Raw genomic sequence first — 55,218 nt, 5'->3', positions numbered from 1 at the left:
TGGTGTTAGCCGTGAAGGGCATCAATTCAAAAAGAGCGCAGCACAGAACCGCTGGAAGAATCATGTGAGGTTCCAATGAGCAACATCGACAAACAGGCCGTGCAAGCAGTCGCCGATTTGAAAGCTGGTTACACCCTCGGTCACGCTGACGTGGCAATCCTGAATGAGCTGGCGCGTATCGCGCTGGCATCGCTCGAAGCGGGGCCTGTGGCGTGGGCGCACAGATTAATCAACAAGCGTAACGGAGTGGTTCACCCTTGGGTTTACGGTAGCGCAGAGACATCTCCAAGCGAGGGGGATATCTTCAATATTGAGGTAATGCCGCTTTACACCGCCCCGCCAGCGCCGGTATCTGTGCCTGATGCGATGGAAATGGATGATGACTTTGACAGCGCGTTTGAACACGGAAAAGCTGTCGGCTGGAACGCCTGCCGCGCCGCCATGCTTCAGGGTGCCAATGGCACCCTCACCAATGAGGGTACCATAACAGCCACGCAGTTTAAGCCGGTAGCAGACCTGTACGGCTTAACCTCACCAACTGGCGGTGAAACATCGTTCACTTTCGACGCTGTTGAAGCTCGCGATTTTATTGATGGCGGGTGGTCATGTCAGGAGTATGTGGAGCTTGGACGCTTTCAGGAGGCTGTGAGCGGCAACTCTCCGGTGATTCCGGGTTGCTCATGCCTAACCTGCCGCCCATTGACTTTTAGTGATAGCCGCTTTGTCGTCTGCCCTGAATGCGGCAACAAACGCTGCCCGCACGCCAATGACCACCGTAATGCATGCACCGGAAGTAATGAGCCAGGGCAGGAAGGTAGTGCGTATCCAGCAGCGCCGCAGCAGGAGGTAGAAAGCCAAATCAGGAAGGGTAAGACTGTGGCCATGGAAGAGTGGGAACTGGGGGCGAGGTTAACTAAGCATAGATTCAAACCATAGCTACCATACAAGCGAAATGGGAATCCCCATATCGACAGCCAGGGCCTCTCCGGAGGCCTTTTTCTCGCGTTGATTTTGTTGAATCAACCGTCCATAATCATGTCATCGGAGCCTGAACAACTCCGGTGACTTCTGCGCATTTAAGGGGACTTAAATGCGACCACAATCTGAACTCCTCACCTTTTCCAGATGCTTATCGGCACCTGCGATTTTCTGCATTCTGCGGTTTCCGTTAAGGAGGCCGTATGAGCATCCCTGAGTGCGGCATTAAGCTTCACACTGGCAACTTCAACGCCATCGGAAAATTACTTCAGGAACAACTGCAGAGTGGCAAGTCGCTTCGCCTGCAGGTGAAGGAATGGCGCGATAAACGAAGCCTGTCACAGAACTCACTTTTTCACATGTGGATGGGTGAAATCAGCGAATACCTGATTAACTCCGGGCGAACCGACGCGACGCCTGAGTGGGTTAAGCGCAACCTCAAGAAAACCTACCTGGGCTGCGAAGAGGTGACTTACACCGATTTCATCACCGGTGAGAAAACCACGACCTGGGAGCCGCGCCACACGGCAAACCTCGACACCGGGGAAATGCATATCTTCCTGGTAAAGGTTGAAATGTGGTGCGCCCAGTTCGGCCTGGCACTGACAATCCCGAACGGTTGCGAATACCAGCAGCTGCGCGATAAGGAGGAGGCCTGATGTCTACTCCACTATCACGCGTCATCACCAACGAAATCTTCCGCGTTCCTGCTCGCCGCCAGCGTAAGCCAGCGGTTAAGCCATCCGACATCCCGACCCTGAAAGACTACACCGCCCGGCTGGTGGATCAGAAATGGCTGCGTCTCGCTGCACGGAGGAGCCATGCGTAAACCAACCCGTCGCACCTGCAAGGTCTGCAGAGAGAAGTTCACCGCCACCTTCGACAACGTCTGGTGGTGCTGTCCTGAACATGGCGCCATTTACGCACTGGAGCTGCGAGCTAAGCAGAAAATAAAAGAGGCAGCCAAGCGCATCAAGGAGCAGAAGGAGGCCGAAAAGGCCGGGCGCAAGCGCCGCAAGGAACGACTGGCAGAGCTGCGGCCTGCCGGTTACTACAAGGCACAGGCTCAGCAGGCTTTCAACGCCTATATCCGGGCGCGTGATGCCGATTTGCCATGCATCAGTTGCGGCGAGACCAATCCACCTGATCTGCACGGCGGCCAATGGGATTGCGGACACTTCAAAACGGTAGGCGCCAACCCTGAGCTGCGCTTTGAAGAGCGCAACGCCCATAAGCAGTGCAAATCGTGTAATGCCGGAGCTGGGAAATACACCGCCAAAGAGGCGACTGTCGCGCAGCAATACGAAGCTGGCCTGGTCGCTCGTTACGGCCAGGAATACGTCGACTGGCTCAACGGTCCCCACGAAATGACCAACTACCGCCGGGAAGACTTCATCCGGATCCGCGATGAGTACCGCGCAAAGCTCAAAGCACTGAAACATCGGGAGGCAGCATGAACTATACCGACTTCCTCCGGTACCAGGCAGAAAGCGTTAAGCGCGCCAACATGCCACCAGTAGCAAAGCACAGCCAGACCAAAACCAACCAGCCACATAAGGAAGCCGCATGAACAGTCAGCAACTGGAATACGTACGTCAGCAGCTCATTGTGGCGACCGCAGATCTGAGCGGGGCGACGAAAGGGCAGCTGGTAGCTTTCGCCGAGAACGCTCAATTCACCGCGACGGCGCGCAGCAGGGGGCGGAAGAAGGTATTCGACAAGGATAAACAGCGCATGGTCAACCCGGACGGCCCACCAATGAGCGGCAGCCAGTCCCGCGCCAAGGGATCGTCCATCGCGCTGGTGGGTCCGGTTGAGTTCGTTACGGCATCGTGGCGCCGCGCTGTACTGTCACTGAATGACCATCAGAAAGCGTGGTTGCTGTGGAACTACAGCGAGAATATCCGCTTTGAGTACCAGGTGGCCTTAACCCAGTGGGCATGGGCAGAGTTCCGGGAGCAGCTCGGCGCGAAGAAGGTGGCGGGCAAGACGATGGAGCGCCTGAAGAAGCTTATCTGGCTGGCGGCGCAGGACGTCAAATCGGAGTTGGCGGGCAAGGACATGTATCAGCACCAGGACCTGGCGGCCCTGTGCGGCGTAAAGCCTGATAACTGGTGCCATAACTACGCCGATTACTGGCGTGCCATGTGCGGCATCTTTAAGCGGCTTGATGGTGACTCTCTTCGTTGCGCTGTGAGAACACGATCACAACAAAAGGCGACTTTTTCGCAGCAGGGTGTTGCAAAAGTCAATTAAATAGCATACATTTCATGTAAATCTGATATCGTCGCCATAGCTTCGTAGGTCGACAAATAATTAAGAGCCTCGCTATTGTGCGGGGCTTTTTTATTTGCGGTGCGCCGCACACAGAACCCACTACCTGGGACCCTTCGGCCATAGAGCCGACATTGCATTACCCTCACATTGCCAGCCTGTCGCTGGCTTTTTTATTCCAGGCCCCGGGAACCATCATCGACATGCCTTCTTGTTAAATCGTCCCGAGGGCCTGAACCAACTACACACGGAATAAATATGTCTGAGACCTTCACTATCGTAGGCGTTGGTCTTACATCGTCATCAGTCGGTGTAACCTTTGCCACGCTGTTTCCGGAGGCGACTCCAGCAGTGATGCTCGGATCACTCGCCGGAACGGCGCTATACGTTCTGACCTCAGATCCCCATCAACTCTGGAAGCAGGCTATCTTTGCGCTGATATCGTTTATCAGTGGCGTGTTCTTCTCCGTGCCCATGGCGAAAATCATGGCCGGAGTCATCAACACGCCGTTAAGCCTGATGAAGCCACCGGCCAGCATTGAGGTATCGCCCGCTGTCGGTGCAATTGTCACTGCTTCCATTTCCGTGGCAGTCCTGCTGCGTATTCTCCGCAAATCCAAAAGCGGGAAGATGCCGGGGCTGGGGGAGGAAGATAAATGACATGGCAGCTTCTTCTGATGGATGCAAACGCCATAGTTTGCCTGTTAATCATGGTCAGGCTGATGTTTTTCCGGAAGGAGGGAAAGCGTCATCGCCTTAGTGTCGCGGTGCTGGCCTATCTGGTCATCCTTGCCGCCGGATTCAATGCCTTCAACATTCTGCTCGGCCACTACGTTCAGGTTAACCTCGGCGATCTGCTGCTTAACTCCGTCATCTGCATGGCGGTGTGGCTGGCGCGCGGTAACCTGGCGAAGGTCGTTATAACGGAGTAGTCCATGCAAACCAGCGAAAAGGGGATAGCCCTGATAAAGCAATTCGAAGGCTGCAAACTCACCGCGTACCAGGACAGCGTCGGCGTATGGACGATCGGCTATGGCTGGACTCAGCCTGTAGACGGCAAACCAATCCGCGCCGGGATGACGATTAAGCAGGAAACAGCAGAACGTCTGCTGAAGACCGGACTTGTCAGCTACGAAAGCGACGTGTCCCGCCTGGTTAAAGTTGGTCTGACTCAGGGGCAATTCGACGCCCTGGTGTCGTTCACGTACAACCTCGGCGCCAGGTCACTGTCGACATCGACCCTTCTGCGAAAACTCAACGCCGGTGATTACGCTGGTGCAGCCGATGAGTTCCTGCGCTGGAATAAAGCTGGTGGGAAGGTGCTGAATGGCCTGACACGTCGCCGTGAGGCAGAGCGCGCTCTGTTCCTGTCGTGACTGGTGCACTGGTTAAGCGTTACTGGCTGCAACTGATTTTGGTGGCGGTAATCGGCGTGCTGGCGTTCTTCGTGAACCGCTACCGCGACAACGCCATCGCCTACAAAGACCAGCGCGATAAAGCAACGGTCAGGGCAGACAAATCAGAGGCGATCACCAACAACGTGATCACCACGATGAACATCATCCGTGACATCTCACAGGCTACCCAGAATGCAAAGAACGAACTGGCTCAAAAGGGCGAAACGCGCATTGTCTACATCAGGCAGGCACTTGAAGGCGATCCGTGTGCTAACCAGCTTGTTCCTTCTGCCGCTGCTGACAGCCTGCGGGAATACGCAGACAGTTTACGTTCCGGCCCCGGTGGTGCCGATAAGCGCTGACCTGACCGCAGACACACCGATCCCCGGAATGGTGGTTCCGTTCACATGGCAGGCAAGTCTCGAGTTAAACGCTCAGCTCTACACGGCGCTGGGGCAGTGCAATCTGGATAAGGCAGCAATCAGGAAAATCGAATCATCAAGAGCCTCGCAATAGCGGGGCTTTTTTATGCGCATCTCACGCGCACATCAACGAGAGCCTTTCAGTAAGCGAGCCTGAGAAAAGCCGTTATAGGTGGCGACCTCTCTCGGGCGGCTTTTCTGTGAGACAGGCTCACTTTCTAAAAGGTAAAGACGCTATGAATAATCCGTCAGTTATTCCGGCCTTCGACTTCCGCGAAATGGTCACGACCCTCGACAACAAGATAATCACCACATCACTCAAGGTGGCGGATTACTTTGGCAAGCGACACAAAGACGTTTTGCGTGCCATACGTAACCTGAAATGCTCCGATGACTTCACCCAGCGCAATTTTGCGCCCATTGATTTCATTGATAAAAATGGCGATGTTCAGCCTATGTATAACATCACCCGCGACGGATGCATGATGCTAGTGATGGGATTCACTGGCAAAACAGCTGCCGCAGTGAAGGAGTGTTACATCAATGCCTTCAACTGGATGGCCGAGCAGCTAAACCGGCGCAAGGCGATGGGTGAAGAATTGCAGCATCGCTTCGCCATTAAAGAAACGCGCTCAAAGCTGAAAGGCACGATCGGAAGCCGGTTGATGAACGAACGGAAGAAGGAAAAACGCGTGCTGAGGCTCGAACATGAGCACATCATGCAGGTAACGCAGCCTGAATTGCTGATCGGATAAGCCATTACAAAGCTCATCTGCTGGTTGCTAATGATGATAAAATGCAGAGTCCCATGGATTTTGGGGTAGGAAAAGCCTGGATATGATGCTAGAAATCATAACATTAAAAAGACCGTGAGATGCAGTATGAAAATCTTAGGATTGGATGAGTACAGAACCCTTCGTGAGGGAGGGACAATGAAGTATTTTGAACTGGAACGCATGCCTAACAGCACTTGGGCTGCCATTTTCGAAAGTTTGTTTACCGAAAAGGATGAAAAGGCATGGGTAGAGGGTTACTGCATTGTGACGAACTGCTCAAACAGTGAAGTATCCACCCGGTTCATATACTTGAAAGAAAAGTGCGAAGAAGCGAACTCTATATACAGGGTTAAGCATTCTACACTATAACTAATTAAAGAAAGTTAAACTCCTGGTGATTTGTTTGCTGCCATTTTCACTTCTTTCAGAATTGAATTCAGGTGAATGAGTTAAAAAAGACTTTTGGGCTATTAAAGGTAACGTAAATCACAGGCAAAAGATTCGTCAATGTGATTGAGTGTTCATGGGACTAACAATCTTCTCTTGTAAGGAATTATGTGTAGAAGGAGATTTTATGGCACAGCTATTGATTTTTGCTGATGATGAGCCTGCTAAGTTGCTGAAAATTCGAAGTTATCGGAGCAAGATTCTTTATCTGTATGCTAATGATGAGGTGAGGTGTTTGGATGTGGTGATTTTTTTTTCAACTTTTCTGAAAGGCGAAAGTGGGGCCATATTGGTGGCAGCCGACAGATACGTGAGCAGGAAAGAAATTATCGAGGCTTATGATGCTCTAATTGGTTGAAAGCAGCGAGACTGGCGCGTAGCAGTAGGATGGGGCATGCTTGGTTCTATACGTCAGTAGAGTGATACAGGAGTTCATATCGGCCAGACGAAGCGTGATGCTACTTTAATCCAGCGGGTGAGCGCTTAATATTGTTTGTCCCAACGGTTCGAACCCATTTCTGATTACCACATTCAAGCCACTGGCACTCGCTGGTGGCTTTTTTTATTGGAGTGAATAATGGCAAAACCGGACTGGGAGGCCATCGAGACGGCGTACCGGGCCGGAGTGATGTCCCTCCGAGAAATAGCATCACAACACGGTATCAGCGAAGGCGCTATCCGTAAGCGCGCCAAGCGTGACGACTGGTCGCGTGACCTCAATGCGAAGATTCAGCAAAAGGCTGATGATCTGGTACGCAAACAGGAGGTACGCAAACAGGTACGCAACGAAAGCACTTTGACCGAACGCGTACTGATAGAGGCGACTGCCGAGGTAATTGCCACGGTACGCATGGAGCACCGGGGAGACATCCGCCGGGCTCGTGAACTGACCAACACGCTATTCGATGAACTTGGTGCGCAGTGCGCAGATGTAAGAGCGCTCGAGCAGTTGGGCGACATCATGTTTGACCCCGACGATAAAGGGCGGGACCGGCTCAATGAAATTTATCAGAAAGTGATCAGCCTGCCTTCCCGCGTTAAATCCATGAAAGACCTGAGCGACAGCCTGAAGACGCTGATCGGCCTCGAGCGTGAGGCATACAGCATCGAGAATAAGGCTGAAACGAAAGAGGTCACCCATAACGTCATGCTGGTGCCAACCAGTGACAACGTGGATGACTGGGAGGCGGCAGCGCAGAAACAACAGGACGGGGTGCTCGGTGGATGAATTACAAAGCTGTATGGAAGCCACTGCCTGGATCGCAGTCTCTGGCGCTGAGTTGCCCATGTAACGAAATCCTGTTCGAGGGTACTCGCGGACCAGGCAAGACCGCTGCGCAGTTAGCCAGGTTCAGGCGTAATGTCGGCGTGGGTTATGGCTCGTTCTGGCGCGGCGTCATTTTCGACACCGAATATAAGAACCTTGCCGACATCATTACTCAGTCGAAGCGTATGTTTCGCCTGTTCAACGACGGTGCACGCTATCTGTCATCTGCGAGCGAATTGCGATGGGTATGGCCTACTGGCGAGGAGCTGCTCTTCCGCTTCGGCAAAGAGGCGGACGACTACTGGGATTTCCACGGGCAAGAATTCCCGTTCATTGGCTTTAACGAGCTGACGAAACAGCAGTCCCCAGAGTTCTACGAAATGATGTTCTCCTGCCGACGCTCATCGTTCAGGCCGGAGAACTACCCGCTGGATAATGGCAAGTTACTGAAGCCAATCCCGCTGGAGACGTTCAGCACTACCAACCCGTTTGGCATCGGGCATACCTGGGTGAAGAAGCGCTTCATTGAGCCGGCTCCGCGTGGAACCGTGCAGCGTGACAGGCAAATGGTATTCAACCCCCAGACTGAGCGAGAAGAGGAAATCACGCTTACTCGCGTGGCCATCCACGGATCGTTCAAAGAGAACCCTTACCTCGACCCGCAGTACATTGCGACCCTGATGGCTATTAAAGACCCTAACCGACGCAAAGCGTGGGTAGAGGGCTCCTGGGATGTGACCAGTGGCGGGCGATTCGACCACCTGTGGAATGAATCGCTGCACGTCATTAAGCCATTCCGCATACCGGATAGTTGGACAGTTGACCGCTCCCATGACTGGGGTGAGTCGAAGCCGTTCTCAAATCTGTGGTGGGCTCAGGCTGATGGCACTGCCGCCGAACTGCCTGATGGTCGGCAGTTCTGCCCGCCGGCAGGGACGTTAATCCTGATCGGAGAATGGTATGGCTGCCCGCCTGATGAGCTGAACAAAGGCCTGAATATGTCATCCACCAACGTCGCGAAAGGCGTGGCGTGGATTGACAAGCGGCTGGTGGGCGAAGACGTCGACGAGCCGGAAGAGATTCAAATAGACGGTGTTACGCAGGGCCAGTTGAACATTGTTCCGGGAATATGCTCGGAAGTTATCCCTGGACCGGCTGATAGCGCCATTTTCAATACCGGTGACGATGAGTTGTCGATCGGCCAGAAAATGGAAAGTCAGGATGTCGAATGGCTTGAAGCCAATAAGAAGCCTGGCTCGCGAGTAAACGGGGCCTCGGTATTCGCTGACATGCTTGAGGCTGTAGTTGAAGGTAAGAAGCTGGAATCTGGCATACCTGAGAAGCCTGCCTTTTACGTGTTTGAGCATTGCCGCGGATGGATTAGCCGCATACCCGTGCTGGTTCGCGACAGCAAAAACCCAGATGACGTAGATACCCAGCAGGAAGACCACGACTGGGATGCAACCCGTTACCGCGTGCTGCACTCTCCTCGCCGTTCAGGGGCGATATTCTTCACATAAGGACAACTCAGTGAGTAACGATACAGAAATGCAAGTCCTCGCTGGGCTGATTGTGAATAGCCTCAACGAGGTATCGCGATCTCGACAGCTTTATGCGGCCGGCTTCACTAAATCAGGCAACACCAAGCGACATCATCTGTGGTGTGAATTTGGCTATCCTGAGCGCCTCGACTTTGACCACTTCTACAACATGTATGAGCGTAATGGAGCCGCGTTCGGCGCTGTTCATAAGCTACTGGATGCATGTTGGTCTGATAATCCTGTAATCGTGGATGGTGACGAGACGAAGAAGTCCAAAAAATCGACGCCATGGGAAAAGAAAGTCACCAAGCTCATGAAGAAATACTGGGCGAAGGTGAAGGACGCGGATAGACGTAACCTTGTCGGTCACTACTCAGCTCTCATTCTTCAGTTTGCCGATAGCCGTAATTGGGATGAGCCAGTTAATCGTGAAGTGATGCGTAACTCACGCGAACGCGGCTTAGTGAAGATGATTCCTGCATGGGAGTCGCAGGTTAAGCCGGGTGAATTAGAGCAGGATCAGAAGTCCCCTGATTACGCCATGCCGAAGTTTTATTATTTCCAGGAACAACCCGTGGGGGACAACGGCAGTATTGTTGGTCCCATGCGCTCCATCAAAATTCATCCTGAGCGCATCATCATTTTCTGCGAGGGCTCAGAAGATGAATCCTCACTGGCTGGAATCCCTTTCTTGCGTGCAGGCTATAACGACCTGCTGGATATGGCTAAAACCTCCGGCGGCAGCGCTGAGGGGTTCCTGAAAAACGCCAGCAGGCAGCTCGGCATTAACATGTCGAAAGACACCAAGATTGACAAAATCATGGAGGATGCCAAGAAAGCTGGTTATTCAGGGCTGGCTGACGCTTTAAACGCTGCTATCCAGAAACTTAACTCTGGTACAGATTCGGCCCTGGTGACGCAGGACGGAGAGGCTAAAGTGCTTTCCGTTGCCGCTGCCGATCCGAGTCCAACGTGGACAGTGTCAGCTAACCAGTTTTCATCTTCAGTTCAGATGCCATTCACCATCTTGTTTGGTCAGCAGACGGGAAGGCTTGCTTCAGATCAGGACAAAAACGACTTTGCCAAGCGCTGTAATGGTCGCCGCAACGGGTTCCAGACTGACCGGGCAAGTGCAGTTATAGAACGGCTTTGGACTGTGGAGGTTATCGAGCCACCTAAATCTGGCGAAATCACGTTAACCTGGTCCGATCTACTCGCTCCAAGTGAGAAAGAGAAGATTGCCAACATGAAGGAAATGGCTGCGGTGGCGAAGGATACCCAGCAAGCCTACGGCACACCGGCTGTTGATGAGAACGAGGTCAGGGAAGCGGGAGAACTTGAGCCGCGTGAAGATGTTAAGCCGCCTGACCCCAAAAATAAGGTAACGACCGATGATCCTCTTTCCGATGACACCGGAGCAAAAGACGAAAGTCGGGACACCGGTAGTTCCGCGCAGCAAGGTTGACCCGACCCGATCGGCAAGGCAGGTAACCGCGATGTTCCGGGATATCGAGGAACGATATCTCGGCATCAAGCGCGCGCTGAAGGCTCTGTTTGACCAGCGCCTGACTGGGCGAGAGCGAGAGGTAAACAGCCATAACTGGCGCTTCCTGTGCCACGACCACGGCGCTGACATGCGGCTCTACCAGGTCAACGCCGGCAAGTTCATCTACGACATGTCAGCGCAGGAACTGGCAGACCTACTTGAGGCGGTGCAGGGCATTCTCGACGATTACCTGCTGGATGGCGGAGAGCAAAATCTATGGGCGATGGATTATGTCGTCGCAGAAGCGCAGCGTGGCACGCTGGAGGCGTTCAATAACCTCTCGCAGCAGTCACAGGTGTACGCCAGCCAGACTACGCTACAGCAGCTTTTAAGCAGCCCCGCTTATCTGAACCACATTGCGGCGGCCAGGCTGACAACGTTCAGTGACTGGAAGGTCATCAGCGATACAGCCCGCGGAGACCTAGCCAACATCATCACCGATGCAGTAGCGCGCGGGGTGAATCCTCGCGAGACGGCCAGCGTAATCAGTAAGCGCCTTGATGTGTCGATGTCGAAAGCTAAGACCATCGCTCAGACTGAGCAGGTCGGCGCGCTGCGGCAGGCGCAATGGAACGAAACGGACTGGGCGGCTGACCGGCTGGGGCTGAATACCGGCTTGCTGTGGTTGTCAGCGCTCAAACCAACGACGCGCACCTGGCACGCCAGCCGCCACGGCCAGGTCTACACCACCGAAGAGGTGCGGGACTTCTACGCTGAGAACGGCAACCGGTACAACTGCTATTGCAGCCAGATACCGGTGCTGCTCAACGACGACGGCAGTATTTTCAATGAAGGGTTAGAGGATAAACTGGCGAAAGAGCGTAAGCAGTGGCAGCATAAGTAAAAACTGAGTCATAAAACGTCGCTGGGATGGTCAAATGAAATTTCAAATAACAAAGTCCGCTTTCTTAATAGCCGCTTTAGGTGCTGGTTCTTTTTCTGCAAACGCTAACGAGTTAGATTTGCTAAACGCTAAAAACGATATGGCCTCAGCGATAACTAAGATGGGGTTACTGACAAACTCTTTTACTGAGCAAGGAAAGCAGTCTTCTTCGTTAACGGGTATGAAAATAGCACAAGGGTTTGCTAAGAACTTTGATGATTTTATCGTGCAAAGATTACAACAAAATCAGTCATGTGCTGACATTCAAAATGAAGCGGAAAAAAATATCAACGCAGGGATTAATCAAGGTAAGGACGCGTCAATGGGAGCTGCTGCTGAAAAAGCCAGCAAAAATGTGGAGGCCGCAATGAAAAATTATATCAAAGTACAGTGCGCTAATTTAACTGAATGACATTCTGCTATTGACCATAACCCGCTCCGGCGGGTTTTTTATTGCCTGAAATCCACCAGTGAGGACCCAGCATGAAACGCAACCGCGTTAACGTGCTGACCGTCGTCAACTCCGCCTCAAACATCACTACTGAAACCATCGACGGCAAGCCACATATCGTGGTTCGCGGCATCACGCCTGTCGTGGACGATATCGTGATGAACCGGAAGTTGTACCCGGCAGCAGAAATCGAAAAGGCCTACAACACGCTCGAGCGTAACCCGATGCCGCTGGGCCACCCAAAAGTGGACGGCAAGCATGTGTCGGCGCGCGATGTCCGGGCGGTGAACGAGTACCACGTCGGGGCCTGGTTACAGAACGTCAGCCACAAAGACGGCAAAGTGACGGGCGACATGTACGTTAACCGCCAGTACGCCGAATCCAGCGACAAGGGCAAGCGCCTGATTAACCGCCTGAATGAGATGCTGGCCGGTACCAACTCCGACCCGATTCATATCTCGACAGGCCTGCTGTATTCCGGTATCGCCGCCAACGGCGAGTCGAAGGGCAAAAAGTACAACGAGATCGCCACCAACATGATGTTTGACCATGTGGCGGTGCTGCTTGATGAGCCTGGCGCTGGAACGCCGGAAGAGGGCGTGGGCATCTTCGTTAACTCGGAAGGTGATGAGCAGCAGATCGAAGTTGCCCGCCTGGCTGACGGAATCGACTGCACCCGCGATGGCCTGATCAACAAAACCAAATTCTTCTTTACCAATGCCTCCAACTTTTCCTTCGACGACATCCAGCGCGCAATCAGTGAAAAGCTGCGAGAGGGTCGATCTGATGACAACTGGCTTTGGCCAGAGTCGGTATGGCCTGACACCTTCGTATACCGGGATGATTCCCGTTATTTCAAACAGAAGTACATCATCGACGATGACGGCAAGGCCCAATTCGTCGGCGAACCTGTAGAAGTCGTGCGCAAACAACCTGAGTACGAGATTAAAACCAACGGAGAGAACGATCCGATGAAAGAACTGATTATCAATGCGCTGCAAGCCGCTGGTAAGCCGACCGAAGGCAAGTCCGACGCCGAGCTGATGGACGCATACAACCAGATGAAGGCCGACGAAGCCGCCGCCAAGAAAAATGGCGACGAAGAAATCGACCCGGCAACCGGCAAGCCCAAGAAAAAAGAGCAGGCCACCAATAACGAAGAGATGCCAGCGTGGGCGCAGAAACTCGCCGATCGCGTGGACGTCGTTTTCAACAGCCTGAGCGCTAACGCCGATAAAGAGAAAGGCGAAAAGCGCGCGGCTGTGAAGCTGGCGATGAACATGAGCGACGACGAAGTCGCGGATCTGGACGGTAAGGCGCTCGACGCCATGTACGCCAAGTGCCAGACATCTTTCGGCCTGAACGGTGCATTCCGCCATCAGGCAACCAACACCCAATCAGTCAGCGAAATGCCGGAGTAAAAAATGGCTAAAGACGGAAAGCATATTATCCACGCCGGCGGCGTGTTCCCTAATCCGCTGCTTAACCGCGAAGGCGGGGCGGCCGCATCGACTCTGCCTGGTACTGTTGGCTTCTTCAGTACTGCTGACAAGTTCACGGCCTCTGTGGTCGGGGCAGAATCCGCCATCAAGTATGTGGCAAACAAAGACTACCTGCGCTGCCTGAGTGTTGATGACGCAATCCCAGCCAATGAATTGGTTGTTGGTATTCATCCGCTGCCTGGCATGTTCCTAAATGTGCGAGCAGCAGCGGGCACTTACACCAAAGGCCAGCCGGTTGCAGTAGCCAACGGTCAGATCACTGCGGTTGTAGATGATGCCGCCGTATTCGCTTATGTCGAAGAAGATAAAGCAGTCACTGCGGTGGCGGGCGATCTGATTCGCGTTGTGTTCAAATAAGGAGCACTGAATGTTTGTATTCTCCAAGTCTATCGGCGAGAAGACCGGTAACCTCGCGGTAAACCAGGCGCAATGGCGCGCTCTCGAACTTGAGCGAAACGCCAGTGCTCAGGCAGCAGCTGATTTTCTGGCGCGCACTCAGTTCCGTGGTGATGCAGAAAACGCCCCTTATCTCGACGCGGTGAACGCAGTTGACGATATCCGCCGCCTGTATCGCGCTTTCGACACAACTGTGCTTCAGCAGTTCGAGCCAAATACCGAATTCACCCTGCTGAACGATCTGATGCCGCTCTCTCGCTCCGTGCGAATTGAGCAGTCTCGTTACGATTACGCTCGTACCGGCGGCCGCGGCTGGGCTCATACTTCCATGTCCGGTCAGGTTGGTGCGGCGCTGGATGCACGCAGCTATTCCTTCGATGGCACCATGGTACCTATTCACGACTCGGGCTTTAAGTTCGAATGGCGTGATCCAATCTTCAACAGCCCGCAGGCATTGCAGTCGCAGTCGGATGCTCAGCGTGGTTCTGTAGAAGATGTACAGCGTCGTTACGTTGACTACATTTTCAACGGCTTCCGCGATAAGGCTGGTAACTTTGCAGTATTCGACGGCCTGACCTGGAAAGGGCTGCGTGACGATGAGCGTGTAGCACAGATCGACCTTGGTGCTTCCGGCCTTAACATCGATTTCACCTCTGGCACAGCAACGTCTCAGGCTATCCGCGCCGGGGCAATCGCGCTTCGTGATCAGATGCGTCGCGTAAACAACCAGTATGCAGAGCAGACCTGGTATGTATCCGGCGAAATCATCTCCAACCTGGAACGCTACTTCTCCGACAACTTCCAGTCCGGAACGATCATGGATGAAATCCTGAAGCTGACCGGCGTTGCGGCGATTAAAGAAGACAGCCAGCTGTCAGGTAACGAAATCGTCATCGTTCCGCTGTCTGCTGGCGTCATTGCTCCAATCGTCGGCCAGGCTATCGGTACCGTTGCATCTCCGCGTCCTGAGTACAACAGCGACTACATCTGGCGCACCTGGGGTGCAATGGGGTTGATGGTCAAGCAGGACATCAACAACAAATACTCCGTAATTCACGCATCAAGCTAAGGATAAATCATGGCACTGGTAGAAATCGTGGCAAGCAACCTGCACGCCGGTGCCAACCTCCGCAAGCTGGAGGTTGGTTCAGTGGTGGATGTGGACGATGCAACAGCTGAGCGCTGGATCAGCACTGGCAAGGCGAAGGAGACCGACAAGAAGAAAGGCGAGAAGCTTACCTTCGAAGTGGCTACTCCTTCAGCTCCTGCGACAGATCTGACGGCCCTTCAAAAGCAACTCGCCGACGCACTGGAGCAGAACCAAAAGCTAATCGCCGATGGTGAAGCTAAAGACAAGGCTCATGCTGACGCACTGGCAGCAGAAACAAAACGCGCCGACGATGCCGAAGCAGCACTGGCGGAAGCAATCAAGAAGGCGAAATAACCATGGCTGACCCAATCACAGCGGCAGACGTGCAGGCGTTCCTCGGTGAATTGGGTTACTCCATACCGGGCGCGCTGCTGGAGCCGATTCTCTGCGTGGTGAACAAAATCATCCCGTGCCTCGATGGTGCCGGGTATGACGAGTGCACCGCGAAGCTGATCCTGATGTACGCCGCCGCGCTTATGGCTACTTCGTCCGGCGCGCGCCGCATCAAATCGCAGGGGGCGCCGTCTGGCGCGTCCCGCTCGTTTGAATATGGTGACGACAGCATTACCTGGCTGCGCGACTCGTTGGCCCGTCTCGATACCAGCGGATGCACCGGTGAGTTACCGATCAGCGCTGGTAATAGTGTCGGCCTGTTCATGGTGGTCGGGGGCTGCTGATGACGTACAAATCAGTTAAGCAAGGCCTGCCGCGTTCGTTTACCCGCGTATGGGTGATGACCGACACCGGACGGGAGACTACCGGCTACGTGAAATCGGACGGCGAGTGGTTCATCAACTGCCCGCGCATCCGGGCGACCGGCGCGAAAGTGCTGCGCTGGAAGGAGGGCTGATGTCATCGGTAGCGAACTGGAGCTATACCGCCACGGCAACCATATGGCGCAAGATGGACGGCAATGACGAATACGGCGATCCGCTGGGCTATGCGGAACCTGAGCAAATCCTCTGTGATTACGAGGGCGGGCTCAGTAAGAAGTTAGCCAATCTGGGCTCCGAAATCGTCGTGAAGAACACCGTCTGGACGGAGTTCGCGCTGGCGGCTGCGGGTGATTACCTGCTGATTGGCGTATCGACAGAAGCTGACCCGGTTGTCGCCGGTGCCGACGAGGTGCGGCAGGTTATCCGTTATGCCGACACGTTCGAGCGCCTGGCGGATGATTACGCCATCCTGACGGGAGTGTAGCCATGGGCATAAAAGTGAAGGGCATCAGCCAGGCGAAGAAGCACCTGAACGATGTCATCAACGACGTTAAGGGCCGTAAGGTAATTCGCGCGTTGCAGTCGGCGATGATGCTTATCGGCACCCGGGCGGCATATTACACCCCGATCGACACCTCAACCCTGATTAATAGCCAGTTCCGCGAAATCGACGCTGGCGGGGTTCTCATCACCGGGCGCATCGGTTACTCAGCCAACTATGCCGCGTACGTGCACGAAGCGTCAGGAAAGCTGAAAGGCCAGCCGCGCGCGCACTTCGGCGTGACCAGTAACCGGTCTGAGTTCGGCCCGCAGAAACCGAAAGAATTCGGTGGCGGGACAGGAAAGGGCAACTACTGGGATCCGCATGGTGAGCCGCAATTCCTGACCAAAGGCGCAAATGACGAGCGCGATAACGTTGATTCGGTGATGCGCAAGGAGCTTTCGCTATGACACCCATGATGCACGAGCGGGTGCGCAACATGTTCGGCGACGCCGGGCTAACTACCGGTTTCACGGTGCAGCAGCTGATGTACGACGACCCTGGAGATCTGTCGAAGGCGATCATGGTGTTCAGGCCTAACGGCGGGTCGAATATTCGGACTGACCTCGGCTCTGAGTATCACGTCCTGGTCGACGTCGTAGGTGCAAAAGATAAGCGCAAAGACGCACTCAATGCCGTACAGCGCATCGTCGATTACGTCCAGGCCAACCCCATGGCTGACGAGTGTGTCGGCTACATCCAGAACATGGGCGCCATCCCCGCGCCGGTGCTCACAGAAGAAGGGCGAATAGTCTTCCGACTCCAGTTCGCCTGCACCTATGGAGAGTGATATAATTTCACTGCGCGGCTAGACCGGCCAGTCGAAAGCGGAGAACACAGACTCCGTTGCCGCGCACCTCCATCTGTGAAACCTACTGTGAGGTTTATTATGGAAATAGCTAAAGACAAAGAGCTACCTGTTGAATATCTGCAGGAATGTTTTCATTACGATCCTGAAACCGGTGAGCTAACTTGGAAAGAAAGGCCGTTAAGTCATTTCGAACACTCCACCAAAGCTGATGGCGGATTTAATAAAAAATACGCTGGTAAAATTGCTGGATCTGTCATGGCGAGAGGCTATGTATGGATTACGCTGAATAAGCGTCCTCATTTCGCGCATCGCATAGCGTGGGCCATTCACTACGGCGAGTACCCAAAGGATGTTATTGACCACGTGAATGGCATTCGTACTGACAATAGAATCTCTAATCTTGTGCAATCCACGCCTAGCGCCAATTCCAGAAACCAGAAGAAGAGATCCACTAATACTTCTGGGCACATGGGAGTTTGTCGCCGAAGCGATAACGGAATCTATGGTCACTCCCGTTTTTGCAACACCGATTTTGACGACAAGTTGGCTTGCTTGAATCTATCCGGCGTCTGAATGGGATTTTATTCCCGCGCCTTGATGAGTTCCGCGCCTGATGAACCTCCAGAAAATATACGGCTTCAATGAGCCTTTCCGTTTTACAGGTTCCTCAACAGGCCGGTGGGCCGTTAGTATCATCAATATCAGTATTCGCAAAACCAGATCAGTAATTCTTTAAACCGGTGTATTTCTGCCGTTATGCTACATAAGTTTGCTGTCGTGCCGTTAGGGCCCAGGCTATTCTGGCCAGCTTGTTTGCCAGAGCACAAGTGACGACAAAGTTGCTTTTCCGGCACAGTAAATCCCTGACCCAATCGGCCAATTTGCCAGACTGGTGTTCCAGTTTTTGTATGAATACCCTGGCACATTGAACCAACAAAGTTCGGATCTTTTTATTACCTCGCTTACTAATTCCCAGCAATGTCGTCCTACCTCCCGTGCTGTACTGCCGAGGTACAAGCCCTGTTGCCGCCGCAAAGTCACGGCTGCTGGCGTACTGCTTCCCGTCGCCAATCTCAGTTGAAATAGTACTCGCTGTCAGTGTTCCGACGCAGGGAATGCTCAGCAAGCGCTGTCCAACCTCATCTTCGTCCAACTTTCGTTTCAACTGGGATTCCAAATCTTTAATCTGCTCAACAAGATAGTGATAATGCTGTTGTAATTTCAGCAATAACTGGCTGAGGTAAAGAGGCAAACTATTATCCTCAAGAATGGTACTCAGTCGGCTAATAACGGCAGCTCCTCGGGGAACGCTAATGCCAAATTCCAGCAGAAAAGCATGCATTTGATTGGTTGTTTTTACCTTATCCTGAACCAGGGATTCACGGACACGATGCAGAGCCCGCATTGCCTGCTGAGATTCCGTTCTGGGCTGCACAAAACGCATAGACGGACGCGATGCAGCTTCACAAATAGCTTCGGCGTCGACAAAGTCGTTTTTATTGCTTTTAACGAACGGGCGGACAAATTGTGGTGATATCAGCTTTGGGGAATGCCCCAACTCTTCCAACTTGCGTGCCATAAAGTGAGAACCGCCACAGGCTTCCATTGCGATGGTTGTAGCGGGGCATGTCGCCAAAAATTCGATCAACTTTGGCCGGGTAAATTTTTTACGGTAAACAGCCTTCCCGCGACGATCCTGGCAATGAATATGGAAAGAGTTTTTACCCAGATCGATACCAATGAGCGCAATGTTTTCCATGATAGTTCTCCGAATGAAAGCCTGTCCTCAGCATAGTACCGGGAAGGAGGGAGTGACCATCTCATTAAATATCGAAGCTTTATTCAGGAAGGTGGGAAGAGAGTGTGGCTTGGTTGTTTCGACACCTTAGAAGAGGCAATCGCCGTCAGAAAGGAAGCGGAAAAACGCTTCGGGTATCATGAAAACCACGGTCGATAAGACCAAACATCGTTAACCAAGGTCGCCATCTGGCGGCCTTTTTTTATGGCTAAAAGAGGTCAAAGATGGCTAATTGCAGTAACTCAAATGAGCGGCTATTTGGAGCTGCCGTCGTGCTCGAAGTGGCTGATGGCTGCCCGGACGTCAAACCACTCGAAGGTGAGTGGATGGCGCTGGCCGCTGGTACGTCGAAAGGCTTCGACTTCAACCCTAACTCAGTAACTTCTGACGCAGATGATGGGGCAGGCTACGTAGAGACAATCATCACTAACAGCGACTTCACGATCAGCTTCGAGGGGGAGGTTCGTAAGAAGGATAAGCTCGACCAGTATGGCATTGGCAAATTCATTACCTACTTCGCTACAGAATTAAAAGCGAAACGTCAGCCTGGAATGTGGGTAAGAATGGATTACGGCCCGGTAGAGTTTGTTGGTTATATGAATATCAGTGCGCTCAGTTCAGACGGAGGCAGTAACGACATCGTCACGTTCTCTACTGAGTTCAAAGTCGGTGACGCAAGCACCATCGAAGTGAACGAACTGACTGCTGTAGCAGTGACTGGCGTAACGGTAACTCCGGCAACCAGCACCGGCACAGCAGGCGGCACCAGCACCTTCACGGTGAACATCGCACCAATCGGCGCTACAAACAAAGATTTCACTGTAGCGACTACCGATGCGACCAAAGCAACGGCTACCGCCTCCGGAAACACCGTTACCGTGACGCGCGTCGCCACCGGCAGCGCGCAGATAATCATCAACACCGAAGACGGCAACTTTGTGGCCGTGCATACGGTTACCGTTACCTAACGGACATTCCAAAGGGCGGCGTGCTGCCCTTGATAATGACCGTTTACTGGAAGGCCTATGACTGCTTTAACCGATATTGGCGAACTGTCTATCAGCGACAGCTGCGAAGGCGGGAAAGATTACCTGTTGCGACCTTCATTCGAGGCCATGACCAGGATCGGCACTCCGGAAGAGATTGTGCAGGCATACGCCACCATCCACGGCAATGATGTCGCTCATCTCATTGAGGTGTGCGCTGGCACGCTGGGGCGCTTTCCTGAATGGATGTCTCCTTCTTTCAGCCGCGCAGCCGAGAAGCTGTTATCGACGTGCATGCTTGTGCTACAGGCGTGCTGTGAGGACGACCTGACGCCAATGATCGGTGAATGGAAAGGGTGGCGGCATTGTGTCGTCTACCGCCCGGGCCAGATGCCGAAGAACGACATCATCGTGCTGGCGCAGCACCTCATGCAGCACGGGGTCGTCGGTAAAGCCAAAGTCCGCCAGTTGCAGCGCCACGAAACTGGTGAACGAACTACAGAATTTAAGGCCTTCGACTACATCAGCGCTGCACGTAGCCACTTCGGCATGAATCGCGCCGAAGCCTCTCAGTTAACAATGACCGAATTTCAGATGCTGCTGGCGGCGAAATACCCGGACCAGAAAGGTTTTACGAGAGAAGAGTACGACGCCGTAGCAGATGCTTATCTTGCCCGAAGAGCAAAAAGGGCAAGACAAGAATGGCGGCATATAGATCAAAACTTATAAACGTTTAAATGGTGGCCTGCTTGGTAGGTTGTCTCCAAAGGAGCCCATTATCTGCTCTCTATCATGTAAAGCGGTAAGCTCATTATCAATAGCGAGGATCAGGTCATGAGCAATCTGGTAATCAACATCATTTGGATCAACATCTTTGAATATCTTATCTTGAGCTGAAAAGTCCTCAATTAATTGATCGTATGCAGGGTGGGAATATGGAATTTTCTTCCCAGCATTTTTCTTGATTCCATGTTCGATTTTCTTTAATTCGGCAATAAGTTTCGTTTGCATTTTAGTCATCCATTCGAGAGCAGGTCCGCGAAATCAATGCGGTGGCTATTCAAATATCATTGAAAATTATGGATAAAACAATATCTAAGTAACGAATATCTATCTGGAGAAACCGATGGCAGGTGAGAAGAACGCCGGTAGCATCGTTTATGAAATCAGCGCCGACGTTGAGCCGCTGCTGCAGGGCGGGAAACAGGCCATTGATGCTCTGGATAAACTGGATGCTGCAGCCCAGCAGTCCGGAAAGGGAATGGATAACCTCGATCAGAGCGCATCCCAAACCGGGTCCGCGTTTACTGAACTGGCCGGGTATGCCAACTCGATGGATAACCAGCTGCGCAAGCTGAATACCAACGTGAGCGGCATCGCCCGCGCTATGGAAGAGGCCCGCAGCGGGACCGGCGGCGCTAACAGTGAGTTTAATCGCGCGGAATCAATCATCGAGGCGCTGGGTAACCAGCTGGCTGTGCTGGATGAAGCGCAGGAGAACGGCGCGCGCAGTGCGGCTGTTCTTGCTGCACAGCTCCGCGCCGGGTCGAAAGCGACAGACGAAGAGAAGCAGAAGATCGGCGAGTTGACCGGGCGGCTCTTCGACATGAAAGGTGCTGCTGATACTTCGATGGGCAGCAATAAAGGCTGGAAGTCCAGCATGCAGCAGGCCGGTTACCAGGTGCAGGACTTTATCGTACAAGTCCAGGGCGGTCAGTCAGCATTGGTAGCATTCGCCCAGCAGGGCTCGCAGCTCGCTGGCGCGTTTGGTCCAGGCGGCGCGGTAGTTGGCGCAGTGATCGCGCTGAGCTCTGTCATCGCTGGCGTGCTGATCACATCGCTTAATGGCGGAAAGAACGCCATGGACGCGCTGAAAGATGCAGCCGAAGCGATGGATAAGGTGATCACCATTTCCCAAAATGGCGTGGCCGCTCTCTCAGACAAATACGCATACCTGGCAAAGACAAATGCTGAAGTTGCTACTTTAATGCGCAATCAGGCGATGCTTGAATATAACCAGGCAATTGCCAAAATCCCGAAATCTATCAGTGATGCTACTGATTCTTTCATCTCATTTGGCGACAAAGCTCTTTCTGCATTGTCTGGTGGTTATGCTTCAGTAGAGGGCTTTAATGATCGGCTTGGTAGCCTCAATATCACTACCAACGATTACGCCCAGGCTCTTAAGCAGATAAGCGCCGCAGGAATGGAATGGAATGCCACCGGCTCTACTATCACAAACACCGTCGGGGCGCTGGCCTCCAAGCTTGGAATTAGCGACCAGGCAGCGTTTGATCTTGCTAAGGAGCTCTCGGATTTAAGCAAGAATCCATCACCTCAGGCTCTTCAAGATCTGGCAACTAAATTGCAGGGCATGACGTCTTCGACAAAGGACGGCCAAAAAGCAATAACTGAACTACTTGGGCCAATAATTCAGTTAGCCGGTGTTGCTGCTGATGCTGCTTATAGAGTGGACAGGCTTAAAGAGTCGACAGATAACCTCACTGCAGGACAGAAAAACCTTATCCAGCAGTCCGAGCGCAACCTGGCACTATCGAAGCTCCAGGGGGAGGCTCGCGCCCGACTGCAGGCGCAATACGCCGCCGAAGATGCCGGGTTTGCTAAGGATGATCCGCACGCTAAGCAGATGGAAGATGATGCTGCTGCCACTTACAAAAATACAGAGGCGCAGAAGGCCCTCAAATCCGAACAGAAGAAAGGAGCGTCTCAGGCGGAGTCTATCGCTCAGAAGCTGGCTAATCTCAAGCAGCAATCGGAGCTTGCCGCTGACTCAACAAATAAGCTGAGTCGCGAGCAGGCGATTCTGAATGCGCAGCAGTCTCTCGGAAAAGGAGCCACAAAAGAACAGCTCGCGCTGGCGGGTCAGTACGCGGCGGCAAAATGGGATACGGCCAATGCGCTCAAAGCACAGGCCGCAGCCGAGAAGCTCCTGCCAGAAGCGCGTGAAAACGCAAGCTATAAGCAGGATGTTCAGGATCTGAATACCGCTCTGGCTGCTAAGAAAATCAGTCAGGAGCAGTTCAATCAGACATCTGAGAGACTGGAGGCAACTCACCAGGCAAACCTCGCAAAAATCCGCGCGCAGCAGGCGGTGACGCCACAGCAAGAGGCAGTTGCACAGGTTGATCCAGTGCAGCAATTAGCTAATCAGCATGCACAGCAACTGGCCCTTATCCAACAGTTCGAGCAGCAGGGGTTATTAGCTCACCAGAATGCATTAGCCCTTAAAAATGCTGCCGATACGCAGTATGAGCAGCAAAGAACCGCTGCACAATGGGAGCTTCTTAGCCAGCAGAGTCTGGGGTACAGCATGCTGACAAGTGCAGTAGATGCGTTTTCAGGCAATGCATCCAATGCGTTAACCGGGCTGATCACCGGAACGATGTCAGCGCAGGATGCTATGCGTTCGCTCGGGAATACGATGCTGAACAGCGTGGTAAATGCGCTAGTCCAGGTTGGAGTTGAGGCCCTCAAAAACTTCATTATAGGGCAGACATTGGGCGCAGCGGCTACTGCTGCTGGAGCATCTCAGGCTGCAATCTTGGCTACAGCTTGGGCTCCTGCCGCCGCCATGGCGAGTCTCGCTTCATTTGGGGCAAACTCAGTCCCTGCCATGACAGGAATTGCTTCAACGGTAGGCCTGGCACAGGGCCTTGCTTTAACCGGTATGCGTTACAATGGCGGCCCGGTGAATGCAGGAGGTCTTTATCAGGTCGGTGAGCGAGGGAAGCCGGAGATTTACCAGGCCAGTACCGGTAAGCAGTACATGATACCGGGCGACAACGGCAGGGTGATCAGCAATAAGGACATGACTTCGGGTGGAGGCGGCGGTGCTCCGATTCTCAACATCTACAACTACTCATCCGCGTCTGTTGATGCTCAGGCTACGCAGAACGGCGATGGTTCATGGACGCTTGAAGCTTTTATAGCTGACATGAATAACGGTGGCCCAGCAAGCAACGCCATAACCAGCAACATGAACGTTAAACGCACGCCAAGAGGGCAGGGCTGATGCCAATTATCGACTATCCCGACTGGCTGCCGCTGGCGCAGAAGGCCAGCAAAAACATGACGCTCGATACCGGGTTCCAGACCGATCAGCCAGCGGTCGGCCCGGCTATATTCCAGAACCTTACCGACGACGTGAAAGTGACCTGGTCACTGACGTGGATCTTCACTCTGGCTGAGGAACGAGCATTCCAGCAGTGGTTACGCAGCCCAAACTATCTCAACCGGGGCCTGAACTGGTTCCGGATGAATATCAATCTTGGCGGTAGCGGCCTGCAACTCCAGGAGCTTCATTTCATCCAGATGCCGGTGCAAACCAGTATCGACGGCGGAGTGGTGACCTGGACGGGAACGGTTATTGCCAACCACCTGTACAACGCTGACGACGAGTTTGACGACGTAATTGTTGAGCTGCCGCCGCCGTGGCCTTCAGTGCTTGATATCGTGGTGACTGGCTATCCGGACGGACGCGATCCAGAAAGTCTTCCGAGGGTTCCCTGATGCCTTCATATCGTGAATATAATCAGAAGCGCCCGATTAGCGGCTGTTACAACACCATCACGTTCTATCACCCCTCCTTTGGTTACGTCCGCCTCGTCGACAAACAGTTCTTCCCGAAGACGCTTGGCGGCCAGACGTACACGCCTGCGCGGTTTGAAATCGAAGAGAGCCAGCAGAGCGGAACTCCGGTAATCGACGCAACGGTGAAGCTTGGGCGACTGTCTTCAGATATCAAAACGCTGATGAAGAAGTGGAGTGGTGTTTCCAGGCTGTCGCCTATCACGGCAACTCGTCAGGTTTTCGATAGGGTTGATACCTCTACGCCAATGAAGAATTGGACATTATTTGTAAAAACTGTCGATGTTGTTTCAGATAACGCATCAGTTACTTTATCAATGACAAACCCGCTAAATAACAACATTGGCCAACCATATGATCCAGTCGAATACACGGGACTTCAGTACCTCTGATTTTATCAGCCGGATGATCGGCGTGCCGTGGTCTAACCGCGCCTGCTCATTCGAAAAGACTGATTGCTGGGGTCTGGTGGTGCTGTATTACCGACACGTTCTCGGCATTGAGCTGCACCAGACGCCGGGTTACGAAGCCGGGGAAGATTTCTTCACTTGCTATCTGGGAGACGTCGTTTTCTGGCGCAAGGTCCATAAACCGGTCGAGGGCGGGATATTCGTCGGGTACCGCGGCGCGCAACCGGCACACGTTGGCATGGTACTGAACCGGCAGGCGCTGCACTCGCGCGGCGAGAACGGAAGCGTACGCATGGATTCGTTGCTGGTCATTCAGCGGGCATTCACCAAAGTGGAGTTTTTCGAATATGGCGCTGGTTGAGATATCGAATTTTCCAGGAACGCCTAAGCTGCGTTGCAGGGTGCCAAACGGCACCCTTTTTTATGACTGGCTGGCGGCCAATGACGCTACTTTTCACCGCGATCTGCTGATCGTCCGCAATGGTGTGAAGCTGGGCGACGACGATGAGCTGGCGTTTGAACTGAGCGAGCTGGACCATATCCAGATTTTCGACCAGCCAAAGGGCATTGTCGGCGACATCCTGAGCCCGATATTCAAAGTGGTTGGCCAGGTCTTTTCGTTCCTGGCACCGAAACCGGCTATCGCGAACAGCGGCGGTAATACCGTCGACTCACCCAACAATAGCCTGACCGGTCAGACAAATATCGCGCGAGTTTACAAGGCCAAGCCGGACATCTACGGGCAGATTCGCTCTTTCCCTGACCTGATTCAGGAATCTGTATTCGAATACGTTCACCAGACGTCTACGGACGGCGGCCTGAAGTACGTAACCGAGTGGATGTGCATCGGGATCGGCAAATACGATTACGAGTCTGTTCGCTACTCAGAATCGAGCCTTGGCTCTTTGGCCGGTGCTGAATTTCAGTTCTTCCAGCCTGGTGAGGTCATCCCGCAGATCGTCGAAGGCTACGGATTTGATGACGTCGACGGGCAGGAGGTGCCTGGGCAGAACGAAGCCAGTGACTTCCCGATCGAAACAGCGACTGCAAACACTGTAGTCAGCGGCACGTATTCCGGCGGCCAGATAGCGATGAAAATCGTGAAGCAGGCCGAGTTCGATTACTTTATGGGCCTGGTGCTGCCGCACGCGGTGACTTTCACCATCAATGTCACGTACAGCACTGCATCAGGCAACGTTACTACTGACGCTACCTTCTCCGGCACGCTGATCTCCGCCGTTGAAACAAACGACGGTGCGGTTGTTAACCCGGTGCGCTGGTACACGTTTACGATGAACCAGCTCGAGGGTCCGCAGGACATCCCGGCGAACGCCACCATCAACACCACTAAGTTCATCCTCAACGATAACGAGGCGCTGGTGGTCGGCCCGTTCTTCTCCCCGGTCGAGTCAACGCAACTGTGGCTGCATACTCAATCAAGTCTGGGCGGGAAGAAAGAGACCAACTGGAAGGTTGTCATCTGGAAAATTGACGATGACTACAACCAGGTCCCGGGAACGCAGCAGACGTTCACGTACCGGCAGACGACACCTCACCAGTCGACGAGTGAAGTGTTCTATCGCACCGACAAAATCACACCGACCGGCGGCTTCGGGAAGTATGCGGTCAGTTTTCAGCGAACGGATAACTCTGGTGATGCTTCCCTGCTGAAGGTCGAAGAGATCCACAGCATCAACATCCGTACGAATGTCGTTCACCCGACCGACACGCTGGTACGAGTGAAGGTGAGGGCGACTGAGAACGCATTGGGGAGCCGCGAGCGCAAATACAACGCGCTGGTGACCCGCCATACCATCACGTACGACCTGGACGCGCAGACGGTTGACTATACGCTGAGGCCATCGCGGTCGTTCGCAGATGCGGTGGCGCATACCTGGTTGATTATGGGCGAACAGCCGGTAAGCAGCATTGACCTGTACGGGCTGTACTCTATCGCAGAAAGTCTGCCTGACGAGCGTCTGGGCTACTTCGATTACACATTTGACGACGAGAACGACTCACTTGGCGACCGCGTGCAGGCGATCTGTAATGCGGCGTCGGTGGTGGCGTACTGGGATGACGGCGTGCTGACGTTTACCCGCGATCAGAAGGTTGATTACCCGGCGGCCGTATTCAACCGGGCCAACATGAAAACTGACGAGTACAAAATGACATACGAGGCCACGCTTCCTGGCGGCTACGACGGCGTACAGGTGTCCTACGTCCACCCTACCACGAACAATAAGACGTACATCAACTACCGCGTGCTGAACGGCGCTATCGTCGAGCAGGAAGCGGAGAACCCGAATAAGCTTGAGATTGTCGGCTTTCGTAACGAGTACCAGGCGCGGGAGCGCGCGCTGCGCGAAACGAAACGCCTGATCTACTCCCGGGTGAAGATGAACGCCAAAGTGTTTGAGGACGGGATAATTCAGGTCGGCAGCGTCATTCAGATGCCTGATATCTACGACAGTAACCAGCAGCAGGGTTACATCACCGGCCGCGCCGGGAATGACTTCGATACCAGCGAGCCGATCACCTTCACAGGTTCGATGTATGTGCTTGTTACCGATAGTCTGGGTAACCCGACCCTGCGCTATCCGGCGACGGCCCGTAGCGACACGAAGTACGGCTTCACCGCGGCAATACCCGATATTCAGCTCAACATCTGGAACGGAGAGACTGTGCAGCTCCCGTCGCGCTATCTCATCGCGACAGTAGAGGAGCTGGACAGCCAACTATGGACGGTCAACAGCATCAAACCGAACACCGATAACACGGTATCTCTTACCGTCGCGGAATACAGCGACGCCATCTACCAATAAGAACCGTCCCCGACCAACCGAACCCGGCTATCGCGCCGGGTTTTTTAATGGAATCAATATGGCTACGCAACCAACTCAAGATGCAGTACCAAGTGAATCACCTCGCGACTTGAAATTTAACGCGGGGAAAATTGACGAATTCGTCACATCGATGGGGTGGACCTATATCGATCGCTTTGGTCAGAAGCACTACACCATTGAGGGCATCAACTATCTTTCCCAGCAGGCAATGGCCGCCTACGGTTACGTAATTCTTACAGGGAAAACTTTCACCACCGGCGCGACAATCAACAACCCGAATGAGGTGCTGCTGAACACCGCCGACGGCGAATATTACAAATGGACTGGTTCGTTTGCTTCCGGCCCGAAAGTTGTTCCGGCCAACTCAACCCCAGCCAGCACTGGTGGTATTGCGCCTGGGGCGTGGATTGGGGTGGGGGATGCGTCATTGCGGGCTGCGCTTGCATCGGTGAGTGGCGCTGGTCTGGTCGGGGTCTCGGTTGGCTCTGTCTATCCTGCTGGTACAGTCGGTTCTGCCATTCAATACCGCACCCCTCAGATGTATGGTATTGAACCAAGCACCACAAACATCATTGGCTCCGGTCTGGATGCTATGTTTGCCGCGGGCGGGGATATTCGTTTCGAGAAGCCGGGTACATATCTAACGGATCGTGCATGGATATTGCGCTCAGGTACTCGGCTTTGGATTGGTCCTGGGGTGACCATTCGCGCGGCCAGCACCTACAACGGCAACCTGCTCCGTAACTATGCGTACGAGACCGACGGTGGAGCCGGGACCGCCGATGATATCATTGAAATATGGGGTGCTGGCACTCTCGACTATGACGGGCTTGAGAAGCCATTCAGCGGACTTAACGCTATGGGGGCTATCTTCAAAAACGTAACGACGCTTCGCATCGGCGGAGGGCTCATGTTCCGTAACTCCCGTAAATACTGCTGGCTAATTTGTAAAGTTCAGAACCTGCACGCAGATGGCCTGCGCTTCAACACGATCTCCGATGGCATTCACCTTCAGCCGCCGATAGAAAACGCATGGATTAAGAATCTTAGCGGAGTAACCGGTGATGACTTCTGCGCCCTGACAGATGGTGATTACCCAAATTACGACATTGCTGAACCTGGAGACTTCGCCAACATCAATATAGAGGGTATCTACGTTCGCAACGTTAATAACGACGAAGGCACTCGTGCGACATCACTTGTGGCACTCGGCACCGCTGGTATGAACACTTTCCGCAGCATAAGTGTGTCTAAGCTCTACGGCCAATCCGGCAACTGCGTACTGTATGCTAAGGGTGATGCACAGAGCCGTGGGCGCATGAAAATAGAACGCCTCGCTATAAGCGATGTGTTTGCTACGCCAGGACCGGGTGCTCAGGCAATCGTAATCGACGGCCTCCACGGGCCGCAGCCAGCGGGCGTTACTTATGCCGTTGAAATTGACACCCTGAGCATTACAAACATAATGTCTCAGTCTGCCGCTAATCAGCCTCTTATTATGGTTACCGGTGACACTAACGCTCAGACCATCGTGCACTCGATGACTATAGACGGAACCCCGAGAACGGCGTACAGCATAGTTAACCTCGGGGCAAATGCATCGCAGGTGACAGTGGGAAAACTGAATATTTCCAACTGCAACACTCTGTTTATTAAAGACCCTAACTCGGCGATAGTAAACACCCGTGGTTACATCGGTAGCCTGGTTATCAGTAACAGCAACTACCATTTCGACGACAGCACCTACGGTTACGCATATCGGGGCGTTGGGGTGGATGGACGTATTGACTCTATATTTATGTCTAACTGCCGTCAGGACGATGGGGTCAACGTAGTTTCAGTACAGCGACAGACGCAACAGGTGGCCGTGCACATTAGCAACACAGAAATGTTCGGCGTGCAGACTGGTGTTAACTTTATTAACGTATCCAGTGCGCGACTGTTCGTTGATAACTGCTGGTACCGTGGCGACTCCGGCTACACATTCATCGCGTCCAACGGCAGCAGCGTTATCCTTCGCGGTTCCGTAGAAACGGACGGGAATAACGCCGCCACCACGTCTAACGGGGGTACCATTACACTGGCGCGTGGCATGCAGGGGATTTCATGTGACGTATCTAAGATTACGTCTATGGATGGCGCAGGGTGCCACAACACAAACGGCAGTTTGTCATGCGGCTCGGGCCAGGTTGTGGTGCAAACTAAAGTATGGAAAAACCTTTTCTCAAGTGCAACTTACACTAGCAGTATTTGATAAAATCATGCGTGTGAACTGAAATTAATAAATAGGTTTCATTGAGTTAATATCTTTTGAAATAATATGCAAGCCCACTCAGGTGGGCTCCTCTGCAATACTTGCTATCACCCTCGCATCACCACACCCAAATTACCCCAGAGGTAATATCTCTCGGCAGGCCTATCTTTGACTACCGGCAGGCGATTTAATCACGTCTGCGGGTGCTCCTTAACAGTCAGGTTTATCTTTTTCATCATGCCGACTTAGAGAGTGGCGGTCTGTGTTTATCTCAACTTGCATGCCTGTGATTCGTCTTATTGCTGGAAGATTGATAGGCACTGATACAGCAGGATACGGGTGCAAAGGGGCGCGGGTGGTAGTCCATTCATCGGTTTTAGTGGTGGTGTGTCGGCCGTGAATACTGTTGCGAAAAGTGGAACTGGATATGGATCTGGTGGCGCGGGAGGCTATGCTGCACAAGTCGTTATTGGAAACGTAGCGCCAGGTGGCGGTGGTACAAGCGGGATTGTAATTGTCGAGGAATACGTATAATGAGCATCTACGCTGTAATCAAAGATGGCATCGTTGTTAACACTGTGGTGTGGGATGGGGTGGGCGATCTCTTTGATGCTTTTAAGACAAAGAATATAGATGGCCTAAATGCAGGTATTGGCTGGACATATGACGGAAAAGAGTTCGCTGCACCAGTTGAGCCACCATTACCAGAGCCAACCTACGATGAGCTAGTTAAGCAGGCTGAAATCGAAAAGAGTGGTTTGATTAGCCAGGCGAACGACTACATAGATAGCAAACAGTGGCCTTCAAAGTTGGCGCTGGGTCGCCTGAAAGATGACGAAAAAGCCTCATTTAATGAGTGGCTTGATTATCTTGATGCGCTCGAATCGGTAGACCCATCAAAAGCACCAGAAATAATCTGACCTAAAATATAAAGTAAGACATCAAGGGTAATTTACGCCCTTGATGTCTTCATGAACGTGTTAGCAGCTTAAACTATCCTAAGATCTTCATTTATTACAAACACGCCCACCGAGATAAATTAGTAAGTTTTTATCATTCTCGAATATGGAGTATTGAGGCATGGAGTAAATAAGGTTCATCTCACCATTGCAAGCCATTTTCTCTAAGTCATAGGAAATCTGCCTGTTCTTACCAGAGAATCTTATGTTCCTAATTCCATTGTTGATTAATGACTGACTTAATGTCATGTCATAGTAGTTGTTCTTTATGTGATCTAGTATTGGGAACGCTCTGTTTGAAGTTTTTGACGCCTCTGAATAGTCTGTTGCGCCGAATATATATGTATTTTTCTCCGATTTTAAAGATGATAGCTTTTCGCTTAAGGAAAATAATACATATGAATCGTAGCGCTGCTGATGATAAAGTGAAGATGCTGTGGCATAAATTACCGAAGTTGATGAGAATATCAGCGCGATAGATAAATATACTGCAATACGATTAAAGAAATCACTAAATATGGCGGGGATAGCAAGAGCCAGGAAAATTATAAACGCTATTGGAAACAAAACTCTCGTTGGATAGTACCCATTGCTAAGAATCAGGTTGACACCAGCAGAACAAATTAATATTACAACAGGAGCGAGCGCCATTAGGGAAAGGTTTAAAAATCTTGATTTCCCCGCGCCATCCTTAACTACTGCAATGATATGTTTTGCGTATACAATGATAAAAGCTAGCGTTGCTACCGCTATTAATATAGCAGCGACATGGCCATAAGATTGCAACGCTGTTGAAATAGAGGTATGGATTCCTGTGTAAATGTTACTTGCTAACCCAGTATTTAAGTCAGCCCTCTTTTCTGTGGACTTAATGGTGTTAATTACAACTACGAAATAATATAAAACGCAAGACGCTACGGTAAGGCCCGCAGATTTTATAATGTACTCTATATTTTTATTGTTGTCTTTTTTAGATTGAATAAATGTAGTTATTACCAATATAGGGAATATTGCAATTGCTGGCTGGTAAAAAGAAAGACATGCAACAAGGGATGCCAGCGCATAAATAGCCCTATTTTTGTTTAGTAAGTCCCATGCTAGAACAGGTAACAGCATGGACAATATCATTGATAATGAGTCAAACCTGAACAACATATTACCAAGCAATAGTGGATTTACTGCTACAGTTATGCATATTAGTGCATTCCCGATGGTGATTTTATGGAAAGTATTTTTAAGTAAAAGCACTGTTAAATATGATAGCGCAACAATGCTCAATAATTGAGGTAAAGGCGTAATGTCGGCAAGGCGGTCAGAACTGGTGCTCAAGAACATAGCAAGCCATTCAGTTAATGGTCTGCCTAATTCCATCCACCCAAAGTAGCCTTTGATTGACCTGGTGATATCATCAACCAGATAGAGCCTGTCATTGATCAGTGGGTAGTATCCGATCGATATTATTACAAGCGAGAATATCCATGCATTGAATAATGATAATTCTTTTTTGTGAAAGCTAACCATTTATTTTTTCCTTCAAAATATAACGAGGTCTATTTTTAACCTCAATATAAATCCTGCCGATGTACTCACCGAGAACTCCAATACCGATCAATTGCACACCGCCGAGGAATAAAATTGATACCAATATAGAAGGATAGCCTCTAACTGGGTTCCCGAATGCCATGGTGTCAATAATCATCCAAGCGCCGTACATAAAGGCCATTCCCGCAACGAGCAAACCGATATACGTCCACATGCGCAGTGGAAAAGTTGAGAAACTGGTGATGCCCTCTAATGCAAGATTCCACAGCTTCCATCCATTGAACTTAGAATCCCCGGCAACACGCTCTGCGCGGGCATACTCAACAACATCAGTGCGGCCACCAACCCAGCTCAAGACGCCTTTCATGAAAAGGTTGCGTTCTGGCATTAGCTTGATGTTTTCAACCACATCCCGGGACATCAGGCGGAAGTCGCCAACGTTTTCCTCGATCTGCGGATTGCTGATTTTGTTGTGCAGCTTATAGAACCACTCTGCGGTCTTGCGTTTGAGTCGTCCATCCGTAGAGCGGTCTGTTCTCTTAGCAAGAACCATATCCGCGCCGGCCTGCCATTTCCCGATGAGATGAGGAATGACTTCAATCGGGTCCTGCAGATCAACGTCAATCGGGATAACTGCTTCACCTGTAGCGTGGTCAAGACCGGCGAACAGCGCAGGCTCTTTACCGAAATTGCGGGTGAAGGAAAGAGGAACGACAAGCGGATCGGCCACAGCAAGCGCGTTTATGATTGATTCTGTTGCATCTTTACTGCCGTCATTAATAAAGACAATCTCGACTTCATGCTGTCTTAGCTCTTCAAATTCCCGCACAGTTTTATAGAAGATTGGAATCGCTTCCTCTTCATTAAACACCGGAACGACCAGAGAAATTTTCATTTCGCATCCCTAAAGACAATGAACTTTGAATAGATGAAACCGGCCACAAGACTAAAGCCGGAAAAGACGATGAGAGTAATAATAGCCGGAGCACCGGTAACGTCAGCGATATATCCAGTTATTCCAGCCATTGAGCCCATGAAGGCGACGAACGCAAAATAACGCACAGAAGTAGCCTGGGATTTGAAGGTCCATTTTGCGTTTACGAAAAAACTGAATGTTACAGCGATACAGAAGGCTATGATGTTCGCTACGGTCTGTGTAGCGCCAAAGAAATGGATTAGCCCTCCGAAACATAGCCAGTGCAACGCCGTATTCACCACACCAACTGAAACATACTTGCCAAAAATGCGAAGCATAAGCCTTTAACCCTTAAAATATTCTTTGATTTTCATTGCCAATTTCTTCAAATGATGCATGTCTGAGAATAACCATATGAATAGCATCACCACCTCAGCAATTTGAAGCGAGAAGTTATCTGCGCTGTAACCAGTAACAAGACCGCAAAGCGAGATTAAGGCAGCAAAACGTACAAGAAAATCAACCATTTTATAAACATTTCTGAGTTTTCGGATTAACGGCAAGCATAGTATCACTGTAAAAGTGATTGATCGATACCGCCGATCGATACTACTGTATGTATATACAGTAACTATCGGAGATGTATCATGGGATTCCCGAGCCCTGCTGCTGATTACGTTGAAAGTCGTCTGTCACTTGATGAAGCGCTTATCCAGAAACCAGCCGCTACGTACTACATGCGGGCGGGTGAGACTATCTACCGCTGCGGTATCATGAAGGATGCGCTGCTTGTGATTGATTCGTCGCTTAAGCCGTGTGACGGCTCGCTGCTTATCTGTGACTGCAACGGTGAGTTTAAAGTAAAGAGATATCGCACATATCCGCAGCCGCATCTTGAGAATGTGGCGAACGGGAGAAAGGAGAGGCTGCCTAGTAACGACGAGGGTATCAGCGGGGCGCTACCAATATTTGGAGTCATCACGTACATCATCAACGATGCGCGGACAGGTGAGTTTGATGATTGCCCGGTGATGTGAAGGAAACTACACAGCTATACCATGAGGCATGGCTATGCATTCTCTGTGTCACAGTTGTGTCATGCATGGATGAATCAGAAGGAAATACGACAGCATGTAATGACACGTAATGACACAAACGCGTTGCGAGCGCGGAAAAACCAATGATATTACAGTGCGTTAAATAGTACTCTACGTTCTTCTAAGCCGTAGGTCGTAGGTTCGAATCCTACAGGGCGTGCCATTTAAAATCAGTAACTTATGCCAGTTTCAAGCCAGCCTGATTTTCTTCATGAAACAACCATCGCGAAAGTAGCGTTAACGCACATTTTTCACAGCACAATTGACTGTTATAACAGTATTTTTCTTACGCTGTGGCAATTTTATTATTCCTCTACCATGCTCATATCACCTCACTCTCACTCGTGGGGCTTTTTGTAGTTGCTGATTAATCTCAAGGAAAAAGGTTATGAAAAAAACGACTGCTATTTTGATGGGCGCTGCATTTCTGTTTACCACCAATACCTTTGCGGCTGAACTGCTGACGAAAAACGAGTTTGAGAAAGTTGAATCACAGTACGAAAAAATCGGTACCGTGAGCACGGCTAACGAAGTCTCTGTCGACGATGCGAAAAAAGAACTGGTCGAAAAGGCCGATAAAGAAGGTGCTGATGTACTGGTGCTGACTTCCGGTAATACAAACAACAAAATTCACGGCACCGCCGATATTTACAAGAAAAAATAATACCTTAGTAACCACCCCTGTTTCGGGGTGGTTGCGCGCCCTACCTCCCTCCCAACATTGTTTCTTGCCGCTTCTCGCTCAGAGAGGCCGTTTACACTTGATTACGTATACATAATGCGTATAGTTCTCATTTGCATTTCTTTTAATAACTTTTAAGGCCCGACAACGGGTCATTTTTGCGCGCACGTTAAGAGCTCATTATGAACAACACCACAATGCACAAAACGCTGCTGGCGATTGCCATCGGCGCGGTAACCCACTCCGCTTTTGCGGCGGATGAGAAAAAAGAGGACACCATCGTCGTCCAGTCCACGGCGGGGAGTGATTTCAAACCCGGCGGCGACCAGCTGGTGCCCGCCTTCCTTGACGGGCAGGTGGCGAACGGCGGGCGCATGGGTATGCTCGGTCAGCAAAACGCCATGGACGTGCCGTTCAACATCATCAGCTACACCTCGAAGCTGGTGGAAGATCAGCAGGCAAAAACCATTGCTGACGTGGTTGCCAACGACGCGGGCGTGCAATTTGTTCAGGGGTACGGCAACAGCGCGGAAACCTTCCGCATTCGCGGCCTGAAGTTTGACGGCGACGACATGACCTTTGGCGGATTGTCCGGGGTGCTGCCGCGTCAGGTGGTGGATGCCCAGATGGTCGACCGCATCGAGATCTTCAAAGGGGCCAACTCCCTGATGAACGGTGCCGCAAGCTCGGGCGTGGGCGGGATGATCAACCTTGAGCCAAAACACGCGGGCGACACCCCGCAGGCGAAAGTGGGTGTGGACTACACCTCGGATTCCCAGATTGGCACCACGCTGGATGCGGGCCGCCGCTTTGGCGATAACGACCAGTTTGGCGCGCGGGTGAACCTTGTGCATCGTGAAGGCGAAACCGGCGTGCCGAACGACCGCCGCCGCACCACGCTGCTTTCTACTGGTCTGGATTACAAAGGCGACCGTTTCCGCACCTCGCTGGACCTGGGCTACCAGAAAAAAACCTTCCACGGCAGCCCGACCAGCGTCAACATCTCGGCGGTGGACTTTGTGCCTGAACCGCCGAAGAACGATCGTAACTTCTCGCAGAAGTGGGCCTACAGCGATATCGAAAACGAGTTCGGGATGTGGCGCAGCGAGTATGACATCACCGATAGCTGGACGGCGTATACCGGTCTCGGCGCGCAGCACGCGCACGAAGAAGGGATCTACAGCGCGCCGAAGCTCCTCGATAAGAGCGGTAATGCGACGGTCAGCCGCCTTGATACCAACCGCATCAGCGATTCTGTCAGCGGCATGGCGGGCATTCGCGGTAACTTCACTACCGGATTCGTCTCGCACAAGGTCAATGTTGGCTATTCGGCGATGACCAAAAACGAAAAGATCGCGTGGAAAATGTCGGCGACGAAGGATAATCCGACCACCAACATCTACCACAACACCGGCGTCGATATGCCGGACAGCTCCAACCTCAACGGCTCAGGCGGCAAATACAGCGATCCGCTGACCAGCGGGCGCACCCGCACGCAAGGCTGGCTGCTGAGTGATACCCTGGGCGTGCTGGATGACAAGCTGCTGTTCACCGCAGGCGCGCGGCATCAGAAAGTGGTGATTCGCGGGTACAACAAAATCACCGGTGCGGAAAACGACGCGGACGGTTTCGACGGCAGCCGCTGGATGCCCACCTACGGCGTAGTCTATAAACCGTGGGAGGAAATTTCCCTCTACGCCAACCACACCGAGGCGTTACAGCCCGGTGAAACCGCGCCTCGCTCAGCAAACAACTACGGCCAGAGCACCGGTATCGTTCACTCTAAGCAAAACGAAGTGGGCGTAAAGGCGGACTTTGGCCGCGTGGGCGGCTCCCTGGCGCTGTTTGAGATCAAAATGCCGTCGGCGATCCTTGACGACAGCGGTCACTATGGTCTGGATGCAGAACAGCGTAACCGCGGCGTGGAGCTGAACGTCTTCGGCGAGCCAATGCTCGGGATGCGTCTGAACGCCAGCGCCACCTGGTTGCAGGCCGAGCTGACCAAAACCAAAAACGGCGTCAATCAGGGCAACGATGCGATCGGTATTCCGAGCTTCTACGCCGTGCTGGGCGCAGAGTACGATATCAAGCCGATTGAAGGCCTGACGGCGACCGCGCGCGTTAACCACTCCGGCACGCAGTATGCCGATCTTGCGAACAGCAAAAAGCTGGACAGCTACACCACGCTGGATCTGGGCATGCGCTATCGCTTCGCGGTGAACCACAATGAAAATCAGATGACCGTACGGGCAGGTATCGACAACGTGACCAACGAGAACTACTGGTCAAGCGTGGACGATTCCGGTACTTACATTACTCAGGGCGAGCCGCGTACCTTTAAGGTCTCGGTTGGCTACGAGTTCTAAGCGTTCCACCTCGTTATCCGGGGCAGGGACGCCCCAATCCCTTCGTTGTCGTGTTATAAAATTGTAATAAAAGCTTCTTACACTGGTCGCCACAACCTTACCTCTTGGCCAATGACAGGAAGCCGCTATGGGCAGACCCCTCAAATCCGTATTTAAAAAAGAACATCGCGACGATATCAGTAACCGCAGCGCTAACCCGGTATTCTCCGAGGTTGCAGAAGTGTTCCTCTCGCGCCGCCGTTTTCTCCAGATGGGGGCCGTAGCGGGGGCTGCCGTATCATTCCCGTATCTGATCACACCCGAAAATGCCATTGCCGCGGTATCGAAGCCTTCCGCGCTGGCAAAAGCGGTTTCCCTGGGCTTTACCAGCATCGACGTCTGTACGGAAGACACGGTCAGGGTGCCGGAAGGTTATATCGCCCGCCCGTTCTATCGCTGGGGCGATCCGACGGGGATCAAGGACAACATGCCGGCCTTTAAGCCGGACGCCAGCAATACCACAGACGAACAGGCTGTGCAGGCGGGCATGCACCACGACGGCATGGCGTGGTTTAGCCTGCCGCAGGGGGCGCAAAACCCGGAGCATGGCCTGCTGGCGCTGAACCATGAGTACATCGACAACGGAATGCTGTTTACCGACGGTACGGCGAACTGGAGTCTCGACAAGGCACGCAAGGGGCAGAACGCGATGGGCGTGTCGGTGGTGGAAGTGAAAAAAACGGGCAGCGGCTGGGAGGTAGTGCGTCCGTCTTCCTTCGCCCGGCGTATTACCGTCAATACGCCGATGCAGCTTACCGGCCCGGCGCGGCATCAGGATTTAATGAAAACCGCCGCCGACCCGCAGGGGGAACGCGTTCTGGGCACCATGCAGAACTGCGCCAACGGCCACACGCCGTGGGGCACCTATCTCACCTGCGAGGAGAACTGGTCGGACATTTTTGTCAAAAAAGCCGATCTCAACCCGCTGGAAAAACGCTACGGCATCAGCGACAGCGATGAATCGTACCGCTGGAACGAGGTGGATGAGCGGTTCAGCGTTGATAAAACCCCTAACGAACCCAACCGTTTCGGCTGGGTGGTGGAGATCGATCCCTACAACCCGACCTCCACCCCGCGCAAGCACACCGCGCTCGGCCGCTTCAAGCATGAGGGGGCCGCCGTCACGCTCGCCGCCGATAATCGCGTGGTGGTCTACATGGGCGACGACCAGAAGTTTGAGTACATCTATAAGTTTGTCTCGGATAAAAAATACGATCCCGCGAACCAGGAAGCCAATATGCAGCTGCTGACGTCCGGCACGCTGTACGTCGCCAGGTTCAACGAGGACGGCAGCGGCGACTGGCTGCCGCTGATCTTCGGGCAAAATGGCCTGGATAAAAGCAACGGTTTTGCAAGCCAGGGCGATCTGCTGATTAAAACCCGTCTGGCGGCCGACGTGGTGGGGGCGACGAAAATGGATCGCCCGGAGTGGATAGCCGTCGATCCGCACGCCAGCGGCAGCGTCTACTGTACGCTGACCAACAACAGCGATCGCGGTAAAGAGGGCAAGGCGCCGGTGGATGCCGCCAACCCGCGCGCTAATAACGTGTTTGGTCACATCATGCACTGGCACGAAGAGGGTGCCGATCCTGCCGCCGCACGCTTTAAGTGGGATATTCTGGTCATGGCCGGGCGCACCGAGGGCGACGATCCCAAAGCCAAAGGCTCGATGCAGGGCGCGGCATTTGGCAGCCCGGATGGGTTGTCGTTCGATCACCAGGGCGTGCTGTGGATCCAGACCGACGTTTCCTCCAGCACCATCAATAAGAAAGCCTACGAGGGGATGGGCAATAACCAGATGGTGGCCACCATTCCGGGCACCAACGAGTATCGCCGTTTCCTGACCGGGCCGCGCGGATGTGAAATCACCGGCATTGCGTTTACGCCGGACAACCGCACGCTGTTTATCAACATTCAGCATCCGGGGGAGGGCGGGGATGATATTACCGACCCGGCCAATCCGCGCGCTGTTTCCAACTGGCCAGACGCCAGCCCGAACGGGCGTCCGCGATCGTCAACGGTGGTGATTACCAAAGCGGACGGCGGGATCATCGGGTCGTGACGTTTATCCGCCGGGCGCATGCGCTGGCCCGGCGTTAAGCTTGCTACCACCAGCATGAAGTGTTAAAACGTGCCCCTTCTAAAAAAGAGACAGGGGTAGGGCGTGAAAGACGCGTCATCCGCTTCAGGCCATGGTAGCGCTGAAGCCTCGTCGGATCAGAATCCGACGCTGCAACGTGGTTTGCAAAATCGACATATTCAGTTAATTGCCCTTGGCGGCGCAATCGGTACCGGGCTCTTTCTCGGCATCGGCCCCGCTATTCAGATGGCCGGTCCGGCGGTGCTACTGGGTTACGGTATCGCCGGGATTATCGCCTTCCTGATCATGCGCCAGCTTGGCGAGATGGTCGTTGAAGAGCCGGTGTCAGGCTCATTCGCGCATTTTGCCTATAAATACTGGGGCCCGTTCGCAGGCTTCCTCTCCGGCTGGAACTACTGGGTGATGTTCGTGCTGGTCGGGATGGCCGAGCTGACCGCCGCCGGCATCTATATGCAGTACTGGCTCCCGGACGTGCCAACGTGGATTTGGGCCGCGGCCTTCTTCATCATCATTAACGCCGTTAACCTTGTGAACGTCCGCCTGTATGGCGAGACCGAGTTCTGGTTCGCGCTGATCAAGGTGCTGGCGATTATCGGCATGATCGGCTTTGGCCTGTGGCTGCTGTTCTCCGGCCACGGCGGCGAGCGCGCCACGATCGATAACCTGTGGCAGCACGGCGGCTTCCTGGCGACTGGATGGAAAGGGCTGATCCTCTCGCTGGCGGTTATTATGTTCTCCTTCGGCGGGCTGGAGCTGATTGGCATCACCGCGGCTGAAGCGCGCGATCCGCACAAAAGCATTCCGAAAGCGGTCAACCAGGTGGTGTACCGTATCCTGCTGTTTTACATCGGCTCGCTGGTGGTGCTGCTGGCGCTCTACCCGTGGGTGGAAGTGAAATCTGACAGTAGCCCGTTCGTGATGATCTTCCACGATTTGAACAGCAACGTGGTCGCTTCGGCGCTGAACTTCGTCATTCTTGTGGCGTCGCTGTCGGTCTACAACAGCGGGGTTTACTCCAACAGCCGCATGCTGTTTGGCCTCTCCGTACAAGGCAACGCGCCGAAGTTCCTCACTCGCGTCAGCCGTCGCGGCGTGCCGGTCAACTCGCTGTTCCTTTCTGGCGCTATCACCTCGCTGGTGGTGCTGATCAACTATCTGCTGCCGAAAGAGGCGTTTGGCCTGCTGATGGCGCTGGTTGTCGCCACGCTGCTGCTTAACTGGATCATGATCTGCCTGGCGCACCTGCGCTTCCGCGCGGCGATGCGCCGCAAGGGGCGCGAGACGCAGTTCAAAGCGCTGCTCTATCCGGCGGGGAACTACCTCTGTATCGCCTTCCTCGGCCTGATTCTGGTGCTGATGTGCACCATGGATGAGATGCGCCTGTCAGCGATGCTGCTGCCGGTGTGGGTGGTGTTCCTGTTTATTGCATTTAAGCTCTCGCGCAAAAAGTAGCGCGGTTTTCTCCCTCTCCCTGTGGGAGAGGGCCGGGGTGAGGGCACCAGACCGCACCAAACCAGACCGCACCACACTGCCTGCCTTCACACCCGGTGGCGCTGCGCTTACCGGGCCTACAAAGTATCACTCCACCTTTATCGTGACCCCCCTCCCAATTCCGTTTCGATCCACAGGATCTTTATTTTGTAATCGATTACTTTTTATTTGAACTATTTTGTAATCGATTACTTTTTCCGGGTGAGGCTTATCATGGTGTCAACTGAGAGTAGTGAAAAGGCGATAACGCAACACCGGCTGCTGGTGCCGCGTCTGTCGCTGATGATGTTTCTGCAATTTTTTATCTGGGGTAGCTGGTCGGTCACACTTGGCCTGGTGATGACCCGGCACAACATGTCTTTGCTGATTGGCGACGCGTTCTCTGCCGGGCCCATCGCTTCCATTCTTTCGCCGTTCGTGCTCGGGATGCTGGTGGACCGCTTCTTCGCCTCGCAGAAGGTGATGGCGGTGATGCACCTCGCGGGCGCGGTGATCCTCTGGTTCGTGCCGGGGGCGCTGATTGCTGAGAATGGCGCGCTGCTGATTGGCCTGCTGTTTGGCTACACGCTCTGCTATATGCCGACACTGGCGCTGACCAACAACATTGCGTTTCACAGCCTGGCGAACGTGGATAAAACCTTCCCGGTAGTGCGCGTGTTCGGCACCATCGGCTGGATCGCGGCGGGCATTTTCATCGGCGTCACCGGCGTGGCGTCCAGCGTCACCATCTTCCAGGTGGCGGCGGTCAGCTCCGTGCTGCTGGCGGTCTACAGCCTGACGCTGCCGCACACGCCAGCGCCGGCAAAAGGCCTGCCGGTTAAGGTGCGGGATCTCTTCTGCGCGGACGCCTTCGCGCTGCTTAAAACCCGCCACTTCTTCGTCTACTCCGTCTGCGCGATGCTGATCTCTGTCCCGCTCGGCACCTATTACGCCTACACCGCCTCGTATCTGGCGGATGCCGGCATTGCCGACGTCAGCACCGCCATGTCCTTCGGGCAGATGTCTGAGATCGTCTTCATGTTGGTCATTCCTCTGCTGTTCCGCCGCCTGGGCGTGAAAGTCATGCTGCTGATCGGCATGCTGGCGTGGTTCGTGCGTTATGCCATGTTCGCGTTGGGCGTCAGCGAAGAGGGGCGCATTCTGCTGTACCTCGGCATTCTGCTGCACGGCGTCTGCTACGATTTCTTCTTTGTCGTCGGCTTTATCTATACCGACCGCGTGGCGGGCGAAAAGGTCAAAGGCCAGGCGCAGAGCATGATCGTGATGTTCACCTACGGCATCGGCATGCTGCTCGGCTCTCAGATTTCCGGCGCGCTCTACAACCGCCTGGTGGCAGGACAGACCGTGCCGCAGGCGTGGGTCACATTCTGGTGGATCCCGGCGGTGGCTGCCGCGGCGATCGCGCTGATTTTCCTTCTCACGTTTAAGTATGACGATGACAAGGCGTAACGTTCAGGAGGTGGTATGAGGACAATGAAAGGACCGGGCATTTTTCTGTCGCAGTTTATTGGCGCAGAAGCGCCGTTTAATTCGCTCGACGGGCTTGCTGAATGGGCGGCAGGTAAAGGTTATAAGGCGGTGCAGATCCCCTGCAACCATCCGCACATCTTTGACGTCGAGAAAGCCGCAGAGAGCCAGGCCTACTGCGACGACATCACCGCCAGGCTGGCCGCGCACGGGCTGGTTATCAGCGAGCTGTCGACCCATCTGGAAGGGCAGCTCGTGGCGGTGAATCCGGTTTACAGCGAGGCGTTTGACCACTTCGCACCCGCCGCCGTGCGCGGTAACGAGGCGGCGCGCCGGGCGTGGGCGACGGAAAAGCTGAAGCAGGCGGCGGTCGCTTCGGCCAGATTAGGGCTGAAGGCGCACGCGACCTTCTCCGGCTCGCTGGCGTGGCCGTTTTTCTATCCGTGGCCGCCGCATAACGAGCAGCGTTTTCAGGAAGCGTTCGAGGAGCTGGCAACCCGCTGGCGGCCAATACTGGATACCTTTGGCGAGCAGGGGGTGGACGTCTGCTTTGAGCTGCATCCCGGGGAAGATCTGCACGACGGCGTGACCTTCGAGCGTTTTCTGGCGCTGGTGGATAACCATCCGCGCTGCAACATTCTCTACGACCCGAGCCACATGCTGCTTCAGCAGATGGACTATCTGGCCTTTATCGATATCTTCCATGCGCGCATTAAAGCGTTCCACGTCAAGGACGCGGAGTTCCGCCCCAGCGGGCGCAGCGGCGTCTACGGCGGCTACCAGCCGTGGATCAACCGCGCCGGACGCTTTCGCTCGCCCGGCGACGGGCAAATCGACTTTAAGGGCATCTTCAGCAAGCTGACCCAGTACGACTACGACGGCTGGGCGGTGCTGGAGTGGGAGTGTTGCCTGAAGGATGGCGATACCGGCGCGAGTGAGGGCAGCGAATTTATCCGCCGCCACATTATTCCCGTTTCCGGACGGGCGTTTGATGATTTCGCCGCAGGGGGCAGCCATGATTAACGTCGGGATTATCGGCAGCGGGTTTATTGGCCCGGCACACATCGAGGCGCTCAGGCGTCTCGGGTTTGTGCAGGTGGTCGCGCTCTGCGACGGTTCGCTCGTTAAGGCGCAGGAAAAGGCGCGCCAGCTAAATGTCCCGCATGCTTACGCCAGCGTGGAAGAACTGCTCGCGCACCCCAATCTGCATGCGGTGCACAACTGCACGCCGAACTACCTGCACGCGGAGATTAACCGCCAGATCCTGCGCGCGGGCAAGCACGTGTTTTCCGAAAAGCCGCTGTGCATGACGCCGGACGAGGCGCGCGAGCTGGTGGCGCTGGCAGAGCAGGCGGGCGTGGTACATGGCGTGAGCTTTGTCTATCGTCAGTTTGCGATGGTGCGACAGGCGGCGAGCATGATGCGCGCGGGCACCCTCGGGCGGCTGTTCGCCTCGCACGGCAGCTATTTGCAGGACTGGATGCTGCTGGAAACCGACTACAACTGGCGGGTGGATGCCGCGCTCGGCGGCGCGTCGCGGGCGGTGGCGGATATCGGTTCCCACTGGTGCGATACGGTACAGTATGTGACAGGCAGGCGCATTACCGAGGTGATTGCTGATTTATCCATCGTCTGGCCGAGGCGCAAGGCCAGCGCGGGTGGTCATCAGACCTTCTCCCATGACGAGCAGGCGGAGTATGAAGTTAAACCGGTCACCACCGAAGATTTTGGCTCGGTGCTGTTCCGCTTTGACGACGGCAGCAAGGGCAGCTTTAGCGTCTCGCAGGTGAGCGCGGGGCGAAAAAACCGCCTGACCTTTGAAATTAACGGCAGCGAGCAGTCGGTGGCGTGGGATCAGGAAATCCCGCAGCAGCTGTGGATCGGCCATCGCGCCCGGGCAAACCAGACGCTCACCGACGATCCAGGCCTGATGAACCCTGACGTGGCCGACAGCGTCCACTTCCCCGGCGGGCACATTGAAGGGTGGCCGGATGCCTTTAAAAATATGATGGCGCAGTTTTACCGTGCCGTGCAGGCGGGCGCGATGCCGGATAATCCGCAGTTTGCCACCTTTTACGATGGCGCCAGTGTGATGTATATCATTGATGCAATTGTGAAAAGTCATCAGCAGCAGCGCTGGGTGCGCGTGGAATACTGACGCATTGCCCGGTTCGCCGGGCAATCAATTTATGGTAGCCTGCACAAAACGCTAACCGCAGGATGTATCGTCGCTATGTCAATTCAGAAAATCGCTCAACTGGCCGGGGTATCCGTGGCAACGGTCTCCCGCGTACTGAATAACAGCGATACCGTAAAGGCGAAAAACCGCGAGCGCGTTCTGCGGGCGATTCAGGAGAGCAACTACCAGCCAAACCTGCTCGCCCGTCAGCTGCGCACTGCCCGCAGCTATATGATCCTGGTGATGGTCTCGAACATCGCCAACCCGTTCTGCGCCGAAGTGGTGAAGGGCATCGAAGCCGAGGCGGAAAAGAACGGCTATCGCATTCTGCTGTGCAACTCCGGCTCGGATATTGAGCGCTCCCGCTCGGGCTTAAGCCTGCTCTCCGGCAAAATCGTCGACGGCATTATCACCATGGATGCATTCTCGAAACTGCCGGAACTGGCCGCGCTGATTGGCAACGCGCCGTGGGTACAGTGCGCTGAATACGCCGATGCGGGCGCGGTCTCCTGCGTCGGCATCAATGATGTGGACGCTTCACAGCATGCCGTCAGCCAGCTGGCCGACGGCGGCCGCAAGCGTATCGCGATGATCAACCACGATCTCAGCTACAAATATGCCCGCCTGCGCGAACGCGGCTACAAGAGCGTGATCCACCTGCGGGATCTGGACTATCAGGCGGTGGAGTATGCCAGCGATCTCAGCTCCGGGGCGGGCATGGCGGCGATGCAAAACCTGTTAAAAGATAATCCGCCGGATGCGGTATTTGCCGTTTCCGATACGCTGGCGGCGGGCGCGCTGCGCGCCATTCAGCAGGCAGGTCTTCGGGTGCCGGAGGATATTGCCGTGGTCGGCTTTGACGGTACGGAGCTGGCGGACATGATTTCGCTCACCACCATCGAACAGCCGTCGCGGGATATCGGGCGCAAGGCGGTCGATCTGCTCTTAAATAAGATCGACAACCCGGACGCGCCCACGGAAAGGGTGATGATGGACTGGCGCTTTATTTCCCGCGCCAGCACCTGATTATTGCGCGATGACGCCAGCCAGGGAGCGAATATCGTTCCCGGTTGGCGACTGGTGAATACGCAGGCCAAATTCATCCACCACCGCGAAAATATGATCGAAGATGTCGGCCTGAATATCTTCGTATTCCGCCCAGATCACCGTGTTGGTAAAGGCATATATTTCAATCGGCAGCCCGTTGGCATCCGGCGCGAGCTGGCGCACCATCAGCGTCATATCTTTACGAATACGCGGGTGGTTACGCAGATATTCATTCAGGTAGGCACGGAAGGTGCCGATATTGGTCATCTTGCGCAGGTTTAATACCGATTCCCCTTCGCCGTTCTGCTGATTCCACAGGTTAATTTCCTCATGACGCGCCGCCAGATACGGCTTCAGCAGTTTCGCCTGAATCAGTTTTTGCTGCTCCTGCTCGTCGAGGAAATGAATGCTGGTGGTATCGATATTCAGGCTGCGCTTGATGCGGCGACCACCGGAGGCGGACATGCCGCTCCAGTTGATGAACGCATCGGACACCAGCGCCCAGGTCGGGATGGTGGTGATGGTGTTATCGAAGTTGCGCACTTTAACGGTGGTCAGGCCGATGTCGGTCACCGTGCCGTTGGCGCCGTATTTCGGCATCTCCAGCCAGTCGCCGAGCTTGAGCATGTCGTTGGCTGAGAGCTGAATACCGGCCACCAGGCCGAGTATCGGGTCTTTAAAGACCAGCATCAGAACGGCAGCCATCGCACCCAGGCCGCTTATCAGAATGGCGGGTGACTGACCGATCAGCAGGGAGATAATTAGTATCCCCACCAGAATGGCGCTCACCAGCTTGATGCCCTGGAATATCCCCTTCAGCGGCAGCTGTGACGCGGTGGCCATTTTCTGCGACAGATTGAAAATCACGTCCAGCAACGAGAAGAAGGAGAGCAGGGCATAAACCATCACCCACAATTTCGCGCAGGTGGTAAGTAATTCCGCCGCTTCGCTGCCTTTTTGCAGCCACAGAACCGCCTGAACGTTGACGATTATCCCCTGGAGGGTAAACGCCAGACGGTGAAATAACTTGTTCTGCGTAATGATCTGCAACCATAAATGGCTGCTGGCCTGGGCGCGTTTCTCGAATGCGCGCAGCACCACTTTGTGCAGAATAAAATGAACGATAATGGCCGTAAGAAAAATAATACCAAAGATAATCACTAAAGAGGTGGTGTGATTAATTTCAATCCCTAACTCTTCAACCTGAGCAATTAATTCCTGCATAACGTCTCCTGTATTGATGCAGCCCCATAATGGCGGCTGCGGATCTATTATGCAAATTCAGGCAGTTTTATTTTGTCGCCGGAGAGGCCTTGACGACCGGTAAACACAGACGATGGCGCAAACGCAGCGTGGCCAGCGCCAGCACCACCATCATGGCCGTTTCCACCATCAGGAAGACATTGACCGCCTGGGTATAATCTCCGTGATGATTTTGCAGTCCGTGCAGCAAAATCGCGCCGAAAATGGCCGGGCCAAGCCCCAGCGCAGCCTGTTGCAGCGTGCTTAAAATCGCGCTCGCGGCCCCCGCGTCGTCAGGCTGAATATCACGCATCCCGATACGGTAGAAGCTGTTTACAATCAGCGCCTGCCCGTAACCCACCAGCCCGGTGGCCGGGGCCAGCGTCAGCGCGGTATTCTGCATTCCCCAGTGACGGGACGTGGCGATCAACGCCACCAGACCGACAAGCTGAATCGCAAGTCCGGTCAGCAGGATGGCGCTGGTGCTGTAGCGGGCAATCAGGCGTGGGGCGAACCAGGCAGAAATAAAATAGGTGACGCCAAGGGCGATAAAGCTGTTTCCGGACTGCCACGGCGCCATCCCCAGACCGCTTTGCATGGTCAGCGCCATACAGAACATGAACCCGGACCAGACGCTGAAAAAGAGTATCCCGATTAGCACGCCAAAGCGGATGCTGCGCAGCTGCAACAGGCGCGGCGCGATGAGCGGGTGGGCATTCTCACGCTCTTTTTTGCGCGCGTTCAGCACCATTACACAGACCAGCGGCACAATCGCCAGCAGTGCGGCCTTCAGCGGCCACGACCAGTGCCACTGCGGGCCGAGCGCCATCGGGAACAGCAGACAGCACAGTATTGCCGTCAGCAGGACAGTCCCGGTCCAGTCAATGCGCGACGGCGTGTCGCGGCGGGTTTCCGGCACGTAGCGACGGCTCAGCGCCAGCACCACCAGACAAATCGGCACGTTGATAAAGAAGGCGTTGCGCCAGCCAAGCCCGGCGATGTCCGCCGACACCAGCCAGCCGCCACCCATCTGGCCGACGATAAACGCAATTCCGCCGATACCGCCGAACAGACTGATCGCTCTGGCGTGTGCCGTTCCTTTTAACGTCACATGCAACGTCGCGAGAATTTGCGGCATGATCAGCGCGGCGCCCGCACCCTGAATAATGCGCGCGCCAAGCAACTGTTCGATATTGCCCGCCATGCCGCACAGCAGTGAGGCCAGGCCAAAACACGCCACGCCCCACATAAACAGGCGACGGCGGCCAAGGTTATCGCCCAGCTTGCTGCCGGGTGCCAGGCAGACGGCAAAGGCCACGCCGTAGAGGGCGACGATCAGCTCCAGTTCAGTGGCGGTGGCGTGTAATGAATGGGTGATGGAATCCAGCGCCACGTTGGTGATTGAGGTATCAATCAGCGGCAGCATCTGGCCGGTTAACAGCAATATCAGGCCCGCACGACCCGGTGAAACAACTGACGTATTCATGGTGACTCCATTGCGTCAAACAGCGTAGAGTCGTAGCATCAACCATCTGATAAACGGGTACCAGTTCTTACTTATACTGGTACTGACACTACCATGCAGGAGATGTTATGGCGCTGATGTCTGAACCTGTCACCTCTCTCCAGGATGACACCCGCAAGCAGCTGGGCGCGTTTTTGCGTGCCCGGCGCGAAAGCCTCGATCCGCAGCGCCTCGGCTTACCGCGCAGCGGCCGCCGCCGCACGCCGGGCCTGCGCCGGGAAGAGGTGGCGATGCTCGCGGATGTCGGCGTGACCTGGTACACCTGGCTGGAACAGGGTCGGGACGTCAATCCGTCCAGCGCGGTGATGGCCGCCATCGCAAAAGCGCTGCAATGCACCCCGACCGAAGCCCGGCATCTTTTTGTGCTCGCCGGTTTGCCGCCGGGCGAAGCCCCGCAGGCGGTGTGCTGTGAGGGGATCTGCGAAGGCACGCGTCGCCTGCTGGATACCCTGATGCCGAAACCCGCCAGCATTCAGAAACCGAACTTTGATATCGTGGCGTGGAACGACAGCTTCGGACACCTGATGGGCGTCGATTTCAACGCTATCCCGCCGGAAGATCGCAACTGTATTTACCTGTTCCTCACCCATCCGGCGTGGCGCGCGCGGCTCGGCAAACGTGACGACGTGCTGCCGATTTTCGTCTCCTACTTCCGCGCGGCAATGGCTGAGCACCGTGGCGACCCGCTCTGGGAAGCGAAGCTGGCGCGTTTTTTTGCGGTGTCCGAAGAGTTCAAAACCCTGTGGCACCAGCGTAACGACGTGCGCGGCGTGGAGAACCAGCTCAAGCTGTTCACCCATCCCGAGCTGGGGGATTTTCATCTCCAGCAGATGTACTGGTACTCCGCCCCGCGAAACGGATCGCGGCTGCTGGTCTATTTACCCGTGGATGAGGCAGGGGAGAGGGCGATGGCGTGGCTGGCGGAGCAGGGGATATAAATTTTTTGCGAGGGGCTTTCAGGGAATCAACGCTGCTCCGGTCCTGCCTGGAATAAGCTGGTAAGGTGAATCACGAAAGGCAAAATTAGCCTTTAATGCAAATTGCCTTACATGCTAATATTATCAGGGATGAAATACAGTGTTCAGACTTATCGTTCATGCGGCAGTCAGAGAGGAGATCCTCTCATTGCCTGCGGATGTTTATCAAGAAGACGCAAAAAACGCCCTCTGCTGAACTCCGTCTGGCACTGAAACGACAACAGGAGATGTTGGATGAGCAAGAAGATTATTGACTGGGATGAACTCAGAGCTGAACTGTTAAGCGATTCAGAAATTCAGGCTTCCTTTGATGCAGAAGAGCGCAAGGAGCGTCTGCGGGAGATGCTGGCGCAATGGCGCAATCATGCTGGTCTGACGCGCGCCCAGGTGGCGGAGCGGATGGGCGTCAGCGCACCGACGGTATCACGAATGGAAGCAAATATTACCCGGGCGAGTCTCGATACATTAACGCGTTATGCGCTGGTGTGCGGGGTAAAGCATCCGCAGATAACGCTTTACTGAAAACGGGCACGCCGATAGCCGGCGTGCCAGAAGCGCTTAGCACTCAGTCACAATCGTGCTCAGCGGCAGGCGAGATTTCGGCAGCGTGGCGTTGAAATCTTCCACGCTGTGATGCCCGACCGGGACCACCACCAGGCTGGTGAAGCCTTTCTCTTTCAGGCCAAACTCTTCGTCGAGGATCGCGGCGTCAAACCCTTCGATTGGTACCGCATCCAGGCCCATCGCGGCCACGCCCAGCAGGAAGTTGCCGACGTTCAGGTAAACCTGCTTCGCCATCCACTGGTCGTCATCTTTCAGATCCACGCGGTGCATGTCGGCAAAATAGCAGCGGCCTTTGTGGTTCGCGGCTTTTGCTTCTGGCGTGGCGAAACGGCCGTCAGCCTCTTCCTGATCGACAACGCGCTCAAGCCAGGCATCGTCCATCGCGGTTTTCGCGCAGAACACCACTACGTGAGAGGCATCCAGCATTTTGCGTTCGTTAAACACATAGGTGCCCGCCGCGGATTTTGCCACGCGCGCTTTACCCTCTTCAGTGCTGGCAACAATAAAGTGCCACGGCTGGGAGTTGGTGCTGGACGGGCTGTATTGCAGCAGCGTTTTGATTTTTTCCGCTTCTTCTGCGGTCAGTTTTTTGGCTGGGTCGAACGCCTTGGTAGAGTGGCGTTTCAGGGCGACAGAAATAATATCCATAACAACTCCTGGTGATGAAATTCGCCCGCGGGCGGGCGTGAAAGGAAAGCAGATTACCGCGCGAAGCGGGAAAAGATAAGTGCGATTCGAGCGCTTATTCTGTTCGTCTGAGACGAACAATCAGGCTGGGCGAATACACTTCTGATCTTTTTTCGGCAGTTTATCAACGACCAGATTCCACGAATCCGTAATCAGGTCGGTGACCAGTTCAGGCGTGATGTCGTCCGTGCCATAAAGGGAGATCCAGTGTTTTTTATTCAGATGGTAACCGGGCTCCACGCCACGGTAGATCTGCTGATTGAGCAGCGATTTTTCCGGATCGGATTTCAGGCTGACGTGGGCCCGACCGTGTGCGGTCGCCATCAGCATAAAAATTTTCCCGCCCACCTTAAACACGTCATACTCCGGGCCAAACGGCCAGCAATGTTCGGTAAAAGGCATCTCCAGCGCGACGCGTCTGGCATGTTCCTGCAAGGATTTACTGTCCATGGTTATCTTCCTCAGCAAGCCCGCGCCACATGGCTTCAAAGCCCAGCGCTTTAAAATCGACGGCACGGGACGGATCGCGGGCGGCAAACTCCATGGTGGTTTCAGCCAGCGATAAGAACATTGCATCACCGAAGGTCTTAAACTCGTCAGACATAAACACCGGGCGGATCGAACGACGACACAGTTCATGCAGTTCCGGGAACATGTCTTTCACCGCCTGCTCGGTTTCGGCGTTCAGCTTTTCACTGACGCCACCGCATGCGCCAGGGGGTTACGAATGCCCCAGTCCACATAGCTGTTCCAGATATTGCGGGTATGCTCTTTTGGCTCGGTGATGGTGCGATCGAGATTCGCCAGCATGGTCTGGCAGAGATCCTGCTTCAGATGCAGGTAGAGGGCATTCAGCAGATCGTCTTTGGTAGCAAAGTAGCGAAACAGTGTCCCTTCAGCGACGCCCGCATTACGGGCAATTAACGCCGTTGAGGCGGCAATACCTGACTGCGCAAACGCAGCCGTTGCTGCTTCCAGTAAGGCCTGTTTTTTATCTTCACTCTTCGGACGTGCCACTAAATTTTTCCTCCCGTCAATTGTAAAAACCCTGATTGAAACACGAGCCTTGATACGCTGCAACGCGGAATGTCAAAGATCGAAAACCTTCTTGACGGCGTAATCATCCTATCTATAATGAGTGCTTACTCACTCATAATCAAGTATCACCCGCGCAAACCATCGGATGGGGCGCGTAGGCGGGTCAGGAAATGAAAAAGCCTCTATTCATCTGCGTGGTGTTAGTCATGATTATTGCTTCAGCTGCCAGTTTACCATTTGTACTGAATGCCGGATTTGGCCAGCCACCGCAGGGTGCGCAGCTCTCTGAAGTGGAAGCCTCTCCGCACTATCGCGACGGGCAATTCCATAACACGCTCCCTACGCCGGGCTTTACCGGGCAACAAAATATGCTGGTGGCGTGGTGGCAGTTCCTTACCCGTAAAACCGAAAACGCCCGTCCTGCGCAGCCGCTGCCGCTGGTGAAAACCGATCTGGCGAGCCTGTCGCCTGAACAGGACACGCTGGTGTGGCTCGGCCACTCCTCCTGGTATATGCAGCTGGCAGGGAAACGCATCCTGATCGATCCGGTTCTGAGTAGCTACGCCGCACCGTTCTCGTTTCTCAATAAAGCGTTTGCGGGGGAGTACCCGTGGCGTGCGGAGAGCATGCCGGAGATCGACCTGCTGATTATCTCCCACGATCACTATGACCATCTGGATTACGCCACCATCAAGGCGCTGCTGCCGAAGGTTAAGCGCGTGGTCACGCCGCTGGGCGTGGGTTCGCATCTGCGCTACTGGGGGATGACCCCGGAGATAATCGACGAGCGGGACTGGAACCAGTCGGTGCATATCAGCGATGCGCTGACGGTACATGTTCTGCCCGCGCGCCATTTTTCCGGGCGCGGCATTAAGCGTAACCAGACCCTGTGGGGGAGCTTTATGTTTGTCACCCCAGAGCGAAAGGTTTACTACAGCGGAGACTCCGGTTACGGCCCGCACTTCAAGGCTATTGGCGAGCAGTTTGGCGGAGTGGACTTAGCCATTATGGAAAACGGGCAGTACGACCAGGACTGGAAGTACATCCATATGCATCCGGCGGAAACGGCGCAGGCCTCGGCAGATCTCAATGCCAAAGCGGTCGTACCGGGACATAACGGGCGTTTTGTGCTGGCGAAACATACCTGGAACGATCCACTGATCCAGCTGGCGAAAGCCAGCAAGAATAAAAACTACCGGCTGCTGACGCCGGAGCTGGGCGAGCCCGTGCGGGTGAGTGATACCACGCAACAATTTCGCGAGTGGTGGGAATAATGTTTAAGCGAGAAGCAGAGGGGGAGAGCAGTATGACGATTTCCGCTCAGGTCATTGATACGATTGTCGAATGGATTGATGACAATCTACACCAGCCGTTACGCATCGAAGAGATTGCCCGCCAAGCGGGTTACTCAAAATGGCATTTACAGCGGCTGTTTATGCAGTACAAAGGCGAAAGTCTGGGGCGCTACATCCGCGAACGCAAGCTGCTGATGGCGGCGCGCGATCTGCGTGAGTCAGACGAGCGCGTGTACGATATCTGCCTGCGCTACGGGTTTGACTCGCAGCAGACGTTTACCCGCATCTTTACCCGCACCTTCAACCAGCCGCCCGGGGCGTACCGCAAAGAAAATCACGGTCGGGCGCACTGAAAAACATCCCCTCACCCCGGCCCTGTCCCCAAAGGGGCGAGGGCGTAATCGTCCCCTCTCCCCTATGGGGAGAGGGTTAGGGTGAGGGGATCAGACCGCACCATGCTTACCAGCTGTAATTCACCGTCGCCGTCACCGTCCGGCCAATCCCGTAGAAGCACGCCGTATCGCTTGCGCACGACGCCACATACTTTGTGTCTGCCACGTTATTGACGTTGAACTGCGCGCTTGCCCCTTTCAGGCTGCGGTTCATCTCGCCCAGGTCGTAGCGCAGCATCGCGTCATACAGATCCACCGATGGCACCTTGAAGGTATTCTTCGCATCGCCGTAGCTGGTGCCGATGTAGCGCATCCCCACGCCAGCGGTCAGGCTCTTCAGCGCGCCGCCCGGAACGGTATAGCTGGCGAACGCCGATGCCATATGTGCCGGAATGCGCGCAGGCGTTTTGCCTTCAGTTCCCGCCACCGTGGTGCTTTCGGTTTTTGCATCGGTGTAAGTGTAGGAGCCAATCAGGTTGATGTTATCCATCAGCGTGGCGTGGATTTCCGCTTCAGCGCCTTTCGAACGCACCTTGCCCGCATTTTCGAACCAGCCTTCAGCGCTGTTATAGGTCGCGACGTTGTTCTGAGTTAAATCGTACAGCGCCAGGGTCATCAGCGTGGTGTCGACCGGCTGATATTTCACGCCAATCTCGGTCTGCTCCCCGGTAGTAGGCCTGAAGGGCGCAACGCCCGGCGCACGGTTGGTTTGCAGGTTCGGTTCAAACGAGGTGCTGTAGCTGATGTACGGCGACAGGCCAGAATCAAACGCGTACAGCAGGCCAGTGCGCCAGGTAAATTTGCTGTCGTTCTGCTGCGTAACGCTGTTATCGGTGAAGTCGCTGGTACGCACTTCGCTCCAGTCGTAGCGCCCGGAAACCAGCCACTCCCAGTTATTCCAGCTCATCTGATCCTGAAGATACAGGCCCATCTGGTCGAGATTTTGCTGCTCGTCGGACGCCGTTTTGAAGGTACTTTCATCCACGTTCACGCCGTAAACCGGGTTTGTCCAGTCAAGGTCATACTGTGAGCCGCTCCCGCGCGCCAGCAGCTGTTTATCCTTGCTGGTCTTGTAATCAAACCCGCCGAGCAGGGTGTGGCTGACGCTTCCGGTCTCCAGCTGATATTCCAGCTGGTTATCAAGGCCAAATTCGTTGGTCGTGCGCGCTTCACGCTGGGCGCGACGGGTCAACACCGTGCTGTTGGCCGCGCTGTTGGCGTAAACCAGATAACGATATTTCTGCTTGATGGTGGCGTAACGGGCGTTCTGGCGGAAGGTGAGGTTGTCGGCGAACTGGTGTTCCAGCTCGTAGCCAATCATCGTCTGCTCGCGCCAGGATTGATTGTAATTCGGATCGCTGACGTTAAAATCGCGCGGGATGTACTTCCCGTCGGCACTTTTCACCGTGCCATACGCGGGCAGGAAGTTGCGGTATCCGGCATCCGGATCTTTCTGGTAGCTGGCCAGCAGCGTAAAGCGGGTCTGATCGTTCGGGTACCAGGTGATTGCCGGGGCGATCGCCATCCGCGTCTCTTTATAATCGTCCACCTGATTATGCTGCGTACGGGCGATACCGTTCACGCGATACAGCATGCGGCCGTCGTCGCTCAG

General features: G+C 54.1%; 61 protein-coding genes and 2 pseudogenes (2 of these 63 cut by a window edge). 51 read left to right on the top strand and 12 right to left on the bottom strand.

Features of this window, described 5'->3' with window-relative positions; all coding sequences use genetic code 11:
- The 28 genes from AM329_RS11580 to AM329_RS11435 form a co-directional block, all read left to right on the top strand.
- Positions 1 to 79, top strand: partial view of a hypothetical protein gene (locus AM329_RS11580; protein ID WP_032608719.1) — the 3' end only. The gene continues 107 nt to the left of window position 1, outside the view; 79 of the gene's 186 nt are visible here — the last part of the coding sequence; the start codon falls outside the window, past its left edge; it ends in the stop codon at positions 77 to 79.
- The gene (locus tag AM329_RS26125) at positions 76 to 936 is read left to right on the top strand and encodes a hypothetical protein (protein WP_226866574.1); all 861 of its coding nucleotides are present in this window, start codon (positions 76 to 78) and stop codon (positions 934 to 936) included. The genes AM329_RS11580 and AM329_RS26125 overlap by 4 nt, the downstream gene beginning before the upstream one ends.
- 245 nt (positions 937 to 1,181) lie before the next feature.
- The gene (locus AM329_RS11565; protein WP_032608720.1) at positions 1,182 to 1,637 is read left to right on the top strand and encodes a YbcN family protein; all 456 of its coding nucleotides are present in this window, start codon (positions 1,182 to 1,184) and stop codon (positions 1,635 to 1,637) included.
- Entirely contained in the window at positions 1,637 to 1,807 is a 171-nt protein-coding gene (locus AM329_RS11560; protein WP_032608721.1) for a NinE family protein, read from the top strand. Before AM329_RS11565 ends, AM329_RS11560 begins: the two co-directional genes overlap by 1 nt.
- Positions 1,800 to 2,435 (top strand): recombination protein NinG, encoded by a 636-nt coding sequence (locus AM329_RS11555; protein WP_032608722.1) that lies wholly within the window; start codon positions 1,800 to 1,802, stop codon positions 2,433 to 2,435. Before AM329_RS11560 ends, AM329_RS11555 begins: the two co-directional genes overlap by 8 nt.
- Positions 2,432 to 2,548 (top strand): hypothetical protein, encoded by a 117-nt coding sequence (locus AM329_RS26120; protein WP_087920846.1) that lies wholly within the window; start codon positions 2,432 to 2,434, stop codon positions 2,546 to 2,548. The genes AM329_RS11555 and AM329_RS26120 overlap by 4 nt, the downstream gene beginning before the upstream one ends.
- On the top strand, positions 2,545 to 3,234 hold the full coding sequence (locus tag AM329_RS11550) for a bacteriophage antitermination protein Q (RefSeq protein WP_032608723.1): 690 nt from the start codon (positions 2,545 to 2,547) through the stop codon (positions 3,232 to 3,234). Before AM329_RS26120 ends, AM329_RS11550 begins: the two co-directional genes overlap by 4 nt.
- A gap of 276 nt (positions 3,235 to 3,510) precedes the next feature.
- Entirely contained in the window at positions 3,511 to 3,912 is a 402-nt protein-coding gene (locus AM329_RS11545) for a putative holin (RefSeq protein ID WP_032608724.1), read from the top strand.
- Entirely contained in the window at positions 3,909 to 4,184 is a 276-nt protein-coding gene (locus tag AM329_RS11540) for a phage holin family protein (RefSeq protein ID WP_001514184.1), read from the top strand. Before AM329_RS11545 ends, AM329_RS11540 begins: the two co-directional genes overlap by 4 nt.
- A 3-nt stretch (positions 4,185 to 4,187) precedes the next feature.
- Positions 4,188 to 4,628: a lysozyme gene (locus AM329_RS11535; RefSeq protein WP_032608725.1), complete on the top strand. Its 441-nt coding sequence runs from the start codon at positions 4,188 to 4,190 to the stop codon at positions 4,626 to 4,628.
- Positions 4,625 to 5,011, top strand: coding sequence for a DUF2570 domain-containing protein (locus AM329_RS11530; RefSeq protein ID WP_044596275.1), 387 nt, complete (start codon positions 4,625 to 4,627; stop codon positions 5,009 to 5,011). Before AM329_RS11535 ends, AM329_RS11530 begins: the two co-directional genes overlap by 4 nt.
- A 296-nt stretch (positions 5,012 to 5,307) precedes the next feature.
- On the top strand, positions 5,308 to 5,826 hold the full coding sequence (locus AM329_RS11520) for a Rha family transcriptional regulator (RefSeq protein WP_032608726.1): 519 nt from the start codon (positions 5,308 to 5,310) through the stop codon (positions 5,824 to 5,826).
- 595 nt (positions 5,827 to 6,421) lie between these two features.
- A complete protein-coding gene (locus AM329_RS11510) occupies positions 6,422 to 6,652 on the top strand; it encodes a hypothetical protein (RefSeq protein WP_003859853.1) in 231 nt (76 codons plus the stop codon).
- A 219-nt stretch (positions 6,653 to 6,871) separates the two neighbouring features.
- A complete protein-coding gene (locus AM329_RS11505) occupies positions 6,872 to 7,522 on the top strand; it encodes a hypothetical protein (protein WP_032608731.1) in 651 nt (216 codons plus the stop codon).
- Positions 7,519 to 9,081 carry a terminase gene (locus tag AM329_RS11500; RefSeq protein ID WP_032608733.1) on the top strand — a complete coding sequence of 521 codons (1,563 nt, stop codon included), beginning with the start codon at positions 7,519 to 7,521 and terminating at the stop codon, positions 9,079 to 9,081. Before AM329_RS11505 ends, AM329_RS11500 begins: the two co-directional genes overlap by 4 nt.
- Positions 9,082 to 9,109: 28 nt before the next feature.
- Entirely contained in the window at positions 9,110 to 10,567 is a 1,458-nt protein-coding gene (locus AM329_RS11495; protein WP_032608735.1) for a DUF1073 domain-containing protein, read from the top strand.
- The gene (locus AM329_RS11490) at positions 10,494 to 11,492 is read left to right on the top strand and encodes a phage minor head protein (RefSeq protein WP_063612943.1); all 999 of its coding nucleotides are present in this window, start codon (positions 10,494 to 10,496) and stop codon (positions 11,490 to 11,492) included. The genes AM329_RS11495 and AM329_RS11490 overlap by 74 nt, the downstream gene beginning before the upstream one ends.
- Positions 11,493 to 11,526: 34 nt before the next feature.
- Positions 11,527 to 11,943, top strand: coding sequence for a hypothetical protein (locus AM329_RS11485; RefSeq protein WP_032608737.1), 417 nt, complete (start codon positions 11,527 to 11,529; stop codon positions 11,941 to 11,943).
- Positions 11,944 to 12,014: 71 nt separating this feature from the next.
- Positions 12,015 to 13,403: a DUF2213 domain-containing protein gene (locus tag AM329_RS11480; protein WP_032608738.1), complete on the top strand. Its 1,389-nt coding sequence runs from the start codon at positions 12,015 to 12,017 to the stop codon at positions 13,401 to 13,403.
- Between the two features lie 3 nt (positions 13,404 to 13,406).
- On the top strand, positions 13,407 to 13,841 hold the full coding sequence (locus tag AM329_RS11475) for a hypothetical protein (RefSeq protein WP_017693196.1): 435 nt from the start codon (positions 13,407 to 13,409) through the stop codon (positions 13,839 to 13,841).
- A 10-nt stretch (positions 13,842 to 13,851) separates the two neighbouring features.
- Positions 13,852 to 14,949, top strand: coding sequence for a major capsid protein (locus AM329_RS11470; protein WP_006808954.1), 1,098 nt, complete (start codon positions 13,852 to 13,854; stop codon positions 14,947 to 14,949).
- 9 nt (positions 14,950 to 14,958) lie between these two features.
- A complete protein-coding gene (locus AM329_RS11465; protein ID WP_032608740.1) occupies positions 14,959 to 15,324 on the top strand; it encodes a hypothetical protein in 366 nt (121 codons plus the stop codon).
- 2 nt (positions 15,325 to 15,326) lie between these two features.
- Entirely contained in the window at positions 15,327 to 15,707 is a 381-nt protein-coding gene (locus AM329_RS11460; RefSeq protein WP_006808952.1) for a hypothetical protein, read from the top strand.
- Positions 15,707 to 15,880, top strand: a complete 174-nt coding sequence (locus AM329_RS11455) for a hypothetical protein (protein WP_032608741.1) — start codon at positions 15,707 to 15,709, stop codon at positions 15,878 to 15,880. The genes AM329_RS11460 and AM329_RS11455 overlap by 1 nt, the downstream gene beginning before the upstream one ends.
- A complete protein-coding gene (locus AM329_RS11450) occupies positions 15,880 to 16,230 on the top strand; it encodes a hypothetical protein (protein ID WP_032608742.1) in 351 nt (116 codons plus the stop codon). The genes AM329_RS11455 and AM329_RS11450 overlap by 1 nt, the downstream gene beginning before the upstream one ends.
- Before the next feature lie 2 nt (positions 16,231 to 16,232).
- Positions 16,233 to 16,697 (top strand): hypothetical protein, encoded by a 465-nt coding sequence (locus tag AM329_RS11445; protein ID WP_032608743.1) that lies wholly within the window; start codon positions 16,233 to 16,235, stop codon positions 16,695 to 16,697.
- Entirely contained in the window at positions 16,694 to 17,077 is a 384-nt protein-coding gene (locus AM329_RS11440) for a hypothetical protein (protein ID WP_032608745.1), read from the top strand. Before AM329_RS11445 ends, AM329_RS11440 begins: the two co-directional genes overlap by 4 nt.
- Positions 17,078 to 17,176: 99 nt before the next feature.
- The gene (locus AM329_RS11435) at positions 17,177 to 17,671 is read left to right on the top strand and encodes an HNH endonuclease signature motif containing protein (protein ID WP_052238023.1); all 495 of its coding nucleotides are present in this window, start codon (positions 17,177 to 17,179) and stop codon (positions 17,669 to 17,671) included.
- A 181-nt stretch (positions 17,672 to 17,852) separates the two neighbouring features.
- On the opposite strand, the gene AM329_RS11425 is transcribed toward AM329_RS11435, so the two are convergent.
- Entirely contained in the window at positions 17,853 to 18,857 is a 1,005-nt protein-coding gene (locus tag AM329_RS11425) for an IS110-like element IS4321 family transposase (protein ID WP_000427623.1), read from the bottom strand.
- A 263-nt stretch (positions 18,858 to 19,120) separates the two neighbouring features.
- Here AM329_RS11425 and AM329_RS11420 point away from each other — a divergent pair, with 263 nt between their 5' ends.
- Entirely contained in the window at positions 19,121 to 19,864 is a 744-nt protein-coding gene (locus tag AM329_RS11420; RefSeq protein WP_032608746.1) for an Ig-like domain-containing protein, read from the top strand.
- Between the two features lie 57 nt (positions 19,865 to 19,921).
- Entirely contained in the window at positions 19,922 to 20,611 is a 690-nt protein-coding gene (locus AM329_RS11415) for a DUF6246 family protein (protein ID WP_032608748.1), read from the top strand.
- On the opposite strand, the gene AM329_RS11410 is transcribed toward AM329_RS11415, so the two are convergent.
- Positions 20,606 to 20,893: a hypothetical protein gene (locus AM329_RS11410; protein ID WP_032608750.1), complete on the bottom strand. Its 288-nt coding sequence runs from the start codon at positions 20,891 to 20,893 to the stop codon at positions 20,606 to 20,608. The two genes, AM329_RS11415 and AM329_RS11410, sit on opposite strands and share 6 nt — an antisense overlap.
- Before the next feature lie 115 nt (positions 20,894 to 21,008).
- Between AM329_RS11410 and AM329_RS11405 the strand changes: the two genes are divergently transcribed.
- From AM329_RS11405 to AM329_RS11375, 7 genes are all read left to right on the top strand, one after another.
- Complete coding sequence (locus tag AM329_RS11405) at positions 21,009 to 23,915, top strand: phage tail tape measure protein (RefSeq protein WP_032608752.1); 2,907 nt, start codon at positions 21,009 to 21,011, stop codon at positions 23,913 to 23,915.
- On the top strand, positions 23,915 to 24,412 hold the full coding sequence (locus AM329_RS11400) for a hypothetical protein (RefSeq protein ID WP_032608753.1): 498 nt from the start codon (positions 23,915 to 23,917) through the stop codon (positions 24,410 to 24,412). Before AM329_RS11405 ends, AM329_RS11400 begins: the two co-directional genes overlap by 1 nt.
- A complete protein-coding gene (locus tag AM329_RS11395; RefSeq protein ID WP_015571561.1) occupies positions 24,412 to 24,882 on the top strand; it encodes a hypothetical protein in 471 nt (156 codons plus the stop codon). The genes AM329_RS11400 and AM329_RS11395 overlap by 1 nt, the downstream gene beginning before the upstream one ends.
- 13 nt (positions 24,883 to 24,895) lie before the next feature.
- Entirely contained in the window at positions 24,896 to 25,261 is a 366-nt protein-coding gene (locus AM329_RS11390; protein ID WP_032608754.1) for an NlpC/P60 family protein, read from the top strand.
- Entirely contained in the window at positions 25,248 to 27,725 is a 2,478-nt protein-coding gene (locus AM329_RS11385) for a host specificity factor TipJ family phage tail protein (RefSeq protein ID WP_032608755.1), read from the top strand. Before AM329_RS11390 ends, AM329_RS11385 begins: the two co-directional genes overlap by 14 nt.
- 58 nt (positions 27,726 to 27,783) lie before the next feature.
- Positions 27,784 to 30,000, top strand: a complete 2,217-nt coding sequence (locus tag AM329_RS11380; RefSeq protein WP_032608756.1) for a hypothetical protein — start codon at positions 27,784 to 27,786, stop codon at positions 29,998 to 30,000.
- 533 nt (positions 30,001 to 30,533) lie between these two features.
- Positions 30,534 to 30,920, top strand: coding sequence for a tail fiber assembly protein (locus AM329_RS11375; protein ID WP_032608758.1), 387 nt, complete (start codon positions 30,534 to 30,536; stop codon positions 30,918 to 30,920).
- Positions 30,921 to 31,007: 87 nt separating this feature from the next.
- Here the strand turns inward: AM329_RS11375 and AM329_RS11370 are convergent, their stop codons facing one another.
- Genes AM329_RS11370 through AM329_RS11355 form a run of 4 tightly spaced genes read right to left on the bottom strand, consistent with a single transcriptional unit; the run spans position 31,008 to position 33,944 of the window.
- Entirely contained in the window at positions 31,008 to 32,480 is a 1,473-nt protein-coding gene (locus AM329_RS11370) for a glucosyltransferase domain-containing protein (RefSeq protein ID WP_032608759.1), read from the bottom strand.
- Complete coding sequence (locus AM329_RS11365) at positions 32,473 to 33,396, bottom strand: glycosyltransferase family 2 protein (RefSeq protein ID WP_032608760.1); 924 nt, start codon at positions 33,394 to 33,396, stop codon at positions 32,473 to 32,475. The genes AM329_RS11370 and AM329_RS11365 overlap by 8 nt, the downstream gene beginning before the upstream one ends.
- Positions 33,393 to 33,755, bottom strand: coding sequence for a GtrA family protein (locus AM329_RS11360; protein WP_032608763.1), 363 nt, complete (start codon positions 33,753 to 33,755; stop codon positions 33,393 to 33,395). Before AM329_RS11360 ends, AM329_RS11365 begins: the two co-directional genes overlap by 4 nt.
- A gap of 6 nt (positions 33,756 to 33,761) precedes the next feature.
- Entirely contained in the window at positions 33,762 to 33,944 is a 183-nt protein-coding gene (locus AM329_RS11355; RefSeq protein WP_032608764.1) for a hypothetical protein, read from the bottom strand.
- 120 nt (positions 33,945 to 34,064) lie between these two features.
- On the opposite strand from AM329_RS11355, the gene AM329_RS11350 reads away from it, so the two are divergent.
- The 9 genes from AM329_RS11350 to AM329_RS11310 all read left to right on the top strand — a co-directional run bounded on the left by AM329_RS11350 (position 34,065) and on the right by AM329_RS11310 (position 45,865).
- Entirely contained in the window at positions 34,065 to 34,454 is a 390-nt protein-coding gene (locus AM329_RS11350) for a S24 family peptidase (protein ID WP_032608765.1), read from the top strand.
- Positions 34,455 to 34,902: 448 nt separating this feature from the next.
- A complete protein-coding gene (yahO, locus tag AM329_RS11345; RefSeq protein WP_003858898.1) occupies positions 34,903 to 35,178 on the top strand; it encodes a DUF1471 family periplasmic protein YahO in 276 nt (91 codons plus the stop codon).
- Positions 35,179 to 35,378: 200 nt separating this feature from the next.
- Positions 35,379 to 37,562: a TonB-dependent siderophore receptor gene (locus tag AM329_RS11340; RefSeq protein WP_032665464.1), complete on the top strand. Its 2,184-nt coding sequence runs from the start codon at positions 35,379 to 35,381 to the stop codon at positions 37,560 to 37,562.
- A gap of 127 nt (positions 37,563 to 37,689) precedes the next feature.
- Positions 37,690 to 39,663, top strand: coding sequence for a PhoX family phosphatase (locus AM329_RS11335; protein ID WP_032608766.1), 1,974 nt, complete (start codon positions 37,690 to 37,692; stop codon positions 39,661 to 39,663).
- Between the two features lie 102 nt (positions 39,664 to 39,765).
- A complete protein-coding gene (pheP, locus tag AM329_RS11330) occupies positions 39,766 to 41,154 on the top strand; it encodes a phenylalanine transporter (protein WP_003858894.1) in 1,389 nt (462 codons plus the stop codon).
- A gap of 252 nt (positions 41,155 to 41,406) precedes the next feature.
- On the top strand, positions 41,407 to 42,642 hold the full coding sequence (locus tag AM329_RS11325) for an MFS transporter (protein ID WP_032608767.1): 1,236 nt from the start codon (positions 41,407 to 41,409) through the stop codon (positions 42,640 to 42,642).
- A 15-nt stretch (positions 42,643 to 42,657) separates the two neighbouring features.
- On the top strand, positions 42,658 to 43,683 hold the full coding sequence (locus AM329_RS11320) for a sugar phosphate isomerase/epimerase (protein WP_032608769.1): 1,026 nt from the start codon (positions 42,658 to 42,660) through the stop codon (positions 43,681 to 43,683).
- Entirely contained in the window at positions 43,676 to 44,818 is a 1,143-nt protein-coding gene (locus tag AM329_RS11315; protein ID WP_032608771.1) for a Gfo/Idh/MocA family protein, read from the top strand. The genes AM329_RS11320 and AM329_RS11315 overlap by 8 nt, the downstream gene beginning before the upstream one ends.
- Before the next feature lie 75 nt (positions 44,819 to 44,893).
- Positions 44,894 to 45,865: a LacI family DNA-binding transcriptional regulator gene (locus AM329_RS11310; protein ID WP_032608772.1), complete on the top strand. Its 972-nt coding sequence runs from the start codon at positions 44,894 to 44,896 to the stop codon at positions 45,863 to 45,865.
- On the opposite strand, the gene AM329_RS11305 is transcribed toward AM329_RS11310, so the two are convergent.
- Complete coding sequence (locus AM329_RS11305; RefSeq protein ID WP_023315564.1) at positions 45,866 to 47,110, bottom strand: mechanosensitive ion channel family protein; 1,245 nt, start codon at positions 47,108 to 47,110, stop codon at positions 45,866 to 45,868.
- A 67-nt stretch (positions 47,111 to 47,177) separates the two neighbouring features.
- Positions 47,178 to 48,614, bottom strand: coding sequence for an MFS transporter (locus tag AM329_RS11300; protein ID WP_032608773.1), 1,437 nt, complete (start codon positions 48,612 to 48,614; stop codon positions 47,178 to 47,180).
- A 107-nt stretch (positions 48,615 to 48,721) separates the two neighbouring features.
- Between AM329_RS11300 and AM329_RS11295 the strand changes: the two genes are divergently transcribed.
- The 3 genes and pseudogenes from AM329_RS11295 to AM329_RS11290 all read left to right on the top strand — a co-directional run bounded on the left by AM329_RS11295 (position 48,722) and on the right by AM329_RS11290 (position 50,152).
- Positions 48,722 to 49,591 carry a helix-turn-helix transcriptional regulator gene (locus AM329_RS11295; protein WP_032608774.1) on the top strand — a complete coding sequence of 290 codons (870 nt, stop codon included), beginning with the start codon at positions 48,722 to 48,724 and terminating at the stop codon, positions 49,589 to 49,591.
- Between the two features lie 191 nt (positions 49,592 to 49,782).
- Positions 49,783 to 49,884, top strand: a pseudogene (locus AM329_RS26345) (type II toxin-antitoxin system RelE/ParE family toxin); the annotation flags it as partial.
- Complete coding sequence (locus AM329_RS11290) at positions 49,865 to 50,152, top strand: helix-turn-helix domain-containing protein (protein WP_003858885.1); 288 nt, start codon at positions 49,865 to 49,867, stop codon at positions 50,150 to 50,152. The pseudogene AM329_RS26345 and the gene AM329_RS11290, both read left to right, overlap by 20 nt.
- 36 nt (positions 50,153 to 50,188) lie before the next feature.
- Here the strand turns inward: AM329_RS11290 and nfsB are convergent, their stop codons facing one another.
- From nfsB to AM329_RS11275, 3 genes and pseudogenes are all read right to left on the bottom strand, one after another.
- Positions 50,189 to 50,842, bottom strand: coding sequence for an oxygen-insensitive NAD(P)H nitroreductase (gene nfsB, locus AM329_RS11285; protein ID WP_003858884.1), 654 nt, complete (start codon positions 50,840 to 50,842; stop codon positions 50,189 to 50,191).
- Positions 50,843 to 50,962: 120 nt separating this feature from the next.
- On the bottom strand, positions 50,963 to 51,331 hold the full coding sequence (locus AM329_RS11280) for an MmcQ/YjbR family DNA-binding protein (protein ID WP_032608778.1): 369 nt from the start codon (positions 51,329 to 51,331) through the stop codon (positions 50,963 to 50,965).
- Positions 51,321 to 51,898: pseudogene (locus AM329_RS11275) on the bottom strand (TetR/AcrR family transcriptional regulator). Before AM329_RS11275 ends, AM329_RS11280 begins: the two are co-directional and overlap by 11 nt.
- Positions 51,899 to 52,089: 191 nt before the next feature.
- On the opposite strand from AM329_RS11275, the gene AM329_RS11270 reads away from it, so the two are divergent.
- Together AM329_RS11270 and AM329_RS11265 are read left to right on the top strand one after the other, a co-directional pair.
- Entirely contained in the window at positions 52,090 to 53,193 is a 1,104-nt protein-coding gene (locus AM329_RS11270; protein WP_032608780.1) for a RomA family MBL fold metallo-hydrolase, read from the top strand.
- Positions 53,194 to 53,225: 32 nt separating this feature from the next.
- Positions 53,226 to 53,567, top strand: a complete 342-nt coding sequence (locus AM329_RS11265; protein WP_032608782.1) for a RamA family antibiotic efflux transcriptional regulator — start codon at positions 53,226 to 53,228, stop codon at positions 53,565 to 53,567.
- Positions 53,568 to 53,673: 106 nt separating this feature from the next.
- Here AM329_RS11265 and AM329_RS11260 read toward each other — a convergent pair whose 3' ends face one another.
- Positions 53,674 to 55,218, bottom strand: partial view of a TonB-dependent siderophore receptor gene (locus AM329_RS11260; protein ID WP_032608783.1) — the 3' portion only. Its footprint extends 600 nt past the window's final position; the window shows 1,545 of its 2,145 coding nt (coding positions 601-2,145); its start codon lies beyond the right edge, outside the window; it ends in the stop codon at positions 53,674 to 53,676.

The sequence above is a fragment of the Enterobacter cloacae complex sp. AR_0002 genome (assembly GCF_001922365.1).
Taxonomy (GTDB): domain Bacteria; phylum Pseudomonadota; class Gammaproteobacteria; order Enterobacterales; family Enterobacteriaceae; genus Enterobacter; species Enterobacter hormaechei_C.
The sequence above is the reverse complement of the archived record's forward strand: the minus strand, read 5'-3'. Positions and strand labels throughout refer to the sequence as shown.

What these genes read in the sequence shown, in the direction of transcription:
- AM329_RS11450 (WP_032608742.1), top strand. Translation starts at nt 15,880, where the DNA reads ATGTCATCGGTAGCGAACTGGAGCTATACCGCCACGGCAACCATATGG.
- AM329_RS11535 (WP_032608725.1), top strand. Translation starts at nt 4,188, where the DNA reads ATGCAAACCAGCGAAAAGGGGATAGCCCTGATAAAGCAATTCGAAGGC.
- AM329_RS11335 (WP_032608766.1), top strand. Translation starts at nt 37,690, where the DNA reads ATGGGCAGACCCCTCAAATCCGTATTTAAAAAAGAACATCGCGACGAT.
- AM329_RS11310 (WP_032608772.1), top strand. Translation starts at nt 44,894, where the DNA reads ATGTCAATTCAGAAAATCGCTCAACTGGCCGGGGTATCCGTGGCAACG.
- AM329_RS11350 (WP_032608765.1), top strand. Translation starts at nt 34,065, where the DNA reads ATGGGATTCCCGAGCCCTGCTGCTGATTACGTTGAAAGTCGTCTGTCA.
- AM329_RS11475 (WP_017693196.1), top strand. Translation starts at nt 13,407, where the DNA reads ATGGCTAAAGACGGAAAGCATATTATCCACGCCGGCGGCGTGTTCCCT.
- AM329_RS11385 (WP_032608755.1), top strand. Translation starts at nt 25,248, where the DNA reads ATGGCGCTGGTTGAGATATCGAATTTTCCAGGAACGCCTAAGCTGCGT.
- AM329_RS11520 (WP_032608726.1), top strand. Translation starts at nt 5,308, where the DNA reads ATGAATAATCCGTCAGTTATTCCGGCCTTCGACTTCCGCGAAATGGTC.
- AM329_RS11370 (WP_032608759.1), bottom strand. Translation starts at nt 32,480, where the DNA reads ATGGTTAGCTTTCACAAAAAAGAATTATCATTATTCAATGCATGGATA.
- AM329_RS11410 (WP_032608750.1), bottom strand. Translation starts at nt 20,893, where the DNA reads ATGCAAACGAAACTTATTGCCGAATTAAAGAAAATCGAACATGGAATC.
- AM329_RS11505 (WP_032608731.1), top strand. Translation starts at nt 6,872, where the DNA reads ATGGCAAAACCGGACTGGGAGGCCATCGAGACGGCGTACCGGGCCGGA.
- AM329_RS11290 (WP_003858885.1), top strand. Translation starts at nt 49,865, where the DNA reads ATGAGCAAGAAGATTATTGACTGGGATGAACTCAGAGCTGAACTGTTA.
- AM329_RS11365 (WP_032608760.1), bottom strand. Translation starts at nt 33,396, where the DNA reads ATGAAAATTTCTCTGGTCGTTCCGGTGTTTAATGAAGAGGAAGCGATT.
- AM329_RS11495 (WP_032608735.1), top strand. Translation starts at nt 9,110, where the DNA reads ATGCAAGTCCTCGCTGGGCTGATTGTGAATAGCCTCAACGAGGTATCG.
- AM329_RS11390 (WP_032608754.1), top strand. Translation starts at nt 24,896, where the DNA reads ATGATCGGCGTGCCGTGGTCTAACCGCGCCTGCTCATTCGAAAAGACT.
- AM329_RS11445 (WP_032608743.1), top strand. Translation starts at nt 16,233, where the DNA reads ATGGGCATAAAAGTGAAGGGCATCAGCCAGGCGAAGAAGCACCTGAAC.
- AM329_RS11280 (WP_032608778.1), bottom strand. Translation starts at nt 51,331, where the DNA reads ATGGACAGTAAATCCTTGCAGGAACATGCCAGACGCGTCGCGCTGGAG.
- AM329_RS11425 (WP_000427623.1), bottom strand. Translation starts at nt 18,857, where the DNA reads ATGGAAAACATTGCGCTCATTGGTATCGATCTGGGTAAAAACTCTTTC.
- AM329_RS11395 (WP_015571561.1), top strand. Translation starts at nt 24,412, where the DNA reads ATGCCTTCATATCGTGAATATAATCAGAAGCGCCCGATTAGCGGCTGT.
- yahO (WP_003858898.1), top strand. Translation starts at nt 34,903, where the DNA reads ATGAAAAAAACGACTGCTATTTTGATGGGCGCTGCATTTCTGTTTACC.
- AM329_RS11405 (WP_032608752.1), top strand. Translation starts at nt 21,009, where the DNA reads ATGGCAGGTGAGAAGAACGCCGGTAGCATCGTTTATGAAATCAGCGCC.
- AM329_RS11315 (WP_032608771.1), top strand. Translation starts at nt 43,676, where the DNA reads ATGATTAACGTCGGGATTATCGGCAGCGGGTTTATTGGCCCGGCACAC.
- AM329_RS11500 (WP_032608733.1), top strand. Translation starts at nt 7,519, where the DNA reads ATGAATTACAAAGCTGTATGGAAGCCACTGCCTGGATCGCAGTCTCTG.
- AM329_RS11490 (WP_063612943.1), top strand. Translation starts at nt 10,494, where the DNA reads ATGATCCTCTTTCCGATGACACCGGAGCAAAAGACGAAAGTCGGGACA.
- AM329_RS11485 (WP_032608737.1), top strand. Translation starts at nt 11,527, where the DNA reads ATGAAATTTCAAATAACAAAGTCCGCTTTCTTAATAGCCGCTTTAGGT.
- AM329_RS11440 (WP_032608745.1), top strand. Translation starts at nt 16,694, where the DNA reads ATGACACCCATGATGCACGAGCGGGTGCGCAACATGTTCGGCGACGCC.
- AM329_RS11565 (WP_032608720.1), top strand. Translation starts at nt 1,182, where the DNA reads ATGAGCATCCCTGAGTGCGGCATTAAGCTTCACACTGGCAACTTCAAC.
- AM329_RS11320 (WP_032608769.1), top strand. Translation starts at nt 42,658, where the DNA reads ATGAGGACAATGAAAGGACCGGGCATTTTTCTGTCGCAGTTTATTGGC.
- AM329_RS11325 (WP_032608767.1), top strand. Translation starts at nt 41,407, where the DNA reads ATGGTGTCAACTGAGAGTAGTGAAAAGGCGATAACGCAACACCGGCTG.
- AM329_RS11480 (WP_032608738.1), top strand. Translation starts at nt 12,015, where the DNA reads ATGAAACGCAACCGCGTTAACGTGCTGACCGTCGTCAACTCCGCCTCA.
- AM329_RS11375 (WP_032608758.1), top strand. Translation starts at nt 30,534, where the DNA reads ATGAGCATCTACGCTGTAATCAAAGATGGCATCGTTGTTAACACTGTG.
- AM329_RS11540 (WP_001514184.1), top strand. Translation starts at nt 3,909, where the DNA reads ATGACATGGCAGCTTCTTCTGATGGATGCAAACGCCATAGTTTGCCTG.
- AM329_RS11550 (WP_032608723.1), top strand. Translation starts at nt 2,545, where the DNA reads ATGAACAGTCAGCAACTGGAATACGTACGTCAGCAGCTCATTGTGGCG.
- AM329_RS11380 (WP_032608756.1), top strand. Translation starts at nt 27,784, where the DNA reads ATGGCTACGCAACCAACTCAAGATGCAGTACCAAGTGAATCACCTCGC.
- AM329_RS11265 (WP_032608782.1), top strand. Translation starts at nt 53,226, where the DNA reads ATGACGATTTCCGCTCAGGTCATTGATACGATTGTCGAATGGATTGAT.
- AM329_RS11560 (WP_032608721.1), top strand. Translation starts at nt 1,637, where the DNA reads ATGTCTACTCCACTATCACGCGTCATCACCAACGAAATCTTCCGCGTT.
- AM329_RS11460 (WP_006808952.1), top strand. Translation starts at nt 15,327, where the DNA reads ATGGCTGACCCAATCACAGCGGCAGACGTGCAGGCGTTCCTCGGTGAA.
- AM329_RS11340 (WP_032665464.1), top strand. Translation starts at nt 35,379, where the DNA reads ATGAACAACACCACAATGCACAAAACGCTGCTGGCGATTGCCATCGGC.
- AM329_RS11545 (WP_032608724.1), top strand. Translation starts at nt 3,511, where the DNA reads ATGTCTGAGACCTTCACTATCGTAGGCGTTGGTCTTACATCGTCATCA.
- AM329_RS11355 (WP_032608764.1), bottom strand. Translation starts at nt 33,944, where the DNA reads ATGGTTGATTTTCTTGTACGTTTTGCTGCCTTAATCTCGCTTTGCGGT.
- nfsB (WP_003858884.1), bottom strand. Translation starts at nt 50,842, where the DNA reads ATGGATATTATTTCTGTCGCCCTGAAACGCCACTCTACCAAGGCGTTC.
- AM329_RS11415 (WP_032608748.1), top strand. Translation starts at nt 19,922, where the DNA reads ATGACTGCTTTAACCGATATTGGCGAACTGTCTATCAGCGACAGCTGC.
- AM329_RS11360 (WP_032608763.1), bottom strand. Translation starts at nt 33,755, where the DNA reads ATGCTTCGCATTTTTGGCAAGTATGTTTCAGTTGGTGTGGTGAATACG.
- AM329_RS11295 (WP_032608774.1), top strand. Translation starts at nt 48,722, where the DNA reads ATGGCGCTGATGTCTGAACCTGTCACCTCTCTCCAGGATGACACCCGC.
- AM329_RS11270 (WP_032608780.1), top strand. Translation starts at nt 52,090, where the DNA reads ATGAAAAAGCCTCTATTCATCTGCGTGGTGTTAGTCATGATTATTGCT.
- AM329_RS11465 (WP_032608740.1), top strand. Translation starts at nt 14,959, where the DNA reads ATGGCACTGGTAGAAATCGTGGCAAGCAACCTGCACGCCGGTGCCAAC.
- AM329_RS26125 (WP_226866574.1), top strand. Translation starts at nt 76, where the DNA reads ATGAGCAACATCGACAAACAGGCCGTGCAAGCAGTCGCCGATTTGAAA.
- AM329_RS11300 (WP_032608773.1), bottom strand. Translation starts at nt 48,614, where the DNA reads ATGAATACGTCAGTTGTTTCACCGGGTCGTGCGGGCCTGATATTGCTG.
- AM329_RS11555 (WP_032608722.1), top strand. Translation starts at nt 1,800, where the DNA reads ATGCGTAAACCAACCCGTCGCACCTGCAAGGTCTGCAGAGAGAAGTTC.
- AM329_RS11420 (WP_032608746.1), top strand. Translation starts at nt 19,121, where the DNA reads ATGGCTAATTGCAGTAACTCAAATGAGCGGCTATTTGGAGCTGCCGTC.
- AM329_RS11435 (WP_052238023.1), top strand. Translation starts at nt 17,177, where the DNA reads ATGGAAATAGCTAAAGACAAAGAGCTACCTGTTGAATATCTGCAGGAA.
- AM329_RS11455 (WP_032608741.1), top strand. Translation starts at nt 15,707, where the DNA reads ATGACGTACAAATCAGTTAAGCAAGGCCTGCCGCGTTCGTTTACCCGC.
- AM329_RS11305 (WP_023315564.1), bottom strand. Translation starts at nt 47,110, where the DNA reads ATGCAGGAATTAATTGCTCAGGTTGAAGAGTTAGGGATTGAAATTAAT.
- AM329_RS26120 (WP_087920846.1), top strand. Translation starts at nt 2,432, where the DNA reads ATGAACTATACCGACTTCCTCCGGTACCAGGCAGAAAGCGTTAAGCGC.
- AM329_RS11400 (WP_032608753.1), top strand. Translation starts at nt 23,915, where the DNA reads ATGCCAATTATCGACTATCCCGACTGGCTGCCGCTGGCGCAGAAGGCC.
- AM329_RS11470 (WP_006808954.1), top strand. Translation starts at nt 13,852, where the DNA reads ATGTTTGTATTCTCCAAGTCTATCGGCGAGAAGACCGGTAACCTCGCG.
- AM329_RS11510 (WP_003859853.1), top strand. Translation starts at nt 6,422, where the DNA reads ATGGCACAGCTATTGATTTTTGCTGATGATGAGCCTGCTAAGTTGCTG.